We start from the raw sequence: 57,671 nt of genomic DNA, 5'->3' as shown, positions 1-57,671 counted from the left end.
TTTTAAGATACTTTCCACAGTTTCATTTACATCATCATAAGAAAATTGACTTCTAGCAAGTTCCTTTTCCAAATCAACATCTTTTGAATATTTTATAGTTTTAATCATAACAGATCACTCCATTTCATTTTTTTATTTTAAAAATATAAATTTTTTAATATGATAAACAAAATAATACTAACCATTTTTATAAAATTTCTTTTATACTTTTAAAAATTTTTTCTATTTCTTCATTTTTAAATCTATAGCTTGACTTATTAGCAATAAATCTAGCACTTATATCTTCAATAGTTTTCAATACTTTCAAGTTATTTTCCTTTAAAGTTGTTCCAGTTTCAACAATATCCATAATCACATCAGAAAGTCCTAAAATTGGTGCTATTTCAATAGAACCATTTAGTTTTATAAGTTCCACATCTCTATTAATTGAATCAAAATATCTTTTTGAAACATTTAAATATTTTGTTGCTACTACCAATGGTCTATCAAAATTTTCCTTAAAATTCACAGGCCCCGCAATTGCAAATTTACATTTACCAAATCCCAAATCCATTAGCTCATAAATATCAGGATTTTCCTCAAGTAGAACATCTCTTCCCACAACTCCAATATCTGCACTTCCCTTTTCAACATAAACCCCAACATCTGACGGTTTTACCAAAAGAAACCTAACATTTTTTTCTTGATTTTCAAAAATTAGTTTCCTATTATCTTCCTTTATTTCTGAACTTTCATAACCTATTTTTTCAAACAAATCATATACTTTATTCCCTAATCTTCCTTTAGGAAGAGCAATATTTATCATAAAAGCTCCTTTCATTCTTTACATTGATTTTTCATTAATTAAATTTCCATTTTTAAATAAATATTTTTCATCATAATTAAAAATTTCGCTATCATTTTCTTTTAAATTCTCAATATTTTCAGTTCTCACTCGAAGTCCTTTTTCCTGAAAATCATTTACAATTTCTACCAATTTTTCAAAATCGCTATTGTCATAAGCAATCAATATTTCAAAATCATTTTTATCTTCATCTTTATAATAACCCTTCAAACTATCAGTTAAAATTGCAAATCCAACTGCTCCTGTGTCAACTCCAAATTTTTCAAATAATTTGTCATATCTTCCACCAGTCAAAATAACGTTTGGAAATCCTTCAATGTATCCTTGCAAAATAATTCCATTGTAGTAATTTAAATTTTTTACGATGGAAAAATCAAATACAATTTTCGATTTTTTATGAAATTTAAACAGTAAATTATTTAATTGTTTAAGTTCAAACAAAATTTCCTTTATATCATCATTCGTTTCATATTTCAAAAGTTCTTTTTCAATATCCTCTAAATCTCCAGATAATTCAGGAATTTTATAAATCAATTGTTTTACATTTTCAGAAATAAATTTATTATTTTCCAGTATCTTTTTTATATCATGACTATTTTTCTTGTTTATACAATCAAAAATTTCTTCCTTTATTTCATATTCTAAATTAAGATTATCAAAAATCGAAGAAATAAATCGAGCATGTGACAAAGTAATCATACTTTTTTCATTTATAATATCTAAACTCTTTATTGCAAGATCCACAATTTCAAAATCTAAAAATGTAGATTCTTTCCCAATCAGCTCAATCCCTAGCTGTTCATCTTCATCATATCCCACATATTTTGTCAGATTATATGTATTTTCCTGATAATAAATTTTACTATATTTCAAAGACTGATCCTTAGAAATTTTCTTAGCGACTGACAGTGTGATATCGGGCCTTAAAGCTAACAACTTCCCATTTGGACTCATCACAGTCAAAACATTTCTATCAATAAAATCCTTATTTTCATTATACAAATCATATTCCTCAAAACTAGGAAGTGAAATCCTTTTATACCCATACGAATCATACATTTTACGTATATCCAACAATACTAAATCTTTCCTACTCAAATTTTTTATATAATTCTTCACAATTTACCTCACTTTCCACACGCATTATTTTATCCTGTTATATAATTATCTTACCATATAATCACAAAAAAAGGAAGTTTTTAAACTCCCTTTATACTCAAAATCGTTATTTAATGTCATCATCTAATTCTATAATTTTTAATATTTTAGAATTTTTACTTTCAAAATAAAATTTTCTATTTCCTAAAGTTTCACATTTAAAATAACCATAAACAACATCAGAAATCGTATCATGTTTCCTTTTAAAATAAGTAAGTTTACCGCAAAGATGATTCCCTTCTAGTTCTTTAAAAATAATAATTTCCTCCCCAGAATCCCAATTATCACCCCAATTATCTCTAGACAACTTACCCCAAGAAACAGTACTTAATATAATAAATAAATACAAAATTTTTTTCATAAATTCTCCTCCTTTAAATAAATTCAATAATTACTAAAATCCTATATTACTATCTTAATATTACAACAATAAAATAATTATTTCCTTATATTTTTATAATTTTAGTATATAATGAGAAAATTAATCATTTTTCTTTTTAAAACTATAAAATAATATTTCAATAATCTAAATATCTATAATACTGCTTAAATTCCTCATCAGCCTCATCCTCCCCAAATAAAAACCATTCTAATTCAGGCTCATATTCTATCAAACTCATTACATGATTTTTTAAAAAATTTATATTTTCCATCTTCAATTTAGTATTAAATATCAAAATCCTGAAACTTTCCATCTTTCAATATTTTAACACTTTTAAATCCAATTTTTCGTATAATTTCCAAACTCTCATCAAAATAAAAATCAATGTTTTTAGTTTCATGTGCATCAGAAGAAATGGTAATTGGAATATTTTTAGCTAAAATTCTTTCAAGTATAAAAGAACTTGGATAAGGTGTCTGAATCCATCCACGTGACATTCCTCCTGTATTAATTTCAACAATTGCTTCAGATTTAGCAATTTCATCTAATACATATTCGACTTTATTTTTATACCATTCAGCACTTTCATCAAAATATTTAAAATCTTTATTAAATTTTTTTACCAAATCCAAATGCCCAATAATATCAGGCTTTTGAGTGTGCACCATTTCTACAATATTATCAAAATATGCTTCAATAAATGCCTTTTCATCTCCATTTGCGTAATTTTTTATTCCGTACTCTAAAATTTCAGGCGTATTATCAACACAGTAATACTCCTCTTTTTCTTTATCCTTTATATAATGAACCGATCCAATTCTAAAATCAAGTCCTAAATTTTCATCAAGTTTTGGATTAAATCCCGAATAGAAATCAGCCTCAATACCAACATAAACTTGAATCCTATCTTCATATTTCTTTTTCAAATTTTTTAATTCTTTCAAATATTCTAATGTACCTTTTTCAGACATACAATATTCCGTATCAAATTTTGTAAAAGAATGACCTGAAAGGCCAACACTTGTAAATCCTTTCTCTATTGCTGTTAGAATATAGTCTTCAACATTGTTTTTACCATCGCAATAAAATGTATGAGCATGAAGATTTGATGGGAAAATTATTTTTTTAGTTTTCATTTTTATCAGCTCCTTGTATTGTGATATTCTGTATTAAGTGACTTAATTATCACTTAAATAAAGTCCATCTATTAATTCATCAAAACTATATGCAATTGTAATAGATTGAAACTCTGCTCTTGTATGAGTATCAAATACTAAACGAATTTTTTTGTCGTATTTTGAAAGTGTTAGCATATTTTCATATCCATCAATATTATTTAATACAAATATAAAAACTGAATGCCACTGATACTGATATTTATCGGAAAAATTAAATTTTTCAATAAAGAAAATATTACCCCTCCAATTTTTACAACATGTTCCAAATTTAAAATATAAAATATCATATTCTTCAAAAAGAAAACGATATTTCACTATTTCACATTCTTTAAAAAATTCATCATTAAAAATTAAACTTTTTTCAGTTCTTTTTATACTTTTCTCAAAATCTATAATTTCTTTTAAATGATTTTTATTTTCCATATCAAATATCCTTTTTAAACAAATATTTTTTACTTTTCTCCACCCATTTTTTCCTGTTTAACTTTATGATCAACAACATGTCTTTTAGCTAATTCATCTTTCACATCTTGAATAGTAAGCCTTTGTTCAATCATTAAAACCAAAGTGTGATAATATAAATCTGCAATTTCATATTTCAATTCATCATTATCATTATTTTTAGCTCCAATTATAACTTCCGTACATTCTTCTCCAACTTTTTTCAAAATTTTATCAAGCCCTTTTTCAAATAAATAAGTCGTGTAAGATTTTTCATTTGGATTAATTTTTCTATCTTTTATCAATTCATAAAGTTTTTCAGGCGTAAAACTGCTATAATCTTCTGCTTCAAACAACGAGTTAAAAAAGCAGCTCTCAGCACCAGTATGGCAAGCAGGCCCATCTTTTTTTACTTCCACAAGCAAAGCATCCGCATCACAATCATATTTTATCGAAACAACATGCTGATAATTCCCTGAAGTTTCCCCTTTTAACCAAAGTTCTTGTCTACTTCTGCTAAAAAAGCAAGTTTTCTTATCTCTTAAAGTTATTTCAAGACTTTCTTTATTCATATATGCAAGTGTCAGTACTTCTTTTGTATAATAATCCTGTATTATCGCAGGAACAAGCCCTTTTTCATCAAATTTTATTTGCTCTATATTCATTTTTACCTCTTTTCTAAAATTATTTATTTTAATATTTTAATTTTTCTCTCAATAAGTAAATATATTTTAATAAATCTTCCATTTCAAAAACAGAAACTTCATAAATCATTTCTAAGCTAGTTCCCCAATATTCATGAATTAATCTATTTCTCATTCCTTTTATATTTTCCCAATAAGAAAGAATATATCTGTTAAAATATTTTTGTCTAACTTTTGAATTTGCGAAATAGCTTCTCCAATTTTTTCTAATTGTCTTTCAATATACCCGATTCTTCAATGTCATAAGAAAACTGAAGTATATTTCTCTTTCTTTTACACATAAATTACACTCCGTAAAATTTCTTCTTTTATTTCATCTTTATATTTCTGAACTTTTGGATTTTTAAATTTATACTCAAACATACTTTCATCAACTAAATCCACTTTTTTTTGAAAAATTTCTTCAAGTCTTTTGTGTAAATTACAAAAATTTTGATACATTCCCTTTTTAAATTCCATCTTTACAAGAATATTGATATCACTATTAGCAGTATCACTATTTTTAGAAAAACTACCAAAAAGTCCTAATTTTAAAATTGAATATTTTTTCATAATAATTTCCTCTTAGTTCATTTTCAAAATTTTTCTTATTAAAAAATATCAAATTCTCATATCAACACCATTACTCTTCAAATACTTTTTTAACTCCATAATTTCCACTTCCTTAAAATGAAAAATCGAAGCTGCAAGTCCCGCATCAATTCCTGGAATTTTAAATAAATCTCTAAAATGATCCATATTTCCAGCTCCACCTGATGCAACTATTGGAATTGACAATTTTTTTGATAAAATTTCAAGTAATTCTAAGTCAAATCCATTTTTAACTCCGTCTGTGTCAATACTGTTTACAACAACTTCTCCAGCACCATTTTCCTGACCATTTACAAACCATTCTATCGCATCAATTCCAGTATTTTCTCTTCCACCTCTTGCAAAAACTTTAAATTTACCATCAACTCGTTTTACATCAACTGACAAAACTACACATTGATCTCCATATTTTTTCGCAGCTTCTTCAATTAATTTTGGATTTCTTATTGCCCCAGAATTTACGCTCACTTTATCAGCTCCAGCTTTCAAAACTCTATCAAAATCATCCAGCATATTTATTCCACCGCCAACAGTAAGCGGAATAAAAATTTGACTTGCCACTTTTTTCAAAATATCTGTAAACAAGCCTCTTTCCTCAACCGAAGCCGTAATATCATAAAAAACAAGCTCATCAGCTCCAGATTTATTGTAAAATTTAGCAAGCTCAACTGGACTGTCAACTTCTTTTATCCCAGTAAAGTTTACACCTTTCACCACTTTTCCATTTCTCACATCAAGACATGGAATTATTCTTTTTGCAAGCATTCTTATACCTACTTTCTTTGTTAAATTTATTTATTTATTTAGCCTATTATAAATTTTCATACATAACTAAAAAATGTTATTTACTAATTTCTAAAACTTCCTTCAAATCAAGATTTCCCGAATAAATCGCCTTTCCTACAATTGCTCCATAAATATGATTTTTGTTAAGCTCTTTAATCTCATCCAAAAAAGTGATTCCACCTGAAGCAATAATATCTGAATTAACTACTTTCGACAATTTTCTATAAATTTCAAGATTTGTTCCGCTTAACATTCCATCTTTTGAAATATCAGTATAAATTATTGTTTTCACACCTATATTCGATAATTTTTTGCAAAATTCAACTGAGTTCAATTCTACAGTTTCAGTCCATCCTTTAACCGCAACTTTTTCATCTTTCGCATCTACAGAAACTGCAATTTTATCGCCGTATTTTTTTACCATTTCCTTCAAAAATTTTTCATTTTCAACGGCAATCGTTCCTAAAATAACACGGTTTACTCCCAATTCAATATATTTTTTTATTCTTTCTTCATCACGGATTCCACCACCAACTTGAACAAAAAAATCACTTTTTTCAACCAATTCTTTTATGACCTCATAATTTTTTGTATTCCCATCTTTTGCCCCATCCAAATCCACAATATGAAGATTTTTTGAATTATTTTTATTAAAAAAGTCCAAAATTTCAACAGGATTTTTAAAAAATACTTCCACTTGGTTATAATCCCCTTGTCTTAATCTAACTGCCTGTCCGTTATGTAAATCTATCGCTGGAAAAATTTCTATCATTGTTATTTTCTCCTTTTTTAGTTTTTTTCAAATTTTTTTAATTCCTCATCAGTTAAATAATCTTTTAATATCTCAACTTGTTTTTTTGACATCATATTATATATTGTTTTTTTATCATTATCATCGTACCATTTTACTAGTGCTTCTGAAAACTTAGGTTCTTTAAAATTTATCACAAATGGACAATAACCTTTTGATACTAAAAGTCCATTCATCATAAGTTGACCTGCTCTTTTATTTCCATTACCAAAAAATTGAGTTTTTGCTAAATCCATAAATAAATTTATTTCATCATATTTTTCATCACTATTATATTTTTCACTTATATTGAAAAAAATATCATCAAATTCATTAGGATTACTTCCACGATGTTTAGCTCCTGCAATTTTTATAGGCCATATTCTAAAATCGCCTATGTTATCAAAATTATCATTTGAAGCAACATATCTATTAATCATTTTCAAAGTCTGCTTATCAAAAAATAGATCATCTTTTCTTAATAAATCCATTACATAATCCACTCCATTTTGAATACATTTAACAACCAAAACATCTTTTGGTCTAACATTATTAACTGGAAGATTATTTATCGTTGCCGAAGTTTGAGCAAAAGTCATAGTTGAACCTTCACCTTCAGCTAATTTATGAATAAAATTTTCATATTCTAGTCCTAAAATATTCAAAGCTCTATTTTTACTTATTTTATACATAAAATTTACCTCTTTCTTAAAATTAAATTATTTCACCAATTCACCCCAATTTTTCAATAATTTCAATCCAGTATCTCCAGATTTTTCAGGATGAAACTGCATTCCATAAACATTTTTATTTTTTACAATTCCAGGAATTTTTGTTCCATATTCTGAATATGCAATAATATTTTTCATATCCGTTTTTGCAAAATATGAATGTACATAATACACATATTCTTCATTTTCAACATTCACATTTTTCAAAATTTTATCATTTCTAAATTCATCATTTATTTTCAAGTTGTTCCATCCCATATGAGGTATTTTCAAATCAGAATTTTTTGGAATATATTTTTTTATTTCCTCAACAGTTCCATTTATAAGTCTAAGTCCTTCAAATTCACCGTATTCATAACTTTTCTCAAAAAGCATTTGCATTCCAAGGCAAATTCCTAAAAACGGTTTCCCATTCTTCGCTTCATCTATCAAAATATCTTTTAACCCATATTTTTCAAGATTAGAAACAGCATCTCTAAAAGCCCCCACTCCTGGCAAAATTATCCCTTTCGCACTTTTAATCTCTTCAACATCATTAGTCAGTTTTGTATCAAGTCCAACATAATTTAATGAAGATAGCAAAGAGAAAAGATTACCCACTCCATAATCAATAACTGCGATCATAGTTTAAACTTCCTTTCTTTATACTTTTATTTTATTTTTTTTATAAATTTAAATCTTTTTACTTACTTAAATTATATCAAAAAAAATATATTGTTGCAATTAAGAAAAATTTTTTCATAAATAAAAAGGCCCCATTTTTTATGAGACCTTTTTTGCTCCCCTGCCAAGGAACATAATTTTACATTATTTTTTATACAATGTCAACTATTCAAAAAAATTTTAGTTTTTCACAACTTTATATTTCACTTTAACTCTTTTTCCAAAAAATGCCATTCCAATATTTACAATTTCTTTTACTCCACATTCCTTTAATAAAACAGGATATTTTTTATTTTCAATTTGACTCAATGCTTCCTCTGCTCTTTTTTGAATCTCTTCTTCAGTTTTAGAAACTTTAAATTCAAATATATATCCAACATCTCTTTTATTTATTGGATTTAAAGCTAAATCATTTCTTCCATAGCCAGTTTCATTATTTGATAAAACTGTGTACTCATTATCAAGATACAACATCATTCCTAAAATAAAAGTATGATACGGTTTTTCTGTTTTAGAAGTATCGTGATAACTCATTGACACTAAAAATATTTCATTTAAAAGTTCTTCAAATCTGTCAAAATCGAAGTTTTTAAATGCTTTTATCATTTCTCTAAATCTGCTAAAACCTCCTAAATTTTGAACAAACATATCTTTAAAAAATGTTTTAACTTCATAATTTGGTAATTTTAAAGCATATTCATTCATAGCAATTTTTTCTTCAACAGTCAAATACCCTCCAAAAAGTAATAACTGCCAAACTTCTTGTGGATCTTTCAATCTATCCATATTCGATGAAGCCATTACCATTTGCTCTGTTGTCCCATTATTGAATAAATCTTTTAATTCATCAAATAGATCTTTATCAGCATTTTCTATTGCTGAATGAATAAGCCTGTTATCTGATGTATTTATCCAGTAAACATTAATTTCTTTTCGTTTCAAATAATTAAGAATACTCCACGGATTATAAATCTGAATATTGCCAAATTTGTATCCATTATACCATTTTCTAACTTCCTCAATATTTTGATTCAATTCATAATATTTCAATGCTTCTCTCACTTCATTGTCCAACAATCCAAAACTGTTGGAAAACTCATTGTCAAGAACGGTATAAACAGATAAATTGTTGAGTCCAGAAAAAATTCCCTCTTTAGCCACTCTAAGTATTCCAGTCACAACAGCAAACTGTAAATATTCATTATCTTTCAATGTATTTGAATAAAAACTTTTAAAAAATCTTCGTGACTTTTCATAATATCCTTCGTTCCAAGCACTTGTCATTGGAGTGTCATACTCATCTATTAAAATTATAACTTTTTTTCCGTAATATTCATATAAATATCTTGATAAATTCTTTAATGAATTTTCCCAATCTGCATTATCCTTATCTTTAACAATGCTTAAAAAATCTTCCAAATCAAATTCATCCAATTTCTCTTTAATATATTGAAATTGTTTATACAATGATTTTACAAGGTTCTTAATATTAAAAAAACTATCCTCCCAATTTTCTGCCTCGGCATTTCTCAGACTTATAAGAATTACAGGATTTTGTCCTTGATTTTCCATATACTCACTTTTTGAAATATACAAATTATCAAATAATTTTCTATTTTCCTCTGCATTTCTAACATCAAAAAAATACTTTAACATAGACAAATTTAAAGTTTTTCCAAATCTTCTGGGCCTTGTAAAAAGTTTAACTTTTGATAAATCTTCCAACAAATCTTCTATGAACTTTGTTTTATCGACATAATATCCGTTTTCTTGTATAATTTCCTTAAAATCAGAATTTCCAATTGCTAGCCCTTTTTTCTTTTTTTTCATAATTAATCCCTACTTTCCCTTTAATTACTTAAATTATATCAAAAAAAATTTGACATTACAATGAAAATCAATTCTCACTTTTCTTTTTCTTAAAAAAATCTAGAATCGTCTTCTTATGTTCTCAAATAAAGTTAAAGATTCAGATTCTAATTCTTTTTCCATTTTTTCTCCTTGTCTATTGCATAATCTTTTTTACTAGTATTCGTTTTATTTCCCAAATTTCCATATTTTGTCTTTTATATATTTTTCTTCTTTATATCTATCGCTTTTTTTTATATTATTTATAATATCCTCAAAGTATTCGTTCTGTTTTTTTGTTATTTCAAAAAGTTTTCCAAAATAAATTTTCTCATCTTTTTTATTTTCCAATTCAGAATAAAATAATGCTTCATCTTCCCTAAATTTTAACCATTTTTCTTGAAAATTTTCTAAATTGCTATAATAATGTCTAGGATAGCATCCATAACCAATCGTTCCACCATAATTTACATATTCATCTCCCATTAAATCATGTAATTCAGTATACTTATCATTCATTTTTTTATTCTCTGTTTCATATTCTTCTTTTGACTTTCTCAATTGATCAAAAGATAAACTTTTTTTGTTTTTTAATTTTATAGCTAACTCCATTAATTTTTTTATTTTCTTATTATCTTCTTCTCTATAAAATTCATACAAATTCGTATTAAAGCCATATTTTCTTTCTAAATCATCAAGAAAAGAAATATTGTTTTTCCAAACAGCATCCCAACTTTCATTATTTTTTTCTAATAATTCGCTACTTTTTTTAGGAAAATTATCAATTATAATTTTTTTTAAGCCAGACCTTTTTGAATTTTCTTCATACCTATTTTGATATTTAGTAGTCGTATCATTGTTATAAATATCAATTTTTTTTATTTCTTCTAATTTTTCTAGTACATACTTTTTAAAATCATTTTCAGAATTTGTATTTGTAAATGAATTTATTGAACACAACAAAGAAATCAATCCTATAAACATAACTTTTGTGATTTTCATTAAATTAATTCTCCTTCTTTCTTTCTTTTCAACCCCTTCAAATACCCCTTCTTGTCTTCCAAAATCCTCAAACTTTCTCGGGCCTTCTGTATCGTCTTATTATGCACCCAAACATCTAACCTATTATTTTCTAAATAAATCACCGCATAATCCCACTGTTTCGTAAGTGCAGTTGCAAAAAACCAGGCAACTACCATTTTCACATAATACTCTTCAGAATGAATATTCGCTACTATTTCCAAATATTCCTTTTTAAAGTCTTCATCCAAAAAATGCGTCATCAACATTTCTACACCAAACCTACAAGTATAAGTTTTATCTGATTGAGACCATTCCTTTATTTTTTCAATCAATTCTTTTTTATGCTTTTTAAAAATTTTTGGAGAAATTGTATCACAAACTGCCCAATTATCAACAAATGGCAAAAAACTATCAAGCAATTCAATGCAGTTATCAAAATCTTTACTCTCTGAAATAATTGCTCCATGCAACAAATTCTCATCGTAATATTTATGTGGCAACTCCTTCAAAAAATCTTCATATTCATTATTCTTTACCAATTTTTTAGCCAATTTTCTTATTTCAGGAATTCTCACTCCAATAATTGTATCCTCCGATACATTTGGCGTCAATTTACTTAAAAATTTCATGTATTCTTTATCTTGAAGTGAAAATAATTCTTTTTGTATTTCCATTTAAATCTCATCCCTTTAAATTTATTGTTTTCAAATCTTAAAATTTATTTTTAATATATTTTATCACACAAGTACAAAAAAAGAAAGTTTTCACACTTTCTTTATTATAACTTATTTCATTGTTTTTTATCCAAGCAATATCAAAAAACCGAATAAAATATTAATCATAAATACTATAAATAGAATTGAACGATTGATGAATTTTAATATACCAGAACCGTTAAATGTAATTAATAAAAATAAATTAACTACTGCATAAATTGATCCTACTATCGAAACATTTTTAAAAATAACAAAATATTTTGCAGTTTTCAAAAGTACCAACATCGGTGGTAACAAATATCTAAAAGTGTTAAAAAATAAATGTAAAAGAATGACAATAACTTCAAATATTAATATGAAAATTGTAACTCTTTCAGAAAATTTTACTTTTTTTGACTCTAAAAATGTAAGCGAAAATAGACAATATATTCTGATAAAAATCAATATTATTGTTATAAATGCAAATGTAATAGGCATTTCTTTCTCCCTTTTTCATAATTTTAATTTTTTAAATATAGATATATTATAATAGAAAATTGAAAAAAAATCTAGTAATTTTTGGAAATTTCTTAACTCTAAATTATTATTTTTAATTATTAATTGTTTACTAATAGATAAAATATGTTGAATAGTGTTTATATTTTTTATAACAATTATAAAAATTCAAAAAAAGGCAGCCATTATTGGCTACCAAAATAATTTTTAATCATTATAGTTTTATTTTGATTAAAAATTTTATTTTATTCAAATGCTCCTTGTTTTTCAAGAATCATATTTGCTTCTTCAATTATAATATCCGGATTTAATCCGTGTGCCGCAATTCCTTCTCCTAAAGTTTCAGCAGTTGAAATAATACAACCAACACATCCTAAACCATATCTCATTAAAACTTGTGCTATTATTGGATATTTTTCAACAGCATCCATTATATTCATATCTGCAGTTATTTTTTCCATCTTTTTTACACCTCCGTATTATTCTCTAATAATTAGTATATCAAAATATTTTAGAATAGTCAAAACATTTTTGTGGAAATTTTTTATTTTTGAATATTGTTATAGCTGTTTACTAAGTCAGTTTGATCATTAAGATATTTATCAGCTGCTTTGGCAATACTTGCTTTATCGTTACTTCTAACTGCTGCAACAAATTCTGATGAATCTTCTGTCAATTTATGTGCTAATTCTCTAAATTTTTCAAATTCTGCAATATCGACATTATTTCTTGATAAACTTTCAATTTGAATTTTTGAAATTTTTTCTCCGTAAAGAATTTTCACTTCATCACTTACATTTCTCAATCTATCAGCCTCTTTAATTGAATATTTTAAACTATCTTTTTCAAAAGCTAACGATTTAAATTCTTCTATTTTTTCAACATAACTTTCCATATTTTTTCGAATTTTACCATTACCGCTTGGAAGTTTTTCAACATTTTTCTTCTTATTTTCTGATTTCATTTCTTTTCCAGTATATTCTGCTATTGATTTAACTAACGTTTCATAACTTTCCATTCTTTTTTTATAAATCGCTTTATATTTATTATTCAAAGAATCTACAGCTGACAAATTATCTTGTTTATACTTCCCATTTTTATAATAGTCTTCAATTTCACTCAAAATTCTATTTTCCTCAATTAAATTTTGTAATAATGATTGAGCATTTCTATCCAAAACATCCATTTTTGGTGCTGTTTTTAAAACATTTACAATATCTTTAGAATAATCTTCTATAAGTTCTTTAGATTTACCAAGTGGTGCTAATGATAAAATACTCTTATCTCCAGGTTCTTTAAAATTCCCATCAGCTGTTTTTAATTCTGCAGGATTAATTTCTTTAAACATCATATCCCATTCTTCAGAATTTAATTCATCTTTGATATCTATGAATTTTTTTAATTTTCTTTCCTTATCTCCAGCATCATTGTTATTAACAATTTCCACTTCTGGTTTATTAACTGAAGAATCCTTCGCATTATTTTTATCCGATTTATTACCACAACTTACCGCTAATGCTAAAGTCATAAATCCTAACACAAATTTCTTTTTCAACTCCATCTTAGATTTCTCCTTTTAATTTTATTTTTTATTTATCTTTGATTACACATATTATACAATATTTTTTTATTTTTGAATACTATTTTTTAATAATTTTAAAGAAAATTCTTTCTATTTATAGATAACATTCTTTATCCTCATATATAAAAATTCCGCTTGAATTTAAAAGGCCCTACTTATTAAAGCAAGACCTTTTAATTTTTTGCTCCCCTGTCAAGGAACCAAATTTTATATCATTTTCATTACAATATCAATCAAAATTTATTATTTTTTTACATAAACAAATTTTTTCTTGCTTGACATATCTTTATTGAAAACATACTCATTTAAAGTAATATCTTTCAAATTATTTATATTTGTAATTCGATTTTTTACAATATAGTTCAAAGTGAAACCACGCATCTTCTTTGAATTAGTACTAATTTGTTTCAATTTCCCATTCGTATCATTCCAAAATTCAAAATCAATTAAATTATCAGATTTTATCAATTTTGAGTACTCTTTTGACGCAAGATTTAAAATAACATCTTCTTTCTCAAAGTATTCATTTACACTACCTTTCCAAACTTCATAGAGTGATTTATTTTCAAAAATTGAATTTGTCATATCGAGCCGATATTCTTTAATATTAGTATACGGTGTTAAAATCCCATACAAAGCTGATAAAATTACTAAATGTGACTCCAAGTATTCAAAATCTTCAATATCAAATGTATCAATTCCAATCGATTTATACGCAACACCTGTATAACTTGCCAAAGCATTACCACTCTTCTCATTTTCATAATTTTGATAAAATTCTAACAATTTTTCTGCTTTATCTTTTTTCAACTTAAATTTTTTCTCAATTTCCTCTACAGAAAACATTTTAATTCGCTCAATAATTTCATTAGTTATTCTCGGATAAAGAATTTCTGGATAAAAATCGTTCTCCTCAATTGAAATATTTTTCAATTCAACTGGTAACTTATTAATTTTTTTAGTTTTACTCGGTGATATTATAATTTTCATAACTAAAATTCCTATATCAATTCATTTGCATCTTCATCATCAAATTTAAAATCATCATCATGCAAATGAACAACTTCCAAGGCTTTTTCATAATTTGTAGATTTTTTAGAGAAAAAATCATGCTGAGTTGTTTCCACGTTTAATCCATTTAGCACAATTGGATTTACATTTTTTGCTTCAAATTCTTCTTCAAATCCTAAATTCATAAGGGCCTTATTTGCATTGTAACGAATATACTCTTTTACATCTCCTGTAAGTCCAACATCTCCATACACTTCATCAGTATATCTGCTTTCATTTTCATACAATTCATAAAGCAACGTATTCAACTCGCTTCTTATTCCTTCTTTAGTTTCCTCATCAAACGAATTATACAATTCTTGGAACAACAGTCCAACAAATACTCCATGAATCGATTCATCTGCAATAATCTTTTTAATTATATCACAACTTGCAACCATTTCTCCTTGTCCTGCAAGCCAAAGTGGTAAAAAGAACCCGCTATAGAATAAGTAAGTTTCCAAATAAACTGAAGCTGCCAAAGCCATTGCAATATCTCGTCTTGAAGCCTCAGGATTATTCATCTTTTGATAATAGCCATCAATTTTTTTAGCTTTGTATTGTAAATGAGGATTTTCTTGAACCCATTTGAAAGTTTCATTTATCTCTCTAGTCGATGCTACAGTTGTAAATATTGTCGAATAAGATTTCGCATGAATCGACTCCATCATACACATATAAGAAAGCACCGATCTATTTTGCAACGAATCAATATGGTCAATAATTTTAGGCATCCCAGTATGGCTTTGCAACGTATCAAGCATTGTAAGCCCTCCAAGTGCATGTAAATAAGCCAATTTCATTTCAGGTTTCAATGCATTCCAGCTATCAATATCCCTCGAAGGCACATACTCCGTATCAATCCAAAATTGTCTTATATTTTGCTCCCAAAAAGTTTCTACATAATCATTTTCAGGGGTATTCCAGTTTACTGCTTCGTATATTTTCTTTTCCATTTTTTATTTTTCCTTTCTTGATAAGTTTTTTTATCAATTTGCGTTCTCAATTAACCCTCATATTTTATTAATCAATTAGTTTATCACAATTTCAATTTCTATTTGTACCAATCTTTTGGAAAATCCATTTTATATAAAATATCATTTATATCTATAATGTCCTTTAGTTTAAATTCAAGTAACCTTAATAATTCTCGTAATTTTTTCGTTAGACTTTCATATTCTTCTTTTGATAAAAACAATTTAAGTCCCTCGTATATCGTAAATAATTTTTGTTTCTTATTATTTGTTATTCCCATAATATTATTTATATTTACAATATTTTTTGATGAGAAATCATACATTCTTTCATTATGTGCTGCTATGTTTCTAAATAATGAACTTGCACGTAAAAAAGTTTTTATGAAATTATTGTTTAAATTAGGTAAATTTGTGTACTCATTTTTATACAAATTTCTAAAATGGCTTATTATTTTATTTTGTATTCTATGCTCTAAAATCAAATAAAATCTGCTCATTTCTCCAAATGTAAAAAAATTAATTACTATCCAAAATGGTATGTTATCTTTTGTTGTACTATAATGCTTTATTATACTATTGCTTTTATTATTTCTTAAAAAATTTAGTTTCTTTACTAAATGTGAAATAAGATGTATATTTTCATTTCTAACTCCAACATAATAATTATTAAGTTCCAGATAACTTTCTTTATTTGCATAACATTCCGAATAATAATATGCAATTGCTGTTTTAAAAGCTCTTTCCAATTGTGTCAAAACATCAAAAAACAACATTCTCAAACTTTTATCAAAATCATACAATGCTTTCAAATGATTAAAATGAACTCCCAATTTATAAATATCATTTCCATTTAAATCTTTCCCTTTTAAAAAAGGTTCTTTATAAAAATTTATAATGGAATAATAATTATACCTCATTAAACAATAAATTGTTTTATCATCAGTTTTTACCCGTAATTTACCTCCGTTTTCTCCATTTAAAATCTCAACTTGTTCCTTAAAAGTTTTAAATGGCTTATCCATTCCCTTTCCCCCTTTTATCTCAAAAATGCAAAAAAGCCCTATCAAAATTGAAAGAGCTTTTTCTACAGTCTACAACAACGCACAACTAAGTGGGTTATTCTTGTAGTACGATCACTAAAATTATTATACTCTATATTTTGATATTTGTCAAATGTAAAAAACTTTCATTTTGCTAAATAAATTTGGCAACTCTTTTAATAACTTAATTTCAAATTATCAACCTGATTAAATCTAACTACTATTTTCTAATACTTTTACTTTTTATACTTGTTGGTTAGTTGTTTCTTGTTTTTTTTTATATTCGCTTTCTATAACTAACCACCTCCGTTTGTTATTTTATAAAAATTAAAATTTATAACTAATACCTCTTTATACATTTGAAGGTGACTCTCCATTATTTTTAGCTATTTCCATGATTATTTCTTTAAATTCAAAAAATTCATTTCTAGGAAGAAACATCATTTCTATTATTATCTTTTTGACTATAAATCCAATAAAAATTAATAAAACAATAGTTGATATAAATACAAATAATAACATTATCGCAAAAGCACTATTAAAATTTATTTTAAAATTTATTTCTGGTTCTTGTATAAAATTAAAAATAACAAACACAATTGTTGCTAAAGGAGGTATTGTAAAAAACATTTTAAACATACTAAAATTAAAAATTTCTTCTATTTCTTTTATCTCCTCTTCTAATTTATCTTTTTTATATTGTTTTACTTCTTCTCCTATAAGAAATTTAATAAGTTCTTCTTTCTTTTCTATTTCTTTTTTTTGGTTAATATAATAATCTTTATTACCTTTGAATATCAAATAAAGTATTATAAAAAATATTGATGAGATAAATAATTTTTTTACAGGATATAATATATAATTTATATTTTCAGGTGCACTTATGGTGTTTTTATCAAAAGTATAATACTTATCTTCTATTTTAAACATCTCGCCCTTTAAAATATTTCCTTCAACAATCCATTTATTAGCATTGATCCATTTATTAGGATTAATCCATTTACTTTCGTAGCATTTTTTTAATAAATTGAATGAATTATAGTTTTTTTCACACTCTTCTTCATACTTTTTTTCATTAAGTAAAATAAAATTCTTATTCTTTAAATTTATAATTTTACCTTTATTTGCATTTTTACAATCATTTTTAGTACAACCCATTACTTTTATTTTTTCATTTCCTATGTTAACAACAACTTTTTCTTTGAATTCGTTTTCGTCTGCACTTTTTATAATTTTTTCATCAATAATTTTTATAGGTATCTCTTCTTCATCTATAAATATTTTCCCTTTAGTTTCTTCGAAATTCGGTATTTCAGTATCAACAATAAAATCCGTACTTTTAAAATCAATATCTTTATTATTTTTGTTTGAACATTGATAAATAAAAAATAATAAAATTAAAATAAACACTCTTATTATTTGATTTATATTCATCTCTATTGAAGCTATTTTTTCTATTTTAAAAACATTTATTAAATTAGGAATATATATAATTGCAAATATTATAAACAATAATACTCCTATTATAAAAATTATGCTTTCAGTTTCTTGATTATTTTCAATAAAATATAGATTTGATAACTTCAAAATAATATTTCCAAAACTAATCATTATTTGACAAATAAAATAAATTAACCCACCTATAATAGAAAATTCCAAAAAAGATTTCACAAAACTAGGCTTAATGTATAATAATAACATAAATAATGGAAAAAAAATAAATATATAAATAAAGTATTCATCAGGAAAAACGTTTGGTTTAAAAATTTTAATAACAGAAATTAAGATAAATAAACCTATAAAAGATAAAATCCATATTAAGTATTCATGATATAAAAATCCTGAAGACTCAATAGTTGTACTTCTTTCTAATACTTTTCTTTTTTCTTTTAATATTTTTTCAAATTTTAAGCCTTCCCATATAGAATCAAATATTTTATTACTCCTTGTAAATTTTTCTTTTTCTCCTATTTCTTTGTATTTATTTTCATCTACCTTTTTTTCAAACTTTTTTTCTATATCAACACTATCTTTTAACTTTAATAATTCCTTTTCACAATATAATAGTTTATTTTCCGTTATCTCTTCGTTATTAAGTAAATTTTTTAATTCTTCAAATTTATTCGTTAAGTTCTCAATAATAATATCAATTTCAACATTTTGATTATTATCGTTATGCCTCATCTCCAATAACTTATTTTTTTTCTCCTCAATATCTTCTGTACTATTTTTTATTCTGGTTACTTTTTCTTTTAATACATCAATATCTAAAAGTAATTTTTTCTTTTTTACTTCTTTAAATTGTTTTAAATCTTTAATTTTTTTAAAATCTTCAATTATACTTTCACAATTTTCAACTATATTGGTTGAATTTTCTTGATCTCCTTTTATTTTATCTAATTCGAGTTTAATTAATTCCTTCTCCTTTCGAATTCTCTCTAAATCCATTCTTTTTTCGTTGTAAGAAATAATTAAATTTTTTAATCCACTTGTTTTATCAAATAAAATATACAACCATTTTTCAAATTTATTCAATATATCACCTCTTTATACACAACCAAACTTTCAATTATTTATACCGAACAACTCACACACTCCTCAATAGTCGCCTTCCTAGTCCGAGTATAATAAAGCGACTTCAACCCCAATCTATGTGCATAAATATAAAGTCTAGCTAAATCTCTAGTGCTATCTGTACTCTTCGTATACAAAATAGTCGAAATTCCCTGATCTACGTGTCTTTGGATTACAGAAATCAGTTTCAAGATATTTTTTTGATCCATATCGTATGCTGACTTATAGAAGAAGTAGTTGTCGTTTGTCAGGTACGGCATTGGGTAGAAAGTTGTGCTGTCTCCGTATTCTCTTACTTCGATTGTGTCAACTACTGGCATTACTGAGGCTGTCGAGTTCATTATGTAGGATGTTGACTGGTTTGGAGCGATTGCCATTCGATAGGCGTTGTAGACCCCGTGTTTCATTACTTGCTTTTTTAAGTTTGCCCAGTCTTCTTTTGTTGGGATGTAAATTCCTTCAAATAGTGATTTTACTTTTTCTGTTTGAGGTATGTATTCTTTTGTTACATATTTATTGAAGTAGTTTCCGTTGGCGTATTCAGATTTTTCAAAATCTTTGAATGTTTCTCCTCTTTCTTTTGCGATTTCCATTGATCTTTCCAATGAATAAAAATTAACCATCATAAAGAATACATTACAGAAATCAAGTGCTTCTTTGCTTTCATACATAATGAAATTTTTAGCTAAAAATCCATGTAAGTTCATTGCTCCAAGTCCTACAGAATGTAATTCCTCATTTGCTTTTTTAATTGTCGGAACAACATCGATGTTTGTTAAATCTGAAACCATTGTAAGTGAATCAATTGCAGCTTTTGTAGCTTCTTTTATTCTCTTATTTTCCATAACAGTTGCAATATTTAATGAACCTAAATTACATGATATTCCTCTTCTTATCGTATCTTCTTCATAGTAAGCATTAATGTCTGAAACTTCTGATAATTGCATTATTTCAGTACACAAATTTGAGAATTTAACTGATCCAATCTCTTTCAAAGCATGTTCTTTATTTGCATTATCTTTAAAGAACAAATAAGGGTATCCGCTTTCTTTTTGCGTTTGAGAAATTTTTACAAGAAGTTCTCTTGCGTTTATTTTTTTCTTTTTAACATTTGGATTATCAACTAATTTTTCGTACATTTCATTCATATCCATTTCATCCAAGTATTGTCCATATTCTAGAAATACTGTGTGTGGATTAAATGTATAGCAAACTTCATCTTCCATTGCTAACTGCATAAATTTGTCTGGAACGATAACTCCGATTGATAGTGATTTTATTCTAATTTTTTCATCGACATTTATTTTTTTACTATCTAAAAATTCATTAATATCTGAGTGAAATACATTCAAGTAAACTGCCCCAGCTCCAGCTCTTTGTCCCAATTGATTTGCATAAGAAAAAATATCTTCTAAAATTTTCATAATTGGTAAAACTCCAGAGGCCCTACCTTCTACACCTTTTATAGATTCACCTCTTGCTCTAATTTTAGACAAGTTAATCGCAACTCCTCCACCAATCGAAGACAATTTCATAGATGAATCAAAAATATATCCAATTCCACTCAAATTATCTCCCATTTCATCTAGAAAGCAAGAAACAAGTTCTCCAGATCTCTTTTTCCCAGAATTCAAAAAAGTAGGAGTAGCTGGTTGATATTCTTGATTTATTAACATCAAAGCATATTCTTTTGCCTTCTCAAAGTTCCCTTGTGCTAAATACAATGAAACAGCCGAAATTCTATCCTCATATCTCTCTAAAAATTTCTCTCCAGTATCATCCATCAATGCATAACTTTGATAAAATTTGGAAGCACTCATAAATGAAGCGAATCTAAATTTCTTATCATAAACCATTTTAAAAAGCTCTTTAATTTCATCATGACTATACATTTGATAAAAATCGATATAATAGTCATTTTTTATTAAATATCTCATTTTTTCTTCTAAATTGTGAAAAAATACAGTATTTTTATTTACATAATCCACAAAATATGAATAAACAGCTTCTTTATCCTTTTCAAGCTGAAAATCTTCACCTTTTTTAACCATTATTTCATTATTTAAGTATATCCATTTTTTAGCTCTGTTATCAACCATTTTTTACCTATTCTCCTTACTCTCTTAATTTACTTTAAATTTTTGTTACATTCTTGAATTTATACTAATTTTTTTCAACATATTCAATAAAGTGCTCTACTTCAACATGCGTTCCCGATAACTCAAATTTCATACAAACTGGAATTCCATATTTTTCACTCATTTTATCAGCTGCCACTGCAAAAAAAACACCCCAGTTCATATTTCCACTAGAACTTATTGATTTTATATATTTACTATTTTTTTCTAAAAATTCACTCGTTGGAATTGGAGTTTCTCCAATTTTAGTTGTAAATGTTAGTAAATGACCTTCTTCATCCACTTTCATCTCAGAATCAATTTTCACAAATTTCCAGTTAGGTCTCTCTTTTTTCACCTTATTTACAAATCGTTGAACATTTCCAGTTTTTGAATCGTAATATATAACCATAATTTATATCATCTCTTTTCGTGAATAATTTATAATTAATCTAATTCTGCTTCTGCCAAAAGTTCATTCAATTCTTCTACTTTAAATCCCATACTTCTTTTAATTTCAGTTTCACCGTCAACTAAAACAACAGTTGGAACTGTTCTTACTCTATATTTCATAGCCATTTCAGGATTATCAAAAGCATTCACTCTTTCATAGCTAACACCCTTTTTATCTAAAAATTCCGATACCATTGCACACGGATTACAATCATTTTTTTCAAATTTAATTAATTTTTTCATCTAAAACACTTCCTTTTACTAAATCTATTAATTTCAACTAAAAAAACACAATATCTTGTGTTTTCTTCAAAAATCTTTTCTCATATGTAGTATACTTCTATTTTAGAATTTTTTCAATTAGAATTTAATTAAAAAAAAATTAAGCAGTATCTAAAAAAATTTTTTTGTCGATAAAATAAGGAATTTTTGATTAAATATATTTTATATATTTGACATTGTTTTTTTTATATTTTTTAGTAATTATTATTATTTATAGCTGAATTATTAAAATATATTGTTAAATGTATATACACATGACTATTTTTATGATAAAATAATTCTGATAATTTTAATTTATAAAAAGGAGAGATTGCATTATTTATGTTAAAAGAAAAAAAATATATTGAATCATATAATTTGTTACAACAAGATTTAAAAAATCGAATTCTGTTGCTAGACGGAGCAATGGGAACAATGTTACAACAAGAAAATTTGACTGCTGAAGATTTCGGTGGAGAAAAATATGAAGGTTGTAATGATTATCTTGTGTTGCAAAGACCGGAAATTATAAAAAATATACATAAACAATATTTAAAGGCTGGAAGTGATATTATTGAAACTAACACTTTTGGAGCGTTGGATATTGTATTAAAAGATTACGATTTGGAAGATAAAGTTTTTGAAATGAATAAAACTGCGGCTGAAATTGCTAGAAAAGCGATTAATGAGTATAAAGCTGAAAATCCAAATGAAACTAGAAATTTATATGTGGCTGGAGCTTTAGGGCCTTCGAATAAATCGATTAGTGTTACAGGTGGAGTTACTTTTGAGGAATTGATACATTCTTATTATACTGCAGTTTCAGGGCTTTTAGCTGGAGGTGTTGATTTAATTCTATTTGAAACAATACAAGATACTAGAAACTTGAAAGCTGCATATTTAGGGTTGGAAAAGGCAATGGATGAAAATTATTATGTTCCATTGATGTTATCGTTTACGATTGAAAGTACTGGAACTACTCTTGCTGGGCAAACGGCAGATGCATTCTATTATGCTGTTCATCATATGAATCCACTTTCTGTAGGATTGAACTGTGCAACTGGACCTGAATTTATGACACAATTTTTGAAAAAATTAAATGAAGTGTCAAATACATATATTTCTGTATATCCTAATGCTGGACTTCCAAACGAAGAAGGTCAATACGAAGAAACTCCAAGCACATTGGCAGCTAAAATAGAACCTTTCTTCCAAAATAAATTTTTAAATATTGTTGGAGGTTGTTGTGGAACTACTCCTGCGTTTATAAAAGCGATTAAAGATAAAAGTATTGGGTATGATCCTAGAGTTATTGATGAAAATAAAAATGAAAATTCTGTTACAGGGTTGATTACTTTGGAAGTACCAAAAGATAGACCAATTTATGTTGGAGAAAGAACAAATGTTATTGGTTCTCGTATTTTCAAAAATTTAATTGCTAATGAAAAATTTGATGAAGCAACAGAAGTTGCTAGATTGCAAATTAAAGGAGATGCAGATGTAATTGATGTTTGTCTTGCAAATCCTGATAGAGATGAAATTAGCGATATGAAAAATTTCTTGGAAAAAGTTTCAAAATTTGCAAAAGTACCTATAATGTTGGATTCTACGGATATTAACGTAATTCGTGAAGGGCTTACTTATCTTCAAGGGAAAGGAATTATAAATTCAATCAATTTAGAAGACGGAGAAAAGAAATTTGAAAAAATGGCAAAATTAATTAAAGATTTTGGAGCAGCTGTCGTTGTTGGATTGATTGATGAGGAAGGAATGGCTGTTTCGCTTGAGAAAAAAATTAAAGTTGCTAGAAGAAGTTATGAGTTATTAACTAAGAAATATGGAATTGATGAGAGAGATATCATATTTGATACGCTTGTATTCCCAGTTGCGACAGGTGATCAAAAATATATTGGATCTGCTACTGCTACGACTGAAGCGATTAGAGAGATAAAAAAAGAAATGCCAAATGTAAAAACTATTTTAGGAGTAAGTAATATTTCGTTTGGACTTCCGATTGCAGGTCGTGAAGTGTTGAATACTTATTACATGAACAAGGCTTATGAAGCTGGACTTGATTTTGCGATTGTTAATACTGAAAAAATTATTCCAATGGATGAAATTTCTGATAAAGAAAAAAAATTATCGGAAGAATTGCTATTTAATACGAATGATGACACAGTTGCTAATTTTGTAGCTTTTTATCGTGAGAAAAAAGGTTCTGTTAAAAAGAAATTAGATGATGATAAAATGACACCTGAAGAAAAAGTTGCAAATCTTGTTGTTGAAGGAAGTAAAAAGGATTTGAATGCTTTATTGGATATATTGTTACAAAAATATTCCCCATTAGAGATAATTAACGGGCCTTTGATGACTGGAATGGATGAAGTTGGAAAATTATTTAATAATAACGACTTGATTGTTGCTGAAGTATTACAAAGTGCTGAAGTTATGAAGGCTTCTGTTTCGTATTTGGAGCAATTTATGGAAAAAACAGAGTCTTCAAGTAAAGGTAAAGTTATAATGGCAACTGTTAAAGGTGACGTTCATGATATTGGGAAAAACCTTGTTGGAATTATCATCGGAAATAACGGATATGACGTACTTGATTTGGGAATTAATACACCTGCTGAAAAAATTAGAGAAGCTGTAATCAATGAGAAAGCTGACTTTTTAGGACTTTCAGGATTATTAGTAAAATCTGCGTCTGAAATGGTAAATACTGTAGCTGTTTTAAGAGAAGCTGGAATTGATATCCCTATATTTGTTGGTGGTGCTGCACTTACTGAAAAATTCACAATTAATAAAATTGAGCCATCATACAAAAATAACATTGTTATTTACTCAAAAGATGCGATGACGGCTCTATCAGATTTGAATAAAATGATTGTTCTTGAAAAATTTGAAGAGTTTAAGGAATATTTGCAAAAGAGAAGGGATTTATTGTTGATTAAAGACGAAAAAGCGTTGGAGAATTTGAAAGTGAAACCTACAGTTAGTGATATTAAAGATAAAGACGGAACTTTTGATTTTTCTAAAGTAAAATTACCTGAATATAATTTTGAGAAAATTTATAAGCCGACTACTTTGAATAAGCAAATTATTACAAACATTAAGGCTAAAGATGTTTTTAAATATATTAATTTACAAATGTTAATTGGAAAGCATTTGGGAATGAAGTGGATTGTAACTGATATGCTTGAAAAACAGGATCCTAGAGCAGTTAAATTGTATAATGAAATTGTGGATATTATTAATCATGGTGATGATTATTTTGATATTAAAGCAATTTATAAATTCTTTCCTAGTAGAAAGTCTAAAGATGGGAAAATTGAAATTCTTTCAGATGATTTATCAACAGTTTTAGAAACTTTTGATTTCCCAAGACAAAAATGGGGACAATATTTATCATTGAATGATTATGTTTCTCCTGAAGGAATTGATTATATTGGATTCTTTGTGGCAACTGCTGGAGAAAAATCAAGAATCGTTTCAAACGAAATGAAAGAAAAAGGTGAATTTTATAGAGGGCATATTGTAAACTCTATCGGTCTTGAATTAGCTGAAGCTACTTCTGAATATGTGCATCAATTAATGAGAAAAGAAGTTGGAATTATTGATAAAGATATAAATATAGAAGATATTTTGAAAGCACAATATCAAGGAAATCGTTATTCATTTGGATATCCAGCTTGTCCAAATTTAGAAGATCAAGATAAATTATTCAGATTATTGAAACCAGAAAGATTTGGAATTAGACTAACTGAGGAACATATGATGTATCCAGAAGCTACGGTTAGTGCAATTGTTTTCTCACAACCATTCTGTAAATACTTTAACATGTAAATATATTATAAAAAGAGGCTTTCGGGCCTCTTCTTTTATTTTCATATGTTAATTTTTTATAATATCAACTTCAATATCTTCTATACAATATTTTTCAATATGAATTTATTTTTTAACAATAAATAATTTACCATCACCGCTATACTCAACAATAAAAAGTTCACTTAAATCAGTAATGTTATATTTTGCCAATTCTTCCTTCAACCAATCATCATCTTTTCCAATATGTTTCAAGTTATCCTCTTGTATATTCCCTTCAGAAACTAATAAATTTGAATAACCGTCTTCACCTTTTTTTATAACGATAAGTTGTCCATTTGATTCCATAAAAGCTTCTTCTATATCTGATATTTGCATAACACCTTTTGTTCTCAACTTTGTGTAAAAATCAGGAATTGAAAGTGTCGCTTGTGCAAAATTTTCTGTTAGCATTTTTCCATCTCTTATTAAGTATACAACTTGTCCATCTATCATTTTTTTTACGCTCTTATTTGTATTTTTTAGAAAATCAGTTACTGTCATTAAAAGTCCCCATATCAAAAGAACTATTAAAAATTGAATTATTGATATATTTGGACTATAAATTACACCACCAATAATTCCCCCAAGGACATAATTACCTATTTGATCTTCTGTTGATGTTGGTGCCAGTTGGCTGCGTCCATTTAAATTCATAAACAAAACTAATGCAATAAATCCAATTGTAAGTTTTATTGCAACAAGAATTATAAAATCCAAAATTACATCATCTTCCTTTCTTTTATATTTTTTCAGCTTAAATGCTATTATTCTTTAATTGTTTTAACTTCATCCACATAAGGAACTGTCATTTGTTCAACTAATATATTGTTTCCTACCCAGTGAATTTGATAAAATTTATCTTTTATTTTATAAACAGTATCTTCTGTTATTTCAGGCGTATTTATAAAAATATCATTTTCATTAACTTTAAATTTTTCAGATAATTTTTTAATTACACTCGCTGAATTTTTATAAACTTTTTCTTCATTATTTTTCGCTCTATAATTATCATAATGATATAATGCAAATAAGAAAATAAACATCAATCCAAGCAAACTAAGCTGTTTATCTCTAAGTGAAATGCTTCCTTTAAACCATTTCCAAAATGCAAATAATATAAACGCTATTACTAAAATAATTACAACAAGAAAAAATTTATCCGTTACAAATTTTTGGTTTTCTAAATAATTAAAATTATAAAATTCCATATTTTAGTACTCATCTCCTTTCTAAATCATTTTCTTTATCGAAAATTTGTTAACTTTCGTAATTATACAATAGAAAGAAATTTTTTTCAAACATTTTTTCAATATTTTTAGACTTTAAACAACAATCTCAAAAGCCCTAAAATTAATAAGTGCACAGGATAAAATGAATAATTTAAAATTTTATTTTGTTTTCCTCTTTCTCCGTTATAGGTAAGTGTCAATCCAAATCCTAACAAAGCCCAAGGCGTTTTTATAAGTGAAAGATATCCTCCAATAATCGCAAATATAGGATTATTATAAAAAATATAGAAAAAATATCCTATCAAAATTCCGTGCCATTCATAGTCTAATCCCAAAATCATTGATAGCAGACAAGTTCCTAAAACAATTACTATCGAAATTGGATACCAAAATATTTTTGTAGGTCTTCTTAATTCATCAATAATCCAAATCATAACTAATGTTAAAGCCAATGTAAACATCACATTATTTGAATATGGTTGAAAAATAACTGCTGATTGACATAAATCAAATGGAATTTCAGAAATAATCCCAAAAATAATTAAATATAAAAGATATCTTAATCTATTTCTAGTTTTAAAAAATCCTTCCACAAGAAAAAACATAAAAAGTGGAAACGCAATTCTTCCAAAAATATCAAATAAATCACTTAAAAAATCCAAAAATCCTTTTCCCGTTAGCATAGGATAAATTAGAGCTTTATTTACATGATCAACTAACATTGATAAAAAAGCAATATACTTCAATTGAGCTCCAGAAAAAATTTTAATATTATTAAATTTATCATCTTTTCCAAAATTTGAATTCATTTTCATAAACCTACCTCCTTAAAATTTATAAATAAAATAAATTTTATAAAGTATTTATACACTCGCCATTAAAACTACTTTTAAACTATTCTTTTTAGCATCAAACTCTGGATTAATAATAACTCCCCAAATTAATGTTGCATTCTGATCCTTTACATATGACAAAATATTACTTATAATATTTTTTATCACAACTAACGAAATATCATTACCACCCGTTATATTTAAAAGTATTTTCTTTGAATCCTCCAATTGCCCTTCAAATAAATTATTTTGAAGTAATTGCTCAACAATTGAATTTTCTGCATTTTCACCATAACTTTCACCCAATCGAATGACAATATCCTTAGAATTTTCCAAAACAACCTTTATGTCACGCAAATCTAAATTCATAAAACCTACTTTTGTAACAGTGTTTATAATACTTTCTATCCCTTCTTTTATCAAAAAATTAGCTTCATCATACGCTTCTTGCAACGAAAGTTTTTTATCAATGTGATTATATAGCTTTTCATTAGGAACTATTATCAAACTATTTGTATTTTTTCTAATTTTCTCAACTCCCATACTTGCTATCTTCAACTTCTCAAATCCTTCTGAGTAAAACGGTTTTGCAATAATTGATATCGTAAAAATTTTCATTTTTTTAGCAATTTCAACTATTGCAGGTGCAATTCCACTTCCTGTAGAACCTCCCATACCAGAAATTATAAATAAAATATCCGTTCCTTTAAGCAATTCTTCAAATTGATCATAACATTTCAAGGCAGCTTCTTCAGCTTGAGTCCAAGTACAATTTTTTACACCTGTATCCAAAAATACCTTTCGTTCAGCTTTACAACCATTATGTGCTTCAACGTCCGTATCAATACTTAAATATTCAACATTATTAGCTTCATTTTCTAAAATATAATTCACAAAATTAATTCCCATTCCACCAACGCCAATTGCTTTGATATTTACTTTATTCGAAATATTCTCCATACTTTTGCTGTATTTCTAAAATATTCTTTAGGACAGCTCTCCTTTCTTTAACTTTTAAATCAATTATAAATCGATCTAATCACTAATAGATTTAAATATATTTTATCAAATTTAGACCACTTTTGTAAATACTAATATTCTTTTAAATTCCATAAAATTTAAACAAATTAAATACTTTTTTGAAAATTTAAAAACAGTATATTTCTGTATCAAAAAAGATATGTCTTTATCTTATAAAAACATATCTTTCTTTATTTAAGTATTACCTAGTTAAACTCTATTTTAACGCTGCTAATCCAGCTAAGTTAATAAAATTCCAAGGTTTATTATAATGTGGTTGGAAGAAAAAGTCTACAAATGCCAAATCATCAATAGTCATATGATTTTGAATACACACTGATAATGTATTAATTGATTGTGTTAAATCAACTTTTGAATTCAATTGTGCACCCAATACAATTCTCGTATATTTATCAAAAACAACTTTTAAAGTTACTTTTTCATAAGTTGGCATAAACTCAGGTCTGTAATTATCAGTCACAATAACAGTTTCAATTTCAAGATCCAAACTTCTAGCCAACGCTTCTGTTATTCCAGTAGCCGCCATATTATTTTCATAAATTTTAATTCCAGAAGTTCCTTGAGTTCCTAGTGATTTAGCCTTATTTTCAACTAAATTCAATCCTGCCAAAGTTCCCATTCTAACTGCATTTGTCGCAAGTGGAATATATCTTTCCATATTCAAAGGATTATAAAATACCGAACAGCAATCTCCAGCCGCCATTACATCTTTATCACTCGTTCTCATATATTCATCAACTTTAATTGCACCATTTGGCAACATTTCCAATTGACCTTTAAATAAAGCTGTATTTGGCACGAATCCAATACACATAATTACCATATCTGTCTCGTACTCATTTTTATTTGTAACAATTTTTGATACTTTCCCATTTGCACCTTCAATTTTAACAACTTTTTCTCCAGTCGCAAGAACAATTCCTTTTTCTCTAAATGATTCTTCCGCAACATCAGTAAATTCCTTATCAAAATATTTACTCAAAATTCTATCTTCAGCATCTACTAAAATTACTTCTTTCCCATTATCTCTAAACGCTTCAACTAATTCTACTCCTATATATCCTGCTCCAACAACAACAACCCTTTTAACAGATTTACTTCTTTCAATAATCTCATTAGCATGATTATAATTTTTACATAACAACACATTTTCCAAATCAATTCCTTCAATATTTCTAGGAATAATAGGCCATGACCCAGATGTTATAATCAATTTATCAAATGTCTCATCAAAAACTTCTCCAGTTTCTAAATTCTCAACTGTTAATTTTTTCCCTTTTATATCCACATTTTTCACATCATGTTTCATTTTAGTATTTACACCTAATGATTTTAATTTCTCAGGTGACGAATAAAACAATCCTTTAGGATCACTAACAACTCCACCTACATATAATGCAATTCCACAAGATAAAAATGAAATATTATCATTTCTCTCAAAAACTGTTACCTCAGCATCAGGATTTAATGCTCTTAAATTTTTAATTGCAGCCGTTCCAGCATGCGTACATCCAATTACTACTACTTTCATGAAAACCTCTCCTACTAAGTTATTTTTTTCTTTTGATTAAATACTTTTGATTAAATAAAATATAACTAATTTATATTATAATAATCTGTATAATTAAGATTAACTAAATATCGGAAAATGATTGTTACTATTTATAGCCATTATTAATCATAATAGTATTAAAATAATAACAACCATATTTTCCCAATAAAATTATTCATATCTATCTAATATCGAAATTTTTAAATTATAATATTCATAATAGTAAAATACTATTTAATTTATAATCTTTACAATATTAAATTACTTCCATGTATATTATACCTATAAAATACAAAAAAGAAAAGTTAAAATTTTTAGTCATTTTCAATATTTTCCATAAGTTTTATTAATGTTTCAGAATTAGCTTTTGGATGATTTATTTCTCTTTTCCAAAATTTACTTCCTCTAACCCCGTGAAATAAGCCTTGCGTATGCATCAAAAACAAATGTGGTCTAATTCCTTTCTCTTCTAATTTTTTGCTATACTCAATTATTTTTTCAATAATTTCTTTACGAGAAATATTTATATCATTACCATAATATTTGCCAAACTTAGTTAAAATCATCGGATTATCATAAATCTCTCTTCCAAGCATAACCGAATCCACATGTTTCAAATGTTCATCAATTTGTTCAATAGTTTTTATTCCACCATTAATCTCTATATGTAAATTAGGTTTTTCCTTCTTTAATCTATAAACTTCCTCATGTCTCAATGGTGGAATCTCACGATTTTGTTTTGGATCTAATCCCGCTAAAATCGCTATTCTAGAATGGACAATAAATTTATTAACTCCTGCTTTTTCTGTTACATTTACAAAATTAAGCATATCTTCATACTTATCAATTATTGTTCTTTCAAAACTATCAGGCAATACTTTTTCCCCGTCAATTCCAATCCTGTGCTTTATCGAAATTGGTTTTTTTGTAGCTTTTTTAATCGCAGTAACAATATCTCCAACCAATTCAGGAAATGCCATCAAATAAGCTCCCATCATATTTCCAGAAACTCTATCAGAAGGACAACCCACATTTAAATTAATTTCATCATAATTATAATCTTCTGCTCTTTTTACAGCTTCAAAAGCTTCCTCAGGATTAGTAGCTGCTATCTGCAATACAATTGGATGTTGAATATCTTCAAATCCCAACAAATATTCTAAATCTCCATTAATAATTGCTTGTGCAGTAATCATCTCTGTATAAAGTTGAACGTCTTTATTTATCATTCTTACAAAATTCCTAAAATGCCTATCCGTTTTATCCACCATTGGTGCAACACTTATAACATTTTTCAAACTTATCACTCCATATTTATATTTTATTTTTTATAATATTTCATAGCCTCTGGCAAATATTTTTTCAATGCTTCAATCCGTTTTTCTGTATTAGGATGTGTCGATAAAATTTCAACTGATCTTCCACCTTTTTCAGCATCCAACATTCTTTCTTCAGCTTTTATCGCATCTTCAGGATTATACCCCGCCATAGCCATAAAAATCATTCCATATTTATCTGCTTCATATTCTTGAGTTCTATTAAATTTCAAAAGCCCAATAGATAATCCATCACTTACAATAGAAGAAATCACATTTCCACCAGTAAACACATCAGTTATAGTTGAAGCAACTCCAGCTGCAAGTCTTCCACTTTCACCTTCAGCATGATGCCCACCAATCACATGACCTATTTCGTGTCCCATTACAAATGCAATTCCAGAATCAGTTTGCAACACTGGCATAATTCCAGTATAAAAAGCTATTTTCCCACCAGGCATCGCAAATGCATTAATTTCATTACTTTTTATCAAGTTAAATTCCCATTGAAGACTATCAACCTTTTTAGATAATCCATTCTCTCTCAAATAAGTTTCAACCGCAGTCGCCATTCTATTTCCAATATTTTTCAATCTTCTTCCATCTGGTGTATTATTGACAACTAATCCTTTATTACTAGCTTCGTTAATAAATTGTCTATATTGACTAACTGACGAATTTACAACACTCTCATCACTTACCAATTTTAATTGTCTTCTCCCAGTTAAAGGTGCTACAGTACAGCTAGAAAGTACCAACATCCCTGCTAAAATTATTAATAATTTTTTAGATTTTTTCATTTATATTTACCTCCAATAAATCTTTAGTATGAATTCTAATTTATATAGGTTGTTATTATAGCATATTTTCTTTAGAATTTTATCAGAAATTTAAAATTATTGTATTATCTCATTTTATATTCATTGCTTCTATTGTTAACTAGTTATTAATTATCAAATAGGATATTTTATGGTATATTTAAAAATTTTTTCCTCTTTAAAGTCCGATAATATTTATATTAATTTATAAAAGTTTATTCTATATTTAGAGTTGCTTTTAGATATTTCAAAATATTTATAAAAAAATTTCTATTTTCTTTAAAATTTTCAATTGTAATATTTTGCTTTTTTTGGTAAAATTGATATGTAAAAAATTAATTTTAAAAGAAAGGATTTGAAATGGAAGATAATAAACATCAATCAGTGAGTTTTGATACGATAGTAAAAATTATTTATAAAAATATCTCTTTTATTATAATTGTTACAGTGATAACAACTGTTTTAGCGGCTTTATTTGCTTTTACTAACAAATCATACAAAACTGAAATAAATCTATATGGTAATGACAAGGTTTTAACTGAGATTGGAGAAGATTCTCAATATTCATTAAATTCTTTTGATTTTTATCTATTTTTAAAAGATCATTCGAAAGTTTTATCTTATGCAAAATTGCCTGAAGAAAAGTATTTAGAAAAGATTTCTAATGATCTTGTGGCTCAATCTGAAAAAGATGACCCAAAAATAAAAGTAAAATTCACTACTAATAATGAAGTTGAAGGTGAAAATTTTGCTAAAGAATATGTTGAATTATCTCAAAAATATCTTTTGAATAAGAAAAATACATTTCTTGATGCTCAATTAAAACTTTTACAGCAACAATATGATTTTTTAAGCAAAAATGTTGATATTAGAACTACTAAAGATGCTTTGAGTGACACATTAGTTTCTAGACTGGCTTATTATAGACTTTTGAAAAATGACAGTACTCCTGTTGTAAAATACATAAATTCCATTACTAAACCAGCTATTAACAAGAAAATTGTTTTAGTGGCAGCAATCTTTTTAGGATTTTTATTAGGTACTTTTATTGCTTTTGTAAAAGAATTTTCAAAAACTTTAGATTGGAAAAATATAAAATCTAAAAATTAATGATATCAATTGATTTGACTTAAAAAAATTCAAATTAAATCTATTAGTAATCAAATTTATTAAGCAACAAAAAATAGGAAGTTTAAATTTTTACTTCCTATTTTTTATTAATATTTATTCTATTTATTATACTCTGCAGCTTTACTTTTCAATAGCTCATCAACATTTACTTCTTTTTTAGTTTCATGTTTTGGTTGTTCAGGAGTTGATGATTTTTCTTCTTTTACTGTTACTGAATGTTTTGGTGCTTCTACTTCTTTAATTTTCAATTCATTTTTATTAGCATCTTTTGATTCATTCGAATTATTTATTTGTTTAAGAGTTTGTTTTGTTAAACTTTCATTTTGAGCTTCTCCACCATTTAAAAATGATTTTACACCTCTTTTTGTAGTTTCAGCAACTTTTCCTCCACTTTCTAATTGAGAAACAATTTCTTTCGCATTCTTATCACCATTTTTAGCAGCTATTTTGTACCATTTTAATGCTTCTGACATATTTTTTTCTTTATGATAAGTTGCTGCTATTGCACCTGCAAGACCTTTATTTCCTGAATTATAAGATTTTATTAAATATGGTCTAGATTCTTCTTGTTTTCCATTATCGTATAAAATTGCTCCAATTTCAACATCTGTACCTTTTACTCCACGGTTACTTGCTTTTTTCAACCATTTTATTGCTTCTGGATAGTTTTTCATTTCTTTATTTAACATAGCTATTCTTACATCAGCATCCTTAATTCCTTTATTATATGCTTTTTCAAATTCAGCTTTTGCTTGACTATATTTTTTAGCTCTTACTAATTCAACTCCTCTGTTAAACTCTTCAGCACCAGGTCTCATTCTCAATTGTCTCACTTGTACTTGTTGTCTTCCACCTCTTGCAACAGTAGTAACATTTTTAGGCAATCTAGCCATTAATTTATTAGCTTCTGCAGTATTTCCTTCTTGTTTCAAGATCACTGCTAAATTATAGATTGCTTCTGGATAATTTCTGTCTACTCCCATTTGTAAGAATTTTTTTACTTTTTCATTATCTTTTAAATTGAAGTATAATTGTGACAATGACATAATTGCTTCTTTATCTCCAGCTTCAGCTTTTGTGATTGCCTCTGATACTTTTACTGGATCAATTTGATTGTCTATCAATTTTTGTTGCTCTTCAGGAGTCAAGTTTTTAATATCAGGATTTCCTCCATTTGCTTGTTGTGCTCCTAAATTAAATATATCTGTATTGATATCTTTGTTTTCAACTTGTTGTTGCGTTTGTTTTTTGTCAGCTTTCTTATCTTTTTTCTTAAAGCATGAAACTGACATCATACCTATCGCTAAAATTACTGTTAATAATATTAACTTTTTTTTCATTCCTCATCACCTATTTATTTTTAATTTTGATTTTTAAATATTTTAACATAATTTGATATTTTTTGCCTTATTTTTAGTATTAAATATAATTAGAATGACCCTAGTTGAGCAGCATCTAATAATTTATACATAAAATCAGATTTCGCACTTGTTGTTGGTTCATCATCAAAATTTATAGTAAATAATCCATCTTTGTTTTCCCATAATCTATCAAAATATGTGTAAATTTCTTTTGTTAATTTAGAGTTCTCATTTGTCTCTACTCGAAGATTCGCATCCATAATGTATCCTCTTATATTTTTTCTAATCATATTTGCAGAACCAGTAGTTACTATAACACTACCGTCTGTTTTCTTCATTAATATAACTTTTGTGTGATATTGTTCGTTATTTGTAAAATACCATTTTACTTCTATTTTTCCTTTAGTTTTTTTCTTCAATTTTTTAGAAACTGGTTTATTTGGCAATCCATTTGTACTCATACCAAACGCATCTCTACTTCTATCAAAAATTATTCTAACTTTTACTCCTCTATTTGCTGCTTTTATCAATTCATCAATAACAGGTTTATCTGCTAAGAAATACATTCCCATTAGCACTTCATCTCCAGCTTTTAAACTTTTCAAATCAGCATCAAGAGTTTTTCCTATTGCACCTTCTGTCACATATTGAATTTTATAATTATTTTCTCTATCTTCATCTGTTTTCTCTATTGGATCATTTTTAATATTTGAATCTATATTTTTTTCAACTAATTTTGTTTTCTTCTCTTCAATTCTTCTCACTTCAGGATCTTCATTTACTAAAGGAATATTTCTTTTAACTTCTACTTTCTCAAGCTCTTTTTTTATACCTTCCATCGTATTGTCATTTGTTTTTTCCTTCGATTTTAAAATCTTTTCATTTGGTGTATTAAGAGATCCAGTAGAACTATTCTCTGAAATATTAATTTCAGAATTTGAAAAATTAGCTACCATTTGCAAATCACTTAAAATATCTTTCGTAACATCTCCATCTGTATGTAATGCAACATTTTCATGAAAATAACTTGGATCATGAATATTAGCACTTGCTATAACTGCATCATTTTCATTTAAAAACACTTTTCTATGATCTGCTTTTACATTTAATGCCCTAAACATTGTTCTCAATGTTAATTTTGGCCACATTGGTCCATAAAAATTAGGAATCCAACCTTTATTTTGAGGATTTCCAAATGGCTTAATCACTGATCTCCATATTGGCGAATACCAAGGAAATGTGTCCTTCAATTTATAAATATCAACTGTTATAACATCTATCCCTTCATTTTTCATAGCTGTAATAAATGGATACTCAAATGCTCCATACAAGTCATTATTTTCATCTGAAAGTACATAAATCTTTAAATTTGGATTTTCTCTCTTTTTCTTAATAACTCTTGCAGTGTATTCTTTTGCAAATTCAGGGAATAACTCTGTATTCTTATTATAAATATCATTAAATAAAAACATCTCAACTATCAAATAATCCTTTGCATTATCAACAATATCATACGTCGATTGCCAAATATTTCTATCATATTTTATATTTCCGTCTTTATCTAAATATGTCAAATCATAATGAAAATCAACATTTTTAGCATCTCTTAAAGGCCCTTCAAAATTAACTCCTAAAGGTGGCGTCTTAATTGTCGCACACGAACTGAACAAAATTAAAAAGGCTCCCAACAAAATTAATTTTTTATTCATCTAACTTTCTCCTACTATTTTACTAAATTATTTATCCATTTTTTACTTCTTAATCGTCTTAAACAAGGAACAAATTTCACGACTTCGTCACTTACTGAAAATAAATATACAATTGAAATTGGCAATCCTAATTTTAAACCAGCAATATATGTTATAGGAATCGCTACAAGCCAAAGCGGTAACAAATCAGCAAACATTGTCCACAATGTATCTCCTCCAGCCCTTAAAATTCCTACAATAAGTATTGTCCCCATCGATTTACAAATTATTATAAACATTTCAGAAATCAATATTTGTTTTGTTAATGGGTAAATTCCTGGTTTTACATGCATAATATTTAATAAAATTGGACTAAATAAATACACACTTATGCTTATAATTACTGCTAAAACTACCGATGCTTTCAAAAGAGCAATTGCTGTTTTATAGGCTCCTTCTTCATTTCCAGCTCCAATTTCATTCCCAATAATTGCTGATGATGCACTCGAAAGCCCAAATAATAATGTAAATATCAAGTTACTTATTGATTTTACGATTTCAACTGCGGCAGCAGGTTCTGTTCCCATTCTTCCATAAATTACCACATATATACTAACTCCTGAAACCCACATTATTTCATGCCCAAACACTGGAAGCGAAACTTTTAAAATTCTCACAAAAAATTCCCACGTAAATCCAAACATTTCTTTAAATGTAGCTGCTAATGGCAATTTCAATTTATAAACTATATAAATTATGTATAAAGTTGATATAAATCTTGATAAAACCGTTGCTACAGCCGCTCCCACAACTCCCAATGCTGGAAATCCAAAATTTCCAAAAATCAGTAATGAATTAAAAACAAAATTTATTACTAATCCTATCAAACTTGAATAAAACGGATATTTTGTCTGACCAATTGCACGTAATTGCATATTAAAAGCAAATCCAATCCCTATTAACGGATATGTCCAAGCAACAACCTTTAAATATTTTGCTCCAGTTTCAATAACTTTTGTATCATTTGTGAAAACACTAATTACTTCTCGATTAAAAAACAGCCCTAATATTAAAAACAACAACGAAAAAACAAATCCAATCGATAAAGTTATTCCCAAACATTTTTTCAAATTTTTATAATCTTTATTACCAAAAAATTGTGCAGCAAATATTCCACCTCCACTATTTAAACCAAACAGTGAAACCGCAAATATCATGTATAATTGATTTGCAAAACCTAATCCTGCCACCGCAACTGTTCCTAATCCTAATACAAGATTCTCTTTTCCAACCATGAAAACATCAATAAAACTCACTAAACTGTAAATCATATTTTCGAATGCTACTGGTAACCCAATCGTGACAGCTTTTCTATAAATTTTTTTACTCAAAAAAAACCTCTCCTTCCCATAAATTTTATTATTTCAATCAGTCTAAATCTTCTAACGTCGAATATTCAGAAAAAATTAACAAATGATCCGACACATATTTTTTTATTGTAGCATAATTATTGTTTTTTATAAAGTTATAAACTCCAGAATTCCCAGTAAATTCTTTAGTTTTTTCACGATTTATAAAAAAATTATCGTATGAACTCACTAATTTATCATCTGAAAGTGTTGTCAAATTTTCTTTTGGATCTAAAAGATAGGAAATATTACGCTTTACTGCTAAATTTTTGAATGCTAAATCATCAGCCGAAAGATTAAAATCTCCAGCAATAATTATATCATTTTCTCCTGTCTCCTTAGAAAAATACTCATAAACATTCAAATAATTTGACGCTTCAATCAACCGTTGTTTCTCCTTATCTCCAAAAATCGAATGAGCAATCACAAAGACGAAATCAAAATTTCCACTTTTAAAATATGCACCATAAGGTTCTCGCATAAATTCATTATCATTTTTTTCTTTGTAGAATCCAATCTTTCTCGCTTCTTGAAATTTTTCTTTTCTATAAATAAAAGCATAAAACTCTCTATAATTCTCACTCCCAACAGAATGTTCTGAAATAATATAATCCCATTTTTCTTTCGTCAATTTTTCCAAATACGCCTTTGTTTTCTTAACACCTTTTTCATTCATAACTTCTTCTAATCCAATCAAATCAAAATTAGATAAAATTTTTACGAATGACCGATAATCTTTTTGCTTTTCACCTAATCTTAAAGCATTAAATGATGCTACTAAAATTGTATTTTCATTTTTAGTAATTCCTGTCTCTAAATCTAATTTTTTTTCTTCCTTTTTAGAACAGCAAAATATTCCTAAAATTAAAAATACAGAAACTAACCCTTTTATAATTTTATTTCTCACTTCAATCAACCCCTTGATTTTTATAACCTTTTATTATCTTCTTAACATTTTTGCTGCAAGTTCTACTAGCCTAATTGCCAACTCATGATTATCCCCAAATAAATCATAAGCTCCATCTTCACTCAAAACACCACATTTCAAATCTTGTGGTAAAGTTCCATTATTATAGTCTTCCACATCTTGAAACCAATTTTCACTACTATAATAATCATCAAGCTTTTTATAATCAGAAAAATTTTCTTCTAATTTATCCAACGCTGCATTTACTTCTTCAAAAATATCAGCTGATTTATCCATGATTTTTTCCATTTCCTCAACTCTTTTTATTTTATCTTCTTTTTTCATATTTTCCCTCTTTTAAGAATTATTTAATTTTAATTTTGTATTTTCAAAAAAAGCTACCGTTTTCGATAGCCTTTCACTTTATTATTTTGATTCTAGTTTTTGTTCTTAATTCGCTCTTTCGATGTATTCTCCAGTTCTTGTATCGATTTTGATTTTGTCTCCAATTACTACAAATAAAGGCACTTGTAAACTATATCCATTTGCAATTGTCGCAGGTTTTGTTGCTCTTCCAATTGTATCTCCTTTTAATCCTGGTTCAGTATAAGTAATTTCTCTAATTACCGTATTTGGCAATTCAACTCCAACTGGTCTTCCTTCGTACATCAATACTTGAATAATCATTTCTTCTTCCAAGAAATTTACTGCATCTCCTAAATCTTCTGCTGTTAATGCAATTTGTTCAAAAGTTTCTTGATCCATAAAGTTGTAATCTCCATCAATTTCATATAAAAATTGCATTTGATTTCTATCTAAAATAATATCATCCATCAAATCTGTAGCTAAAACTGTAATTTCTTGAATTTTCCCTGAAATTAATTCTTTAGTTTTGAATTTTACTTCTGCTGCTCTTTGTCTTTTCCCTGATGTTGATTGGTGTCTTTCAGCTTTTAATATCAAGTAAGGGATATTATCCTTTCTATATGTACTTCCTTGTCTTAATTCTGCTGCTGGTTTCATTAAATTTTTCCTCCTAAATTTTTATCTATTTTAATACTTTATTAAATAAGTAGCTGTAACAACTGATCTTAATTTTTTATACATTTGATTTTGTTCATCTTCTTTTATACGTTTAGTATCTTCCACATCTGGTAAAATCTCAAATTGTCCTTGAGTTACATTTTTTACTCCTGCAATTTCGTTATTGTTAACTTTCAACATTTCTATAGCTTTGTATTCTGCATTTTTTGAAGCATCTACTAGCAAATCTTTTTTGTATCTTTCAATACTTGTAATATAATATTCAGGTTTTGTAACCTCTAAATTATTATTTTCTAATTTCAATGTCAATAATTTTTGATAAATTTCATCAATTTTTTCAACATTTTCAGTAGAAATTACAATGCTTTCAGACCCACTATATTTTAAAATTTTATCCCCTGTTTCAGAAAATTCTGGATCTACTTTTAAATTTTCAATACTATAATCTTCTGAACTAATTCCCAAAGTTTTTATCAAATCTAAAGATTTTTTTTCTTTTTCAGAGATATCTTTTCTTAGATCATCTAAAACTACATTTTCTCCTGACAATACTACATTTACTACAGCTTTATCCGCCTTTATTCGCTTTTCCGCCACACCCTTTACAGTTATTTTATTCTCACTTTTATTGGCTTTATCCATTGCATTCGATACAATCGCCGCTGAAATTATTAACCCAAACGATAAAATTGTAGAAATTATTATAAATTGTACTTTTTTCATTGGTTATCACAACTTCCTTTATTTGAATGATAAAAGAAAATAACAAATATAAATTTGCTAAAATCCTTTTAAATTATAATTTATTTTAGTGAAATTGTCAATTGTTATCCACAAATTTTTTAATAAAATTCAAGAAAAATATTTAATTATTGTATTAACCTAATCATTGATATTTAAAATATACTTTTTCTCTTTAGGAAGCATAACTTCTGAAAAAGTTCCATTTTGAATGCTGTTTCTCATCTCAATAACTTTATCAGTTATATCCGTTATATTTACAATCCAGTCATTTATATATTTTTTTACTGTTTTTCCCTTTATACCTAGCTGTATCGCTCTTCTTCCTATTGGATTGCCGTAAATATCCCTATCCGGATCCCATTGACATCTTACTTCTGAATTTTCTAGTTTTTCTTTCCATTCTTCCTTAGATAAATCAGAAACTTCCCTAAAAGATGAAAGTACAGAATTTCTCACTATTTCATCAAATCCTTCCCTTTTTAGGTCAATTGCCAATATTCTTTCCTGTCCTTGCTTACTGGCCCAGCCACTTCTGTACATCATCCACAAAAATGATGGCTTTATCCAGGTCATTCTTGTAAGACTGAATTTACTTCCAAACTTTCCTAATTTTAAAGCCTCGTCTGCTATTTCATTATTATATGCCTGATAAACTCTTATTGTTTTATCATCAAATACAGCATAAATATTTCTTTCCTCTTCTTTTTTCATAATTAATCCTTTCATTCAACATCCTTATTTGTAAAGTCACATCTGTTCAGCTGTTCCATTGCATGTTCTCTTATAGTCTCTTCTTCACTCTGTAACAACAATTCCAATTTTTCTTTCGCCTTAGGAGTATTTATATCTCCTAAAGCAAAACAGCATTTTCTGACTAGTGCAAAATTATCATCCCAACGGTATTTTTCAAAATTTGAAGTTGCTAATTCATAAATGCAATCTATCGTAGAAGGTAATTCTAGTTGCTGGAGATAAAACACTATATCTTCGTGTTTTCCATGCCATTCTTCTTTTGTTAATTTGCATAAAATATCAACAAATTTTTCACTGTATAATTTGAACATGTAAATTGCTAAAATTAAAATATATACGCTGTCTCCATTTTTTTCATTATATGCTTTTTCCAACTCTGTTTTTATATACTCTATTCTTACATCATCATTTTTTAAAAATTCCTTTTGTAATTGTTGAAAACTTATTTGTTTTTTATATTTTTTCGACATCAAATTTTCCAATTTTTCAAGATTATTTTTTTCCATTTTTTATTATTTCCTTTCTAAAATTGATTTCTTTTATATTTTTATTAAATATTTCCAGTCCTTTTCCATCACCTAATGTTCTAGTTATTTGTTTTCCTTCTTCTTTAAAAAGTACTTTTTATACAGTTCATTGTATTCTTTTGTTGATAATTTTTCCGTTTTTCTCCTTTTTCATTACATATTTTTTAATTTATTTCAATAAATTTGTCTAACATCTTATCTATTTGCTCTACGTTTTGCTGCAAAGTGGTATTTTCATTATCATAATAAAATAGAATTATTTTTTCATCACTCACTCTATAAACTTCAAAGCAAATATTTTTATAAGGTGCAAAAATAGGTTCTGCAATTATTAGTGAAGCTAAATATTTTTCTTTTTCTAAAATTAAATAATATTCATTTTTATTATTTTTAACGATATCTATTACTATATTTTTTAATTGAAATTCTTTTATTTTCTTTTTCAATATATCGTCAATTTTATTTTTTAAATTTATAATTTCTGACATTTTATTTTTCTCTCTTTATTTCAATATTATAAACTTTTGGCATCTCTTTAATTCCCTCTAATCCTTTTTTTATGTTAAGCCTATCACCTAGAGAACCTGGTCCATGAATTATCCCCCAATTCTCCTTTCCTCCTGGTTTAATAATATTTTTATCTATATCAAATTCAACAAAGACTGAACCTTTTTTTGCTGCCTTAAAAGTTTCAGGATCGGATGGATTAATTACATGTGTTATCCCTCCTTCTGAACTCTGAACCCCTCTTGTTTTTAACATTTTTTCCCTTTATTCCTGAAGTAGAATTTGCAGTTACTTCTCCGCCTAAATGCTCTGTTGCACCATATTTTGTGTAATTATTGCTACCCTTACCAAATTTATCTTCGTCACTCAATAACAATGCTGATACATTGAATTTATTTACATCATCAGCTGCATTATTCATTATCGACTGAATTAGTTCCTCATTAGATTTTCCGTTTATGAAGGCTGTACTGTGATATATCTTGTTAGAAACTTTCTTGTGTTAAGCTACCTGTCGTAAAAATATATTTTCGTCTAAAAATTTTCTTTAAAATTTTCAAACATTTCTTCTATTTCAATATCATTATAAATATCTTTATAAGCATTAACAATAATCTCGAGTTCTTTCAAAAAATCTTCTTTTGAAATTCTTTCTACATTCATTTCATCCCTATTATCTCTATATCGTTCAAAATTTAATTCCTTACATTTTAAATTTTTATTTTCAATATCAAAATTTTTCTCTTTGTATAAAAAGCCAACATTTCCAAAACTTTCATATTCTAAATCTTTTGAATAATATTCTATTTTAATATCATTTTCTATTTCTATTCTATATATTTCAGAATATTTTTCTTTTTCTTCAATTTGAAAATAATCAACTCCATTTATTCTAAAAACTCTCTTTTTGTTAAGCATAAATTCTTTTAATCTATCTTTTCCAAGAAGATAAGAAAAAAATTTCTTTTTTATATCAATATCCCAATAATTTATATATTTTGTATAATAGTTAATAAACTCCAAATTATATTTATTTTCTTTCTCGTTATATTTTAATAAGAATTTTCTTGATTTATCTCTTTTAAATAAATTTTCTAAATCAACATTTATTCTAAAATTTTTAAATTTTTCCATATATTCTATATAATTATGCAATTCTTGTTCAACAAAGCTTATTAAGTTAGCATAATCAACGATATTTTCAAAATAGTAAATTAAAAAATAAGAAAAAAGTTCTTCATAACCATAATAAACTCTAATTTCACTATCAGAATTACACTCAGAAATATATAATGCTGTTTCATCGGTTTCATTCCAGCCATTATTAATATACATACCCTGATCTTCAACTATTGTAGTTTTTGTTGAATTATCTTCGTATATATTTGAAACTACATATGGAAAATTTCCTATTTCCTTAATCAATTTTACTAAAAAATCATATTTACTTATTTTTAATATTGAATAACTATCAGTTCTTATTTTTTCGATTTTCATGTCTTTTCCCTTTCTTTTTCCTATTTAATTTCCATGAAAATAGTACCCATCTATTTCTATTCCCCCTGTTGGAGCATCAGATTTTATATTAACTCTTATTTTTTGATTATTAATTTTTATATCCAAAGGGACATTGCGATTTGGATTACTATATGCTCGTTGAACATCATTTGGTGTTATAACATTTTTAACTTCATTAATAACTTGTTTAGTTAAATCTTCCGTTTTGTATATCCTAGTATCGTATACTGTTTTAGGATTTTTTACAAATTCTCTATATTCCACAACACCATTATTCTGTTCTATTGCTTGAGCAGAATTTCTTTTTGGTACTCTATATTTAACGCTCTTAACTCCATTACTTACTTCGTTAGCATCAAATTGTATTTCAGGATGCTCTTTTAAAATATTTTTCATACATTCTATTGTATGGCAACCAAAAATAGGACTATTTTTATATTTATTTCCACACCTTGTTTTAAACCTCTATTTATAAACAACTTTCACTTTTTATGTTCAGACTATTAAATATTTCTATAACTATATTTTAACAAAAAGATTTCTTTTTAACCGTAACAAAAACCTCCAAATATTATATAGTTATTTTACCATATATTATTTAGAGGTTTACGTAAAAATTTTTACACTCTCTATTTTAGTTTATACAAAAGGACACTCTCGTACAAATTTTGTACACACCCTCTCGTACACTCTTTTGGAACACTTTCAAATTGTATTTTAAATTAATCCCAGCAATGGCTTAAATATATTATTCATTTCCACAAATTCTTCATAAGTAATATCTGCCTTGTCATTAAAGATAATGTATATACCCTTTTCAAGCAACAGAACTTCATTCGCTTTCCCTTTGAGTCTTTCTAGAAGCTCTTCCTTAGGTATTTTTATTAGCTTAGTGTAACTCTCTTCATTGAAATACATTACTGGGGATAGTGTAAATAATACATCTCCCAGCATTCCTATGTTACAATTTTTCTCCTTCAGTTTTAAAAATTCAGGATTTATACTTTTTCCATAAGTTCTTGTTTCCGGAGCTCTTCCTTCTTCATAAGCACCATTATAAGCTACATATAAATCAGCAACATAAGGATCAAAAACATTTATCACCTTTGGAAGATCTTCATATATTATTTTTTTATAGTCTATCAACTTGTATGTTGTCTTAAATTCATAATGTAACTTATCCCAACATGCCGATAACATCCTTTCATCTCTCCAATCATATGAACCTTCTATTGAAACTCCTTTAGTTTTAACATTTTTAGCATCATAAAAACATATTAATTCTGTCCCAAAGTCAGGTGTTTCTGGAATTTTACTATCTTTCAATCCTAAAGGAGCTTCCAGCTTCGACAGTCCTTCCATAACTTTTTTATGCCTTTCTTCCATCGTTTCATTTACATCTACTTTTCTGTATATTCTGATAGTTCTTTCTTTATTTTCCATTTCTTTATTTCCTTTCGTAGAATTTATAAAATCAAGATACTGGAATGCCATCTTAATTATATTTTAGATTTTGAATTTACATAAAATTATGAACGCTCTCCCATCTAAAAATTTCCTTTAAAATTTTCAAATATTTATCAAGCCTGTATAACTTCTTATTCATCATTTTCATTTATTCTTTTAAATCTCTATTTAAAAACAACCCTCACTTCTTTCACATAATTAAGTAATTTGACAAATCTAAAAGTGATGTCTTAAAATTTCTCTCATTTCCTGTTATTTCCCAAATTTTATCAAATTGTCTTTTTTCAACAATATTTAATTTTTTTCTCACAAATTCATATTTATTAAAAATTTTATACATTGTTTTTTTAGATTTTCAAAACATTTCTCCCAAGTATCTCCCTTTAAATCCTTCAGTGAAATGTATTCTTTCAAAGTCTTCAATCCCCACAGGAACAGCTTTTGTTCTCATAAAATCACGCCCTCTTTTATTTCTTATAAATTTCAGTATATATTAATTATACCACAACCTGATATTTAAAATAAAGCTATTTTAAACACTTCGATTTCTTTTAAAATCACAAAAATTCAAAAGTAAAATCTTGTTTTATATTGTAAAATCACAACAAATATGTTACTATAAGATGTGAAAATTTAATAAATTGAAAGAGGTGTAAACATTTATGAATTACAGAAGTACTCGAGGTGGAGAGCCACAATCATCGACATTTGCTGCATTACATGGACTTGCTAAAGATGGTGGTCTTTATATACCTGAAAAATTGCCTAATATAAAATTAACTTATAATGAATTGAAAGATTTATCTTATCAAGAATTGTCAGAAAGAATTATCAAATTATTTTTTACAGAATTTACTGATGAAGAAATAAAAAAAGCTGTAAATAGTGCATATAATAGTGAAACTTTTACTGATGAAAGTATTGTTCCAGTTTATAAATTAAATGATAAAGTTAGTTTTGGCGAATTATTTCATGGAAGAACTTTAGCTTTTAAGGATTTAGCTTTATCGCTTTTCCCTTATTTATTGCTTTTAAGTAAAGAAAAACAAAAAGAAGATAAAAAAATCTTGATTTTAGCTGCAACTTCTGGAGATACAGGAAAAGCTGCTTTAGAAGGATTCAAAGACGTTGATGGAATTAATATTGTTGTATTCTATCCAAAAAATGGTGTTAGTCCAATGCAAGAAGAACAAATGAGAAAACAATTGGGAAATAATGTTGATATCGTTGCAATTAATGGTAACTTTGATGATGCTCAAAGTGCTATAAAAGTAATTTTTGGAAGTGAAGAATTTAAAAAATATGCAAATGATCATAATGTTATGTTTTCAAGTGCAAACTCTATCAATATTGGTAGATTATTCCCTCAAGTAATTTACTATATTTCTACTTATGTTAATTTAGTAAATTCTGGTACAATAAAAGAAAATGAAGAATTTAATGTTGTTGTTCCAACTGGAAACTTTGGAAATATTTTAGCTGGATATATTGCTAAAAAATTAGGTATTCCTATTAAAAAATTCATTTCAGCTTCAAATAAAAATAAAGTACTGGCTGATTTCTTCCAAACAGGAACATACAATAAAAATAGAGATTTCTATGCGACTAATTCTCCATCAATGGATATTTTATTATCTTCTAACTTTGAAAGATACTTGTATTATGCGACTGGAGAAAATTCAGAAAGAGTTGCTGAATTAATCAATAATTTATTAACAACTGGTGTGTTAAAAATTTCTGATGAAGAATTAGCTAATATTCAAAAAGAATTTTATGGTGAATTTGCAAACGAAGAAGAAACTGTTGCATCAATAAAAGGAATTTATGAAAAATATCATTACTTAATGGATCCTCATACTTCAGTAGCTTATTCAGTTTATGAAAAATTAGGAAATGACAAATTGAATAAAGATGTTCACACAGTAATTATGTCAACTGCACATCCATTTAAATTCCCTGCTCCTATCGCAAAAGCTTTAGGATTAGATGAAAATTCAGAACCTTATAGCATCTTGGATAAAGTTTCTGAAATAACTGGAGTTGCATTCCCTGCAAAATTAGATGAAGTTAGAAAATCTGAAATTAGATTCTCAACAGTAATTGATAAAGCAGAAATACAAGATTATGTTAAAAAATATATTAAAAATTTAAAATAATGTTTGTAAAATTAAGAATTTTTTGATACAATAACTCGTATGAATTTGAAATTTATCAAACTAATAAGTAAATCATAGTTGTATAATCTTTGCTAATAGTTTGTGTATGCTCTACTCACTCAATAACTCAGACTCATGTAAAGGTTATTCAGCTATAATTTCAGACTCTAATTTATAATTAATGATAAATTTTCTAAATCATATATTATAATGAATCATATCGTAAATAAAAGGCTATGTCATTTTTGAAATAGTCTTTTTAATTTATTGGAATAATAAAAATATTTAATATAGTTTTACCGTAATATGTCATTTTTTTCAAAAATAAAGACTAGACTATTTGTAGAAAAAAAGCTATAATATATGTAAACATAAATTTAGAAATATTTTAAATAAACCCTAATTTTTCCAAAAATATTTCTAAATTTTAAATTATCGTGGTGACTGTCAAATTAAAGAGAAAATTTACAAATTGAAATTTTTTCTTTGTTAAAAGTTATCATGTAACTAAAGAGTTGTCTAAATTTTTTTTAGAAAAACTCTTTTTTTTGTATATCGAAAACATTCAAAAAATAAATAATTAAAAAATTCAGAAAGTTCATTTTAAAACCTTCTGAATTTTTATTTTGGGTATTTAGAATAATTTTATGAATTAGAACCAAACTTCTGTTTGTACTCCAAATTGCACGCCTTTGTTATGTAATTTTCCATCTGAATCAATTCTTATATCTTTTTTGTCTCCAAATCCTTGTCCGTAAGTTACGAAAGCTCTAATTTCAGGTCTTCCCCAGAAATTTTCTGCATCAAGTTTTAAAGTTGGAGCTACTGTTAATTTGAACAATCCACTGTCATAATTTGAATTTCCTTTATTAACTTTTACATAGTCTACTCCTGTTTCATATTGCATAGCAAAGTGTTGTGTAATAGGATTTACAAGTCTCATTCCTGCTGTTAACCATTGTTGTTTTTGATTTTTAACTCCACCAAAGTTTTTGTCATATCTATAACCTAATTCAGGCATAATTTGCCATCTGTCTGAAAGATTTGCTTGACCGTATGTCACTAAGTTTATAGAATAAGCATCTTTTCTAGTATCTCCCCAAGCAGTAGCACTTCCCAGTCCACTTCCTGAACCAAGTCCAACACCACCTTGTAATACTACTTTAGAAGATCCTTTATCTTTCAATCCGTAAAAACCAGGTAAACTATATCTTACAGAACCTTGTGTTCCCCATTCAGTTATATCTTTATCTGTAGAATCTGATTTCATTGTGTGTCCTGCTAGTTCAAAAGCCCATGGACCTACTGAATATCTTGAATGAAGTGTGTATTCAGGATGATCGCTAGGATCGTTTGCAATTAATGCAACATCAGCTGCTCCAGAACCAAGTTTAATATTTTGAATTCCTGCACCTGTTCCTGAATAATTTCTAATATAATAGTCATTTATATGAATATCTTCTCTTGCATAATATCTTTTCCCTGCCCAATAAGTAGCTCCGTCATTTGGAGTTATATCAACATAAAATTGTCTAGTTTTAAATGAATCGTTTTCAGAACCTGGATTTGTTGAACTTCCTGAAGTCCATGTTTTATATTCGTCTCCTGAACCTGATTTTGTTGAAAACATGTAATGAACTGAACCTTTTGCTCCATTTACATCAAATTTTTTAACCAATTCTAATTCAGCGTAAGTATCATCTTCATTACCTAATCTATATTTTTGAGCAAATCCTTCATCTTGAACTTTAAATGCATTTCCTTTGTCTCCATCTTGATTTATAAGTACACCTGCTCTTCCATAACCATGAAATTCAAATCCATCAGTTAATTTTGATATATCCAATGCTGGAGCTGCCGCTACTACTGGGGCAGGAACTTGTTTTTCAGCAATTTGTTTTTGTAATTCTTCTTTAGTTTCTCTTAATTCTTTTTCAAGTCTATCTACTCTTTCTTCAAGTGTTTCTGCATTCACTAATGTACATGCCAGTAAAAATGCTGTTATTGCTAATAGCAATCTTTTTCTCATAATAAAATCCTCCATTAATTATATTTTTATTTTCTTTGATTTGGTTGTTTGCCTATAAAGTATACCACTATTTTTATTATTGTCAATACCTCATTAGAAAATTTTTTATAAATTTTAATATTATATTTTTTTGTTAACTTTATACAGAATATTTTCAATGATATTCATGATTTTTTACTATCTTTGGTACTACTGACGAAAGAAAATTCAGTTTAAAAACTAAAAAAAATATGTTATAATTTTTATTGTTAGGAAATCTTATATTATTATAAGTGCTTCAGAAATTTTTAGTAAAGGAATGGAGAATTTATGAAAAATGAGAATTTCAGCTGTAAAAATTGTGGTGGAATTATGAATTATAACCCAAAATCACAAAATTTAAAATGCGAAAATTGTGGGAATGAAGTAGCACTACCAAAAATATTATCATTAAATAGACACGCTCTAGAAGATTATGAACGTCGATTAAAACAATTACCAGAAGAGAAAACAACCGTTATAGAATGCTCTTCGTGTGGAGCAACAATAGAATTAAGTAATGAAAAAGCTTCTGGAACTTGTCCTTATTGTGGTTCAAACGTTGTTGTGGCTGAAAAAATTATGTCGACTTTAGAACCAGACGGTTTAAAACCTTTTTTGATTGAAAAAAAAGAAGTTGGAACCATTTTTTCTAAATGGATAAAAGGACGGTGGTTTGCACCAAATGCATTGAAAAATCTTTATCAAACAGGAAAAGTTATGGGAATTTATTTACCCTATTGGTCATTCGATAATTCAGCTTCTTGTGAATATTGGGCGGAAGGTGGTATCGATCATACTGAAGAATATGAAGAAGACGGTAAGACATATACAAGAACTGAAACTGATTGGTATCCTGTTCACGGACATATTGGAAATGATTTTAAAGATGTTATTACTACGGGTTCAAGGAGTTTAGAAAGACGATTATTACAAAATTTAGGAGGGTTTTATTTAGATAATACTATTAAATTTGATTCTGGATACTTAGCAGGATATAGCTCTGAAATTTTTAAAATACCGATGTATGAAGGTTATACAGTAGCAAAAAGAATGATGACGAATACTCTTGAAGGAATGGTCAGTAGTGAGGTTTTAAGTAGATATGATCACGTTCGTAATATTAGTATGGATATCGACTGGTTTAATGAATATTATAGACTTTTGATGTTACCAGTTTATTCAACATCCTATTTGTATAACAATCAGACATATCAAGTTATAATTAATGGAGAAAATGGAGCGATAACTGGTGAATATCCAAAATCAGCAGTAAAAATAACTCTTGCTATTTTGGCAGGTATTTTAGTTTTATTAATAATTTATTATTATTTAAAACAACATTAATTTTTAAAATAAAAAACGGAGGAAAAAACAATGGCAAATATTTTAACAAGATTCAAAGATATAATGGCAGCGAATATTAATTCGTTATTGGATAAGGCGGAAGATCCAGAAAAAATGATTGATCAATATTTGAGAAACATGGAAAAAGATTTAGCAACTATAAAATCTGAGGCAGCAGCTGTTATTGCTGTAAAAAATTCTGCTGAAAGAAAAGTTGAAGAATGTAAAGGTGAAATTGCTAAGATGGAATCTTATGCTAAAAAGGCTCTACAAGCTGGAAATGAAAGTGATGCGAGAATGTTTTTACAAAAAAAAGAAACATTGAATTCAAAATTAGCTGATCTTGAAAAAGAACGTGAAACTGCTGTAGTTAATGCAGAAAAAATGAAGGAAATGCATGATAAATTAGCAAGTGACATTCAAAAATTATCAGAAAAAAGATCGGATATAAAAGCTAAATTAAAAATGGCTCAAACAACTGAAAAAATTAATTCTATGACTTCTACATCAGGATTGAATGGAAATATTTCTGCATTTGAAAGAATGGAAGAAAAAGCAAATAGAATGCTTGATGAAGCCAATGCTAGAGCTGAATTAAGTACACCTAAAAAAGACGAAGTTGAAGATTTAATGAAAAAATATGATGAAAGTAGCGATGAAACTAAAAATTCTTCTGCTGTAGATGAAGAATTGGAAAAAATGAAGAAAGAATTGGGATTGTAATTTAAAATTTCAATAATTGTAAAGAAAGGAAAATAAAATGGGATTATTTGGAAATCAATTAGCAAATGTTATTGAATGGTCTGAGTATAATGAAGATACACTTTTTTGGAAATGGTCTAACAACGAGATAAAAAAAGGATCGAAACTAATACTTAAACCTGGTCAAGACGCTATATTTTTATATAACGGAAAAATTGAAGGTGTCTTTGAAGATGATGGAGAATATGATATTCAATCAGACATCATACCATTTTTATCTACTTTAAAAGGATTTAAATTTGGATTCAATTCTGGATTAAGAGCTGAAGTAATTTTCATAAACACTAAAGAGTTAACTTTAAAATGGGGAACAAAAAATGCAATAAATATTCCAGCGGCTGGTCTTCCAGGTGGAATGCCAATTAGAGCTTTTGGAACTATGTCTTGCAAAGTGGATGATTATCAAATATTGATTGAAAAAATTTCAGGAGTTCAAAGACAATATAATATCGAAGATATTAAAGAAAGAGTAATGTCTATGCTTGATCAGTTGCTTATGAAATGGATTGTTCGTGAAGGTAAAGATATGTTCAATCTTCAAGCAAATGCTCATGAAATTAGTTCTGGTATTCAATCAGATTTAGATTTAGAAATGAGAAAAATTGGTCTTTCTGTTACTAATTTTGCTGTTTCTAGCTTTAATTATCCAGAAGAAATTAAGAAAATGCAAGAAAAAGCAGCTGCACAAAGCATGGTTGGCGATGTAAACAGATATACTCAAATGGCAATGGCTGATTCAATGACTAATGGAAATACTAGCGGTGTCGCAAGTGATATGGCTCAAATGCAGATGGGAATGATGATGGGACAACAAATGGTTAACCAAATGGGAGGAGCTCAACAATCAAATTCAAATACCTCAAATGGAAATGAAAATGTACCTAAATTTTGTCCAAACTGTGGAACAAAAACAAATGGTGCAAAATTCTGTCCAGAATGTGGTACAAAATTAATATAAAGTTTTTTACTTATAACTTTAAATTTGTGTTAGATAAAAAATAAAAATTCGATAAACATTTTTACTGGAAAATTAAATTAATTTTAGCTTTCAGTAACTTATGCATATCGAATTTTTTGAGTATATGGGTATGTAAAAATTTTTATGTAAATAGAACAATAAAGTACTGAATTTACTGGATTTATCTGTTAGTTTATACCAAAATTGCGGACACTCTCTTACATTGGAATCCAATTCAACTCTAATCCTGATTTTATATAACGTATACCAACTTGATCTATTATAAATTCTGTTTTTTGATTTTTTTTCTGACTTTCAATAAATACCTTAAATTTAAAATAATTTATTCCATATATAAATGTATCTGAAGTTAATTTTGATTGCAAATTTTCTTTTTTTAATATATCTTCTAAAGGTTCTTTAATAGAATATTCACAGCTGTTAGTTTCGTTATCGCAATCTAATTCATCTATATTTTTATTTATTTCTATTGTTCCTATTTCTTTATTTTGATATATTATTTTTATATTCTTTAAAGAATATAAAGATCTTAAAGTTTTAGCAAGTGATATTTTTAAATTAGCATCATAATAAATACCAATACTACTAATCTTATTATTTGCATTAATTTCATAAGTTGTACCAGTGCCTGTCAACTCATAACGACTCTCTCCTTTATCTCTAATACAAAATAATACAAAAAATAAACATAAAGATAAAATAATTGTGAATTTTAATATGTTTTTTTTTGTTCTTAACATAACTCGAAAAAGTAGAGATAAAAAGCTCAACAAAATAATAATTATTAATATATTTTCTAAATCAAAATTTATCATTTTATTATCCCTGCCTTTTTTAATCTATCTTCATAAAATTTTCTTATATGATTTCCCATTTTTGAATTTTTAAATTTATAATGAAAGATAAAAACTAATAGTATCCAAAATATACTTAATAAAAAATTATATATTATTATATTAGTTATATTTTCTTGATTATTTGATCCATATCCATATTTATTTAAAAAATCATTTGTTTTTAGATATTCGATATTTCCAAATTTTTTTCTATCTCTAATTTTGTTAAATGAAATTGAGAATCTTTTTCATAAAAAGAATTTATATAAAAATAACCTTTACAAAATTTTTTAGTCTTATACTTTTGTTCTTCAAAAGAAGTAATATTCTCTTCCCCTAATGAATAACCTACTATATAATTTTTTATCTGCTGAATTTTAATTATATTTGGACATCTTGTGAATCCCAAATTTTTCGTAAAATTTATATCCAGTATATCTAGATCAACTTGTTCAAATCTTTCATCATATCTATCTAACATATAGGATTCTGAAATTTTATAATATATATTTTGTATATATTCTTTATTCAATATTAATATTGAAATTCTGAAAGAAAATACAATAAAAAAACTTACTAAAATAATAGTCCAAAATTTAATTTTACTTATCTGTATTAGAATCACCCCCCAGTTCCTATAAACTCTCTAGTTCATACTCTCCTTGGGCTTTTTCTTCTTTGGTATTCAATTTATAAATCTAAAAAAAATATAAAAAAAACATACTATAATTGAACAAATAATCCTTTCACTTATTATCATTTTATTTTCCTTTTTATCAATAGATTTTGAAATAAAACCTATCAAACACGCCCATATTATTAAATTTAAATTAAATAATGATTTAATAGGTATTTTTATAATATAACATACTAGAGAGAACAACAATAATTGTACTAAGAAATATAACTTAACTTTATATATATTTATAAAAGTATTTACAATAGTAGCTAAAACATATAAATCAAAACTAAATAAAATAAATCTATTATTTTCTATATTAACTAACTTTATTAAAATTGAAAATATAAATATAAAAGAGTACGAAAAAATCATTATTTACCTCCATTATTTCGAGAATTCTTAGTTCCAGGATATACATACAAATTTGTATGTCCAGTAATAGATACATATGGATTTACAGGGTGTGTAAATATCTTTGTAAAATTTTTACACACCCAAAATTTTAGATATATTTTAATATTGATTTTATAATTATTATTAAAAATATTATTATTATTGTCCAAAGAAATATTCCCACGATTGCTACCTCTTTTGGTTGTCCTATATCTCCTTCTCCATAAAAGTTTAAAAATTTTTGTGCTTTTAAATACTTTATTTTTCCAGGAAATTTATTTTTAATTTCTTCCTTTGTTAAGTTAAATTTAGCTTCGTTTTCATTATCATAGTTTATATAAAAATAACCTTTATATTTTAATTCTTTTTTACAATCAAGATAAGCATATTTATCTGTTCCAACTTCTCCTATGAGATATTTATCTTCATAATCAGAAATTTTTTTTACAACAATACAGTTATTGTAATTTTCTTTATTTACTATTTTTAAAAAAATTGAACTTGAGTTATTGCCCCATCCAAAATTACTTAATATATAATATTTGTTTATGTACATATAAGTATTTCGAATATATTCTTCTCCTATTATAATATAAGTGTAAAGAATACCAAACACTAAAATAAACAAAAAAAGATATTTACTGTTTTTTTTTATCATTTTTTACCTCTTTTCTTCATGGAATTTTTTATTTCATTTTTTATTTTTGTTGGAGATTTCCCTTTTACTAAATATCTTAATTCTTCAGGAAATAGGTTATGCTTTTCATAGTCACTCATTAAACCATATGCATTTCCTCCAGCTTCAAATGAAAATGGAACTCCCTCTAGTAAATCATAAGGTTTTGAAAAATTATCTGCTATTCTCGTGTATCTAGTTATCATTACAAACTGTTCTCCTTTGTTATTTGGTTTAGAAACTACAATTTTAATATGTCCTACTATAGTTGCTCCTCTAAAAGTTATGTTTAACCTACGAGCATCAGTAAATATTTGTCCTATTTCCAATCTAGTTTTTAAATGCATTATTTCACTTTGAGAAACAAAATTTTCAGAAAATCTCTTATTATTTACATAAAAAGTTCCTGGTCCTCCACCATGAAATAATCCAATATCATATCCTACATTTTCCCCAAAATCAACTTTACTTTAATCTTTGACCTTAACTATTTCCTTGATTATTAGCCTATCCTACAACAGAACTTTTTACCTGCTTATTTTTTAGTACAACTATTAAAAATTCTTGATTTACACCAATATTCTTTTGGAAATTCATTTTCAAATAATATTTTTAAAGTCTTAATCAATTTTTCTTCATCTTCAGAAAGGCTGCTATCTTTTTTATGCAATATTTTATTAGGAGTAAATATTGTATATTCAAAATTATAATCTGGAACCCAATAATAACCTTCTTCTTGCTTTATTGAATCAATTTTTTCTATAATTTTAAATATTTCATTATTTTTTTTGGATATTTTTCTTATTTCAAAATTATTATAATGTAATTCAAAAGATATTTTATTATCTTCAATTTCCCATTTTCCAAACAAAATATTACTTTCTTTATCTTTATCTATTATACAAGTTGGATATAAATTCATATAATATTTTTCTATGTCTAATGAAAAAAAATTTAATACTTTTGATTTTGACTCTTCATCTAAATTATTTAAACAATGAATTTCTGGATAATCACTTTTCCTAAAATATATCTGAGCTTTTTTTTCAACATAATTTTTAGATTTTAAAACGAAATCATACGAATAATACGTAGTATAATGATCATATACATTATGAATAAAAGTATTTGTTTTTCCATCATAATATAATGGTACATTACCTGTTGTTAGATTTTTTAAACAATCTTCATTATCTGGACTGCAAAAAATCTGATTGATTATTGTTTTATCATAAGAATAATCAGGTATTCTGCCAAATATTTTTATTTCTTTACAATACATAATATTTATTGATAATATTATTAATAAAATAACTCTTCTCATTTTTTTATCTCCGCATCATGTGATATTCTTCTATTCATTCCTCTTTTTTCTCTAAATAAATTTTCATTAAATTTTCGCATAAGATCAGATCTATTTTTTATAACATTTACAATAGTTGCAGTTTCTTCTCCATCATAACAAAAACTATTAGGACACTTATTCTTATATTCTAATATTTTGTTATTTAAATATTCAAAATTTTTATCTAAATTAGCTTTAAAGTTTTCTATTGTTGTTACTTTATTAGTTACTACTTCTATAATTGGTATTTCAAAAACTTTATGTTCTGCTTCTAACCACTTTGGACTTTCTTCCCATTTTATATTTTCATCTTTATCTTGTGCCAATACTAATCT

Annotated in this window: 62 protein-coding genes (1 of these 62 running past the window's edge); 6 read left to right on the top strand and 56 right to left on the bottom strand. The window is 26.6% G+C overall.

Going from position 1 to position 57,671, the window contains the following annotated elements:
• The 27 genes from hisD to J4863_RS04465 form a co-directional block, all read right to left on the bottom strand.
• A protein-coding gene (gene hisD / locus J4863_RS04595; protein WP_211617580.1) for a histidinol dehydrogenase crosses the window boundary here: on the bottom strand, positions 1-108 show its start. It extends 1,173 nt beyond the left edge of the window; the window shows 108 of its 1,281 coding nt (coding positions 1-108); its start codon is at positions 106-108; the stop codon falls past the left edge of the window.
• Between the two features lie 79 nt (positions 109-187).
• The gene (gene hisG / locus J4863_RS04590; RefSeq protein WP_211617578.1) at positions 188-805 is read right to left on the bottom strand and encodes an ATP phosphoribosyltransferase; all 618 of its coding nucleotides are present in this window, start codon (positions 803-805) and stop codon (positions 188-190) included.
• 18 nt (positions 806-823) lie between these two features.
• Complete coding sequence (locus J4863_RS04585; RefSeq protein ID WP_211617576.1) at positions 824-1,963, bottom strand: ATP phosphoribosyltransferase regulatory subunit; 1,140 nt, start codon at positions 1,961-1,963, stop codon at positions 824-826.
• Positions 1,964-2,069: 106 nt separating this feature from the next.
• On the bottom strand, positions 2,070-2,363 hold the full coding sequence (locus J4863_RS04580; protein ID WP_211617574.1) for a hypothetical protein: 294 nt from the start codon (positions 2,361-2,363) through the stop codon (positions 2,070-2,072).
• Positions 2,364-2,520: 157 nt separating this feature from the next.
• Positions 2,521-2,679: a hypothetical protein gene (locus tag J4863_RS09425; RefSeq protein WP_249111463.1), complete on the bottom strand. Its 159-nt coding sequence runs from the start codon at positions 2,677-2,679 to the stop codon at positions 2,521-2,523.
• Positions 2,669-3,520, bottom strand: a complete 852-nt coding sequence (gene hisJ / locus J4863_RS04570; protein ID WP_211617573.1) for a histidinol-phosphatase HisJ — start codon at positions 3,518-3,520, stop codon at positions 2,669-2,671. Before hisJ ends, J4863_RS09425 begins: the two co-directional genes overlap by 11 nt.
• 42 nt (positions 3,521-3,562) lie before the next feature.
• Positions 3,563-3,985 (bottom strand): hypothetical protein, encoded by a 423-nt coding sequence (locus J4863_RS04565; RefSeq protein ID WP_211617572.1) that lies wholly within the window; start codon positions 3,983-3,985, stop codon positions 3,563-3,565.
• 29 nt (positions 3,986-4,014) lie between these two features.
• Positions 4,015-4,668 (bottom strand): bifunctional phosphoribosyl-AMP cyclohydrolase/phosphoribosyl-ATP diphosphatase HisIE, encoded by a 654-nt coding sequence (hisIE, locus tag J4863_RS04560; protein WP_211617570.1) that lies wholly within the window; start codon positions 4,666-4,668, stop codon positions 4,015-4,017.
• 28 nt (positions 4,669-4,696) lie between these two features.
• Positions 4,697-4,822 (bottom strand): HepT-like ribonuclease domain-containing protein, encoded by a 126-nt coding sequence (locus J4863_RS09420; RefSeq protein WP_021746602.1) that lies wholly within the window; start codon positions 4,820-4,822, stop codon positions 4,697-4,699.
• Positions 4,823-4,980: 158 nt separating this feature from the next.
• Complete coding sequence (locus tag J4863_RS04550) at positions 4,981-5,259, bottom strand: nucleotidyltransferase family protein (protein WP_211617568.1); 279 nt, start codon at positions 5,257-5,259, stop codon at positions 4,981-4,983.
• A gap of 48 nt (positions 5,260-5,307) precedes the next feature.
• The gene (gene hisF, locus J4863_RS04545) at positions 5,308-6,063 is read right to left on the bottom strand and encodes an imidazole glycerol phosphate synthase subunit HisF (RefSeq protein ID WP_211617566.1); all 756 of its coding nucleotides are present in this window, start codon (positions 6,061-6,063) and stop codon (positions 5,308-5,310) included.
• Positions 6,064-6,139: 76 nt separating this feature from the next.
• Positions 6,140-6,856 carry a 1-(5-phosphoribosyl)-5-[(5-phosphoribosylamino)methylideneamino]imidazole-4-carboxamide isomerase gene (hisA, locus tag J4863_RS04540; protein WP_211617564.1) on the bottom strand — a complete coding sequence of 239 codons (717 nt, stop codon included), beginning with the start codon at positions 6,854-6,856 and terminating at the stop codon, positions 6,140-6,142.
• 17 nt (positions 6,857-6,873) lie between these two features.
• Complete coding sequence (locus J4863_RS04535) at positions 6,874-7,566, bottom strand: hypothetical protein (RefSeq protein WP_211617562.1); 693 nt, start codon at positions 7,564-7,566, stop codon at positions 6,874-6,876.
• Positions 7,567-7,593: 27 nt separating this feature from the next.
• A complete protein-coding gene (hisH, locus tag J4863_RS04530) occupies positions 7,594-8,229 on the bottom strand; it encodes an imidazole glycerol phosphate synthase subunit HisH (RefSeq protein WP_211617560.1) in 636 nt (211 codons plus the stop codon).
• A 219-nt stretch (positions 8,230-8,448) separates the two neighbouring features.
• Complete coding sequence (locus tag J4863_RS04525; protein ID WP_211617558.1) at positions 8,449-10,098, bottom strand: AAA family ATPase; 1,650 nt, start codon at positions 10,096-10,098, stop codon at positions 8,449-8,451.
• Between the two features lie 207 nt (positions 10,099-10,305).
• The gene (locus tag J4863_RS04520; RefSeq protein ID WP_211617556.1) at positions 10,306-11,118 is read right to left on the bottom strand and encodes a hypothetical protein; all 813 of its coding nucleotides are present in this window, start codon (positions 11,116-11,118) and stop codon (positions 10,306-10,308) included.
• Positions 11,118-11,813 (bottom strand): DNA alkylation repair protein, encoded by a 696-nt coding sequence (locus tag J4863_RS04515; protein WP_211617555.1) that lies wholly within the window; start codon positions 11,811-11,813, stop codon positions 11,118-11,120. The genes J4863_RS04520 and J4863_RS04515 overlap by 1 nt, the downstream gene beginning before the upstream one ends.
• A gap of 126 nt (positions 11,814-11,939) precedes the next feature.
• Complete coding sequence (locus J4863_RS04510; protein ID WP_211617553.1) at positions 11,940-12,332, bottom strand: hypothetical protein; 393 nt, start codon at positions 12,330-12,332, stop codon at positions 11,940-11,942.
• A gap of 263 nt (positions 12,333-12,595) precedes the next feature.
• Entirely contained in the window at positions 12,596-12,811 is a 216-nt protein-coding gene (locus tag J4863_RS04505) for a DUF1858 domain-containing protein (protein ID WP_211617551.1), read from the bottom strand.
• 83 nt (positions 12,812-12,894) lie between these two features.
• Positions 12,895-13,911, bottom strand: coding sequence for a DUF3829 domain-containing protein (locus J4863_RS04500; RefSeq protein ID WP_211617550.1), 1,017 nt, complete (start codon positions 13,909-13,911; stop codon positions 12,895-12,897).
• A gap of 264 nt (positions 13,912-14,175) precedes the next feature.
• On the bottom strand, positions 14,176-14,922 hold the full coding sequence (locus J4863_RS04495) for a YaaA family protein (protein ID WP_211617549.1): 747 nt from the start codon (positions 14,920-14,922) through the stop codon (positions 14,176-14,178).
• 11 nt (positions 14,923-14,933) lie between these two features.
• Positions 14,934-15,938: a class 1b ribonucleoside-diphosphate reductase subunit beta gene (gene nrdF, locus J4863_RS04490; protein ID WP_211617548.1), complete on the bottom strand. Its 1,005-nt coding sequence runs from the start codon at positions 15,936-15,938 to the stop codon at positions 14,934-14,936.
• A 98-nt stretch (positions 15,939-16,036) separates the two neighbouring features.
• Positions 16,037-16,981 (bottom strand): Abi family protein, encoded by a 945-nt coding sequence (locus tag J4863_RS04485; RefSeq protein ID WP_211617547.1) that lies wholly within the window; start codon positions 16,979-16,981, stop codon positions 16,037-16,039.
• 369 nt (positions 16,982-17,350) lie between these two features.
• A complete protein-coding gene (locus tag J4863_RS04480; protein ID WP_211619258.1) occupies positions 17,351-19,534 on the bottom strand; it encodes a hypothetical protein in 2,184 nt (727 codons plus the stop codon).
• Positions 19,535-19,572: 38 nt separating this feature from the next.
• Positions 19,573-21,672: a class 1b ribonucleoside-diphosphate reductase subunit alpha gene (nrdE, locus tag J4863_RS04475; RefSeq protein ID WP_211619257.1), complete on the bottom strand. Its 2,100-nt coding sequence runs from the start codon at positions 21,670-21,672 to the stop codon at positions 19,573-19,575.
• A gap of 64 nt (positions 21,673-21,736) precedes the next feature.
• Entirely contained in the window at positions 21,737-22,102 is a 366-nt protein-coding gene (gene nrdI, locus J4863_RS04470; RefSeq protein WP_211619256.1) for a class Ib ribonucleoside-diphosphate reductase assembly flavoprotein NrdI, read from the bottom strand.
• A gap of 35 nt (positions 22,103-22,137) precedes the next feature.
• Positions 22,138-22,386, bottom strand: a complete 249-nt coding sequence (locus tag J4863_RS04465) for a thioredoxin family protein (RefSeq protein ID WP_211619255.1) — start codon at positions 22,384-22,386, stop codon at positions 22,138-22,140.
• A 360-nt stretch (positions 22,387-22,746) separates the two neighbouring features.
• Here J4863_RS04465 and metH point away from each other — a divergent pair, with 360 nt between their 5' ends.
• Positions 22,747-26,247 carry a methionine synthase gene (gene metH, locus J4863_RS04460; protein WP_211619254.1) on the top strand — a complete coding sequence of 1,167 codons (3,501 nt, stop codon included), beginning with the start codon at positions 22,747-22,749 and terminating at the stop codon, positions 26,245-26,247.
• A 105-nt stretch (positions 26,248-26,352) separates the two neighbouring features.
• Here metH and J4863_RS04455 read toward each other — a convergent pair whose 3' ends face one another.
• The 7 genes from J4863_RS04455 to J4863_RS04425 form a co-directional block, all read right to left on the bottom strand.
• Positions 26,353-26,985, bottom strand: a complete 633-nt coding sequence (locus J4863_RS04455; RefSeq protein ID WP_211619253.1) for a DUF421 domain-containing protein — start codon at positions 26,983-26,985, stop codon at positions 26,353-26,355.
• 47 nt (positions 26,986-27,032) lie between these two features.
• Entirely contained in the window at positions 27,033-27,476 is a 444-nt protein-coding gene (locus J4863_RS04450; RefSeq protein ID WP_178937640.1) for a DUF3290 family protein, read from the bottom strand.
• 107 nt (positions 27,477-27,583) lie between these two features.
• Entirely contained in the window at positions 27,584-28,312 is a 729-nt protein-coding gene (locus J4863_RS04445; RefSeq protein WP_249111576.1) for a TraX family protein, read from the bottom strand.
• A gap of 48 nt (positions 28,313-28,360) precedes the next feature.
• A complete protein-coding gene (locus J4863_RS04440) occupies positions 28,361-29,290 on the bottom strand; it encodes a cell division protein FtsZ (RefSeq protein ID WP_211619252.1) in 930 nt (309 codons plus the stop codon).
• Between the two features lie 277 nt (positions 29,291-29,567).
• Positions 29,568-30,902, bottom strand: a complete 1,335-nt coding sequence (locus J4863_RS04435; RefSeq protein WP_211619251.1) for an FAD-dependent oxidoreductase — start codon at positions 30,900-30,902, stop codon at positions 29,568-29,570.
• Between the two features lie 335 nt (positions 30,903-31,237).
• Entirely contained in the window at positions 31,238-32,221 is a 984-nt protein-coding gene (gene dusA, locus J4863_RS04430) for a tRNA dihydrouridine(20/20a) synthase DusA (protein WP_371815581.1), read from the bottom strand.
• Between the two features lie 23 nt (positions 32,222-32,244).
• The gene (locus J4863_RS04425; RefSeq protein WP_211619249.1) at positions 32,245-33,039 is read right to left on the bottom strand and encodes a M48 family metallopeptidase; all 795 of its coding nucleotides are present in this window, start codon (positions 33,037-33,039) and stop codon (positions 32,245-32,247) included.
• A 378-nt stretch (positions 33,040-33,417) separates the two neighbouring features.
• Here J4863_RS04425 and J4863_RS04420 point away from each other — a divergent pair, with 378 nt between their 5' ends.
• Positions 33,418-34,167: a lipopolysaccharide biosynthesis protein gene (locus J4863_RS04420; protein ID WP_211619248.1), complete on the top strand. Its 750-nt coding sequence runs from the start codon at positions 33,418-33,420 to the stop codon at positions 34,165-34,167.
• 119 nt (positions 34,168-34,286) lie between these two features.
• Here J4863_RS04420 and J4863_RS04415 read toward each other — a convergent pair whose 3' ends face one another.
• The 15 genes from J4863_RS04415 to J4863_RS04345 form a co-directional block, all read right to left on the bottom strand.
• Entirely contained in the window at positions 34,287-35,528 is a 1,242-nt protein-coding gene (locus tag J4863_RS04415) for a tetratricopeptide repeat protein (protein WP_211619247.1), read from the bottom strand.
• A gap of 89 nt (positions 35,529-35,617) precedes the next feature.
• Positions 35,618-37,258, bottom strand: a complete 1,641-nt coding sequence (locus J4863_RS04410; RefSeq protein WP_211619246.1) for a phospholipase D-like domain-containing protein — start codon at positions 37,256-37,258, stop codon at positions 35,618-35,620.
• A gap of 14 nt (positions 37,259-37,272) precedes the next feature.
• The gene (locus J4863_RS04405) at positions 37,273-38,628 is read right to left on the bottom strand and encodes an MATE family efflux transporter (protein WP_249111575.1); all 1,356 of its coding nucleotides are present in this window, start codon (positions 38,626-38,628) and stop codon (positions 37,273-37,275) included.
• 37 nt (positions 38,629-38,665) lie between these two features.
• Positions 38,666-39,553: an endonuclease/exonuclease/phosphatase family protein gene (locus J4863_RS04400; protein WP_211619245.1), complete on the bottom strand. Its 888-nt coding sequence runs from the start codon at positions 39,551-39,553 to the stop codon at positions 38,666-38,668.
• Between the two features lie 33 nt (positions 39,554-39,586).
• On the bottom strand, positions 39,587-39,898 hold the full coding sequence (locus tag J4863_RS04395) for a DUF4298 domain-containing protein (RefSeq protein ID WP_211619244.1): 312 nt from the start codon (positions 39,896-39,898) through the stop codon (positions 39,587-39,589).
• A gap of 105 nt (positions 39,899-40,003) precedes the next feature.
• Positions 40,004-40,576 (bottom strand): elongation factor P, encoded by a 573-nt coding sequence (efp, locus tag J4863_RS04390; RefSeq protein ID WP_211619243.1) that lies wholly within the window; start codon positions 40,574-40,576, stop codon positions 40,004-40,006.
• A gap of 30 nt (positions 40,577-40,606) precedes the next feature.
• The gene (locus tag J4863_RS04385) at positions 40,607-41,320 is read right to left on the bottom strand and encodes an SIMPL domain-containing protein (protein ID WP_211619242.1); all 714 of its coding nucleotides are present in this window, start codon (positions 41,318-41,320) and stop codon (positions 40,607-40,609) included.
• 159 nt (positions 41,321-41,479) lie between these two features.
• Entirely contained in the window at positions 41,480-42,067 is a 588-nt protein-coding gene (locus tag J4863_RS04380; protein ID WP_211619241.1) for a DUF4291 domain-containing protein, read from the bottom strand.
• Positions 42,064-42,600, bottom strand: a complete 537-nt coding sequence (locus tag J4863_RS04375) for a HEAT repeat domain-containing protein (RefSeq protein WP_211619240.1) — start codon at positions 42,598-42,600, stop codon at positions 42,064-42,066. The genes J4863_RS04380 and J4863_RS04375 overlap by 4 nt, the downstream gene beginning before the upstream one ends.
• Positions 42,601-42,785: 185 nt before the next feature.
• Entirely contained in the window at positions 42,786-43,109 is a 324-nt protein-coding gene (locus J4863_RS04370; RefSeq protein WP_211619239.1) for a hypothetical protein, read from the bottom strand.
• A gap of 1 nt (position 43,110) precedes the next feature.
• Complete coding sequence (locus tag J4863_RS04365; protein WP_211619238.1) at positions 43,111-43,383, bottom strand: hypothetical protein; 273 nt, start codon at positions 43,381-43,383, stop codon at positions 43,111-43,113.
• The gene (locus J4863_RS04360; RefSeq protein ID WP_211619237.1) at positions 43,328-43,549 is read right to left on the bottom strand and encodes a hypothetical protein; all 222 of its coding nucleotides are present in this window, start codon (positions 43,547-43,549) and stop codon (positions 43,328-43,330) included. Before J4863_RS04360 ends, J4863_RS04365 begins: the two co-directional genes overlap by 56 nt.
• 113 nt (positions 43,550-43,662) lie before the next feature.
• Positions 43,663-44,625 carry a hypothetical protein gene (locus J4863_RS04355; protein ID WP_211619236.1) on the bottom strand — a complete coding sequence of 321 codons (963 nt, stop codon included), beginning with the start codon at positions 44,623-44,625 and terminating at the stop codon, positions 43,663-43,665.
• 24 nt (positions 44,626-44,649) lie between these two features.
• On the bottom strand, positions 44,650-45,042 hold the full coding sequence (locus J4863_RS04350; protein WP_211619235.1) for a hypothetical protein: 393 nt from the start codon (positions 45,040-45,042) through the stop codon (positions 44,650-44,652).
• Between the two features lie 321 nt (positions 45,043-45,363).
• Positions 45,364-46,140 carry a helicase gene (locus J4863_RS04345; RefSeq protein ID WP_249111574.1) on the bottom strand — a complete coding sequence of 259 codons (777 nt, stop codon included), beginning with the start codon at positions 46,138-46,140 and terminating at the stop codon, positions 45,364-45,366.
• Between the two features lie 635 nt (positions 46,141-46,775).
• Between J4863_RS04345 and thrC the strand changes: the two genes are divergently transcribed.
• Positions 46,776-48,269 carry a threonine synthase gene (gene thrC / locus J4863_RS04340; protein ID WP_211619234.1) on the top strand — a complete coding sequence of 498 codons (1,494 nt, stop codon included), beginning with the start codon at positions 46,776-46,778 and terminating at the stop codon, positions 48,267-48,269.
• Positions 48,270-48,921: 652 nt separating this feature from the next.
• Here the strand turns inward: thrC and J4863_RS04335 are convergent.
• Positions 48,922-50,298 carry a carbohydrate porin gene (locus J4863_RS04335; protein ID WP_211619233.1) on the bottom strand — a complete coding sequence of 459 codons (1,377 nt, stop codon included), beginning with the start codon at positions 50,296-50,298 and terminating at the stop codon, positions 48,922-48,924.
• A gap of 309 nt (positions 50,299-50,607) precedes the next feature.
• On the opposite strand from J4863_RS04335, the gene J4863_RS04330 reads away from it, so the two are divergent.
• From J4863_RS04330 to J4863_RS04320, 3 genes are read left to right on the top strand one after another with little or no spacing between them, the layout of a single operon-like run.
• Positions 50,608-51,663, top strand: a complete 1,056-nt coding sequence (locus J4863_RS04330) for a hypothetical protein (protein ID WP_211619232.1) — start codon at positions 50,608-50,610, stop codon at positions 51,661-51,663.
• Positions 51,664-51,693: 30 nt separating this feature from the next.
• On the top strand, positions 51,694-52,386 hold the full coding sequence (locus J4863_RS04325; RefSeq protein ID WP_211619231.1) for a PspA/IM30 family protein: 693 nt from the start codon (positions 51,694-51,696) through the stop codon (positions 52,384-52,386).
• Between the two features lie 37 nt (positions 52,387-52,423).
• Positions 52,424-53,383: an SPFH domain-containing protein gene (locus tag J4863_RS04320; RefSeq protein WP_211619230.1), complete on the top strand. Its 960-nt coding sequence runs from the start codon at positions 52,424-52,426 to the stop codon at positions 53,381-53,383.
• 218 nt (positions 53,384-53,601) lie between these two features.
• Here the strand turns inward: J4863_RS04320 and J4863_RS04315 are convergent, their stop codons facing one another.
• From J4863_RS04315 to J4863_RS04290, 6 genes are all read right to left on the bottom strand, one after another.
• The gene (locus tag J4863_RS04315) at positions 53,602-54,219 is read right to left on the bottom strand and encodes a hypothetical protein (protein ID WP_211619229.1); all 618 of its coding nucleotides are present in this window, start codon (positions 54,217-54,219) and stop codon (positions 53,602-53,604) included.
• A 202-nt stretch (positions 54,220-54,421) separates the two neighbouring features.
• Positions 54,422-54,721 carry a hypothetical protein gene (locus J4863_RS04310; RefSeq protein ID WP_211619228.1) on the bottom strand — a complete coding sequence of 100 codons (300 nt, stop codon included), beginning with the start codon at positions 54,719-54,721 and terminating at the stop codon, positions 54,422-54,424.
• A gap of 703 nt (positions 54,722-55,424) precedes the next feature.
• The gene (locus J4863_RS04305; RefSeq protein WP_211619227.1) at positions 55,425-55,973 is read right to left on the bottom strand and encodes a hypothetical protein; all 549 of its coding nucleotides are present in this window, start codon (positions 55,971-55,973) and stop codon (positions 55,425-55,427) included.
• Positions 55,970-56,338: a hypothetical protein gene (locus J4863_RS04300; protein WP_211619226.1), complete on the bottom strand. Its 369-nt coding sequence runs from the start codon at positions 56,336-56,338 to the stop codon at positions 55,970-55,972. Before J4863_RS04300 ends, J4863_RS04305 begins: the two co-directional genes overlap by 4 nt.
• 188 nt (positions 56,339-56,526) lie before the next feature.
• Positions 56,527-57,315 (bottom strand): hypothetical protein, encoded by a 789-nt coding sequence (locus J4863_RS04295; protein WP_211619225.1) that lies wholly within the window; start codon positions 57,313-57,315, stop codon positions 56,527-56,529.
• A complete protein-coding gene (locus tag J4863_RS04290; RefSeq protein WP_211619224.1) occupies positions 57,312-57,662 on the bottom strand; it encodes a hypothetical protein in 351 nt (116 codons plus the stop codon). Before J4863_RS04290 ends, J4863_RS04295 begins: the two co-directional genes overlap by 4 nt.
• Positions 57,663-57,671 lie beyond the last annotated feature (9 nt).

The sequence above is a fragment of the Leptotrichia sp. oral taxon 221 genome (genome assembly GCF_018128245.1).
GTDB lineage: Bacteria > Fusobacteriota > Fusobacteriia > Fusobacteriales > Leptotrichiaceae > JABCPH02.
This window is presented reverse-complemented; position numbering and strand designations above follow the sequence as displayed.

Excerpts from the sequence above, each read along its gene's own strand:
- hisG (WP_211617578.1), bottom strand. The coding sequence starts at position 805 with ATGATAAATATTGCTCTTCCTAAAGGAAGATTAGGGAATAAAGTATAT.
- J4863_RS04580 (WP_211617574.1), bottom strand. The coding sequence starts at position 2,363 with ATGAAAAAAATTTTGTATTTATTTATTATATTAAGTACTGTTTCTTGG.
- hisJ (WP_211617573.1), bottom strand. The coding sequence starts at position 3,520 with ATGAAAACTAAAAAAATAATTTTCCCATCAAATCTTCATGCTCATACA.
- J4863_RS04565 (WP_211617572.1), bottom strand. The coding sequence starts at position 3,985 with ATGGAAAATAAAAATCATTTAAAAGAAATTATAGATTTTGAGAAAAGT.
- hisIE (WP_211617570.1), bottom strand. The coding sequence starts at position 4,668 with ATGAATATAGAGCAAATAAAATTTGATGAAAAAGGGCTTGTTCCTGCG.
- J4863_RS09420 (WP_021746602.1), bottom strand. The coding sequence starts at position 4,822 with ATGAGAAATAGATTAATTCATGAATATTGGGGAACTAGCTTAGAAATG.
- J4863_RS04550 (WP_211617568.1), bottom strand. The coding sequence starts at position 5,259 with ATGAAAAAATATTCAATTTTAAAATTAGGACTTTTTGGTAGTTTTTCT.
- hisF (WP_211617566.1), bottom strand. The coding sequence starts at position 6,063 with ATGCTTGCAAAAAGAATAATTCCATGTCTTGATGTGAGAAATGGAAAA.
- hisA (WP_211617564.1), bottom strand. The coding sequence starts at position 6,856 with ATGATAGAAATTTTTCCAGCGATAGATTTACATAACGGACAGGCAGTT.
- J4863_RS04535 (WP_211617562.1), bottom strand. The coding sequence starts at position 7,566 with ATGTATAAAATAAGTAAAAATAGAGCTTTGAATATTTTAGGACTAGAA.
- hisH (WP_211617560.1), bottom strand. The coding sequence starts at position 8,229 with ATGATCGCAGTTATTGATTATGGAGTGGGTAATCTTTTCTCTTTGCTA.
- J4863_RS04525 (WP_211617558.1), bottom strand. The coding sequence starts at position 10,098 with ATGAAAAAAAAGAAAAAAGGGCTAGCAATTGGAAATTCTGATTTTAAG.
- J4863_RS04520 (WP_211617556.1), bottom strand. The coding sequence starts at position 11,118 with ATGAAAATCACAAAAGTTATGTTTATAGGATTGATTTCTTTGTTGTGT.
- J4863_RS04515 (WP_211617555.1), bottom strand. The coding sequence starts at position 11,813 with ATGGAAATACAAAAAGAATTATTTTCACTTCAAGATAAAGAATACATG.
- J4863_RS04510 (WP_211617553.1), bottom strand. The coding sequence starts at position 12,332 with ATGCCTATTACATTTGCATTTATAACAATAATATTGATTTTTATCAGA.
- J4863_RS04505 (WP_211617551.1), bottom strand. The coding sequence starts at position 12,811 with ATGGAAAAAATAACTGCAGATATGAATATAATGGATGCTGTTGAAAAA.
- J4863_RS04500 (WP_211617550.1), bottom strand. The coding sequence starts at position 13,911 with ATGGAGTTGAAAAAGAAATTTGTGTTAGGATTTATGACTTTAGCATTA.
- J4863_RS04495 (WP_211617549.1), bottom strand. The coding sequence starts at position 14,922 with ATGAAAATTATAATATCACCGAGTAAAACTAAAAAAATTAATAAGTTA.
- nrdF (WP_211617548.1), bottom strand. The coding sequence starts at position 15,938 with ATGGAAAAGAAAATATACGAAGCAGTAAACTGGAATACCCCTGAAAAT.
- J4863_RS04485 (WP_211617547.1), bottom strand. The coding sequence starts at position 16,981 with ATGGATAAGCCATTTAAAACTTTTAAGGAACAAGTTGAGATTTTAAAT.
- nrdE (WP_211619257.1), bottom strand. The coding sequence starts at position 21,672 with ATGGTTGATAACAGAGCTAAAAAATGGATATACTTAAATAATGAAATA.
- nrdI (WP_211619256.1), bottom strand. The coding sequence starts at position 22,102 with ATGGTTATATATTACGATTCAAAAACTGGAAATGTTCAACGATTTGTA.
- J4863_RS04465 (WP_211619255.1), bottom strand. The coding sequence starts at position 22,386 with ATGAAAAAATTAATTAAATTTGAAAAAAATGATTGTAATCCGTGTGCA.
- metH (WP_211619254.1), top strand. The coding sequence starts at position 22,747 with ATGTTAAAAGAAAAAAAATATATTGAATCATATAATTTGTTACAACAA.
- J4863_RS04450 (WP_178937640.1), bottom strand. The coding sequence starts at position 27,476 with ATGGAATTTTATAATTTTAATTATTTAGAAAACCAAAAATTTGTAACG.
- J4863_RS04445 (WP_249111576.1), bottom strand. The coding sequence starts at position 28,312 with ATGAAAATGAATTCAAATTTTGGAAAAGATGATAAATTTAATAATATT.
- J4863_RS04440 (WP_211619252.1), bottom strand. The coding sequence starts at position 29,290 with ATGGAGAATATTTCGAATAAAGTAAATATCAAAGCAATTGGCGTTGGT.
- J4863_RS04435 (WP_211619251.1), bottom strand. The coding sequence starts at position 30,902 with ATGAAAGTAGTAGTAATTGGATGTACGCATGCTGGAACGGCTGCAATT.
- J4863_RS04425 (WP_211619249.1), bottom strand. The coding sequence starts at position 33,039 with ATGAAAAAATCTAAAAAATTATTAATAATTTTAGCAGGGATGTTGGTA.
- J4863_RS04420 (WP_211619248.1), top strand. The coding sequence starts at position 33,418 with ATGGAAGATAATAAACATCAATCAGTGAGTTTTGATACGATAGTAAAA.
- J4863_RS04415 (WP_211619247.1), bottom strand. The coding sequence starts at position 35,528 with ATGAAAAAAAAGTTAATATTATTAACAGTAATTTTAGCGATAGGTATG.
- J4863_RS04410 (WP_211619246.1), bottom strand. The coding sequence starts at position 37,258 with ATGAATAAAAAATTAATTTTGTTGGGAGCCTTTTTAATTTTGTTCAGT.
- J4863_RS04395 (WP_211619244.1), bottom strand. The coding sequence starts at position 39,898 with ATGAAAAAAGAAGATAAAATAAAAAGAGTTGAGGAAATGGAAAAAATC.
- efp (WP_211619243.1), bottom strand. The coding sequence starts at position 40,576 with ATGAAACCAGCAGCAGAATTAAGACAAGGAAGTACATATAGAAAGGAT.
- J4863_RS04385 (WP_211619242.1), bottom strand. The coding sequence starts at position 41,320 with ATGAAAAAAGTACAATTTATAATAATTTCTACAATTTTATCGTTTGGG.
- J4863_RS04380 (WP_211619241.1), bottom strand. The coding sequence starts at position 42,067 with ATGAAAGGATTAATTATGAAAAAAGAAGAGGAAAGAAATATTTATGCT.
- J4863_RS04375 (WP_211619240.1), bottom strand. The coding sequence starts at position 42,600 with ATGGAAAAAAATAATCTTGAAAAATTGGAAAATTTGATGTCGAAAAAA.
- J4863_RS04370 (WP_211619239.1), bottom strand. The coding sequence starts at position 43,109 with ATGTCAGAAATTATAAATTTAAAAAATAAAATTGACGATATATTGAAA.
- J4863_RS04365 (WP_211619238.1), bottom strand. The coding sequence starts at position 43,383 with ATGTTAAAAACAAGAGGGGTTCAGAGTTCAGAAGGAGGGATAACACAT.
- J4863_RS04360 (WP_211619237.1), bottom strand. The coding sequence starts at position 43,549 with ATGAATAATGCAGCTGATGATGTAAATAAATTCAATGTATCAGCATTG.
- J4863_RS04355 (WP_211619236.1), bottom strand. The coding sequence starts at position 44,625 with ATGAAAATCGAAAAAATAAGAACTGATAGTTATTCAATATTAAAAATA.
- J4863_RS04350 (WP_211619235.1), bottom strand. The coding sequence starts at position 45,042 with ATGAAAAATATTTTAAAAGAGCATCCTGAAATACAATTTGATGCTAAC.
- J4863_RS04345 (WP_249111574.1), bottom strand. The coding sequence starts at position 46,140 with ATGGCATTCCAGTATCTTGATTTTATAAATTCTACGAAAGGAAATAAA.
- thrC (WP_211619234.1), top strand. The coding sequence starts at position 46,776 with ATGAATTACAGAAGTACTCGAGGTGGAGAGCCACAATCATCGACATTT.
- J4863_RS04335 (WP_211619233.1), bottom strand. The coding sequence starts at position 50,298 with ATGAGAAAAAGATTGCTATTAGCAATAACAGCATTTTTACTGGCATGT.
- J4863_RS04330 (WP_211619232.1), top strand. The coding sequence starts at position 50,608 with ATGAAAAATGAGAATTTCAGCTGTAAAAATTGTGGTGGAATTATGAAT.
- J4863_RS04325 (WP_211619231.1), top strand. The coding sequence starts at position 51,694 with ATGGCAAATATTTTAACAAGATTCAAAGATATAATGGCAGCGAATATT.
- J4863_RS04320 (WP_211619230.1), top strand. The coding sequence starts at position 52,424 with ATGGGATTATTTGGAAATCAATTAGCAAATGTTATTGAATGGTCTGAG.
- J4863_RS04315 (WP_211619229.1), bottom strand. The coding sequence starts at position 54,219 with ATGATAAATTTTGATTTAGAAAATATATTAATAATTATTATTTTGTTG.
- J4863_RS04310 (WP_211619228.1), bottom strand. The coding sequence starts at position 54,721 with ATGTTAGATAGATATGATGAAAGATTTGAACAAGTTGATCTAGATATA.
- J4863_RS04305 (WP_211619227.1), bottom strand. The coding sequence starts at position 55,973 with ATGATAAAAAAAAACAGTAAATATCTTTTTTTGTTTATTTTAGTGTTT.
- J4863_RS04300 (WP_211619226.1), bottom strand. The coding sequence starts at position 56,338 with ATGCATTTAAAAACTAGATTGGAAATAGGACAAATATTTACTGATGCT.
- J4863_RS04295 (WP_211619225.1), bottom strand. The coding sequence starts at position 57,315 with ATGAGAAGAGTTATTTTATTAATAATATTATCAATAAATATTATGTAT.